Genomic DNA, 57,671 nt, shown 5'->3' on the forward strand with positions numbered 1-57,671 from the left:
CACCACGGCGCTGCTGGAGGATGTGGTCGTCCCGGTCGAGCGCCTTGCCGGCACGTGCGCGAGCCTGCAGACGCTGTTCGATCGCCACGGCTACGGCGACAGCGTGATCTTCGGGCACGCCAAGGACGGCAACATCCACTTCATGCTGACCGACCGGTTCGAGTCGGCCGACCAGCTGGCGCGGTACGCGGCCTTCACCGAAGACATGGTGGAGCTCGTGCTCGACGCCGGTGGCAATCTCAAGGCCGAGCACGGCACCGGGCGCGTCATGGCGCCGTACGTCCGTCGTCAGTACGGCGACGAGCTCGCCGACGTCATGCGCGAACTCAAGAGGCTGTGCGACCCGAGCGGCATCCTCAACCCCGGGGTCATCGTCGACGACGACCCCGAGGCGCACCTCAAGCACATCAAGCTCGCCGACCCGATCGAGGCCGAGGCCGACCGCTGCGTCGAGTGCGGCTACTGCGAGCCCGTGTGCCCGAGCCGCGACCTCACTCTGACGCCGCGGCAGCGGATCGTCACACGGCGCGCGATCGCCCGGGCGAAGGCCTCCGGAGACGACGCCCTCGCCCGCGAGCTGGAACGCGACTACGACTACGCCGGCATCGACACGTGCGCCGTCGACGGCATGTGCCAGACCGCGTGCCCCGTGCTGATCAACACCGGCGCGCTGGTCAAGCGGTTGCGCCGCGAGGACGCCGGCCGCGTCGCGAGCAGCGCGTGGACGGGGGCGGCGCACGCGTGGGGCGGTGCGACGCGCGTCGCGAGCGCAGGGCTGACGCTGGCGGATCGGATGCCGGCGGCCCTGGTCACCGCGGCGACCGACGTCGGCCGCGCCGTGCTCGGCGCCGACACCGTTCCGCGCTACACCGACGACCTGCCGCGCGGCGGACGCGCGCGCTCGCGGCTCGGCGAGGCGGTCGGCTCCGGCGACGAGGCGCCGGTCGCGGTGTTCCTGCCCGCGTGCGTGGGCACGATGTTCGGCCCGGCGGACGCCGCCGACGGCGTGCCGGGGATCGGCGTGACGGAGGCCTTCCGGCGGCTCGCGGAGCGCGCCGGCGTGCGCCTCGTGGTGCCGGACGGGGTCGACACCCTGTGCTGCAGCACCCCGTGGACCTCGAAGGGCTACGCCGGCGGACGCGCTGCGATGTCGCGCCGCGTCGTCGCGGCGGTCGGCGAAGCCTCGCGCGGTGGCGAGCTCACCGTCGTGACCGACGCCTCATCGTGCACGGAGGGCTTCGTGCACCTGCTGGCCGACGCGGGCGTCGAGACGCGCGTCGAAGACGCCGTCGCCTTCGCCGAACGCGTGCTGCTGCCGCGCCTGGGCGCCATCGCCCCGCGCGTCGACACGCTGGCCCTGCACCCGACGTGCTCGTCCACTCAGCTCGGCCTCGATCCGGCCCTGCGACGCGTGGCCGCGGCGGTGGCACGCGAGGTCGTCGTCCCCGATTCCTGGGGATGCTGCGGCTTCGCCGGAGACCGCGGGATGCTGCATCCCGAGCTCACCGCAGCCGCCACGGCGCCCGAGGCGGCCGAGGTGAGGGCGCTCGGCGCCGACGCGCACGCCTCGTGCAACCGCACGTGCGAGCTCGGCATGACCCGCGCCACCGGCGCGGACTACCGCCACGTGCTGGAGCTGCTGGAGGAGGCGACCCGCCCGGCCCCGTGACCCCCGGCGGTTGAGCGAGCGAGACGAAACGCCTGGACGGCACGGCCAACCTCGTGCCAGTCCGCGTTTCGTCTGCGCGCGCCAGAGCGCGCTCCGCTCAACGACCGACACCCACCCCCGGCCGTTGAGCGAGCGAGGAACGAGCGAGACGAAACGCCCCGACCGCACGAACAACCCCGCACCGAGGCCGCGTTTCGACTGCGCGCGCCAGAGCGCGCTCCGCTCAACGACCAACACACCCCCCGGCCGTTGAGCGAGCGAGGAACGAGCGAGACGAAACGCCCCGACCGCACGAACAACCCCGCACCAGAACGCGTTTCGTCGGCGCGCGCCAGAGCGTGCTCCGCTCAACGACCAACACACCCCCGGCCGTTGAGCGCCCGACTCCCGAGACGAAACGCCCCGACCGCACGAGCAACCCCGGGCCAGACCGCGTTTCGTCTGCGCGCGCCAGAGCGCGCTCCGCTCAACGACCGAACCACCCCCGGTCGTTGAGCGAGCGAGGACGCTTCGTCTCGTCGCTGGCGCTCCTCGCTCAACGACCGACTCCCGAGACGAAACGCCCCGACCGCACGAGCAACCCCGGGCCAGAGCGCTCCGATCAGCGAGCAGTGGCCGGCGCGGTCGACTCTCGCACCACCAGCTCGGGCTGGAAGCGCACCGTGCGCTCGTGCTGCCCGTCGGGCTCCTCGAGCTCCTTGAGGAGCAGGTCGACCGCGGTGTAGCCGATGAGGTGCGCGGGTTGGCGGATGGAGCTCAGCGGCACGACGGTCGCCGACGCGAAGTCGATGTCGTCGTAGCCGATCAGGGCGATGTCGCGCGGCACCTGCACGTCCGACATGAGCGTGAAGGCCTGGAGCGCACCCACCGCGAGCAGGTCGTTCGCCGCGAAGACGGCATCCGGTCGCTCCCCCGGTTCGCGCACCCGCAGCTGCTCGCCAGCCTCGCGGCCCTGCAGCACCGACAGCGCGGCCATCTCGATCACCTCGAGCGTCGCGCCCTCGACCTCGGCGACGGCCCTCTGTGCGCCTTCGAGGCGATCGGCGACCTGGCGGATCGAACGGGGCCCGCCGATGAACGCGATGCGCCGACGCCCCGTCGACAGCAGGTGGGCGACCGCGAGGTACCCGCCTTCGACGTCGTCGACCGACACCGACGCGAGCCTGCTCGCGGAGTCCTCGTGGTCGACGAGGATCACCGGGACCCCGGCGGTCTGCAGCCGCACGAGCCCCGCGAGATCGCCGTCGACCGGTGTGACGAGCACGCCGTTCACGCGCTGCTCGCGGAACAGCTCGAGATAGGCCTCTTCGCGATCGGGGCGCTCGTCGCTGTTGCCCAGCAGCACGCTCATGCCCGATTCGGCGGCGCGGTCCTCCGCGCCGCGGGCGACCTCGGCGAAGAACGGGTTGCCCGAGTCGAGGACGATGAGCGCGATGCTGCGGCTGCGCCCGGCGCGCAGCTGACGCGCCGCGTCGTTGCGCACGAAGCCCAGCTCCTCGATCGCCTGCGTGACCCGCTCGACGGTCGCCGGCGACACCTTCTCCGGCCGGTTGAGCACATTCGAGACGGTCCCGACCGACACGGACGCCGCCGCCGCGACGTCTCGCACGCTCACCACCATGACACCCCCAGGGTTCGTATCCGCTGTCCGCGAGTGTAGGGCACCCGATCGCCCGGGCAAGCGGTCTCCCGCCTGCCCGGGCGACGGTCAGGCGTCCGCGGCGATCGTCGCACCGGACTCACGGCGCGCCGACAGATCGGCGAGCCGCTCCGCGATGGCCCGCTGCACGTCGGGCCCGGCGAACATGAACAGCGCCTCGCCGAGCTCGCGACCGTCCGACCAGCGGGTGATGGTGCGGAACGCGTGCGCCGCCTCGGGATCCGCCGCCTCCAGCGCCGCGCCGATCGTCTGGTAGGCCTCCGGATCGTCGATGACGGCGGCCAGGGTCGAGTCCAGTCCGATGCGGGACGAGGATGCCGGGGGTGCGGCATCCACCGTCGCCCACTCGTGCACACCCGAGCCGACCTCCAACGAGCGCCCGTCGGGGAGCGCGACGACAGCCGTGGTGTTCGGAGGCACGGTCGCAGTGACGCGCACGACGTCGCCGTCGCGGCTCCACCCCGAACGGGCCGTTCCGTAGGGCGTGAGGTGCTCGGCCGACGCGGAGTCGAACCCGTGCAGCGGGTGGGGCTCGATGCGCAGGCGCGCGTAGCCGGGCGCGTCGGGCGCGAGTCCCGCGACGACCCGGTGCAGCCAGTCGCCGATCGCCCCCAGCGCGTAGTGGTTGAACGAGGTCATCTCGCCGGGGTTGATGGTGCCGTCGGGCAGCATCGAGTCCCAGCGTTCCCAGATCGTCGTCGCGCCCATGGTCACGGGGTACAGCCACGACGGGTTCTCGGTCTGCACGAGCAGCCGCCGTGCCGTCTCGAGGTGGCCGGTACGGGTGAGCGCGTCCTGGATGATCGGCGTGCCGACGAACCCGGTGCCGATGCGATAGCCCGACAGGCGCGTCAGCTCGGCGAGCCGGGCACCCAGCGCCTCCTGCTGCTCGGCGGGGGCGATGTCGAACATGATCGCCAGCGCGTAGGCGGTCTGGGCGTCCGACATCATGCGGCCCGCCGGCGTCACGTACTCGGCGAGGAACGCCGCCCTCACCTCTTCGGCGACGGCCGCGTAGTCCCGTGCCGCCTCCTGGTCGCCGAGCAGCGCGGCCGCGCGGGCCACGGCGTCGACCGACCGGAACAGATACGCCGACGCGACGATGTCGGCATCGGTCTTGGCCTTGGCGGCCTGCTCCGGCGGAGCGTCGGGGTCGAGCCAGTCGCCGAACTGGAACATGCCCTCCCACAGGCGCCGGGGGCCGGCGAGGTCGATGAGCACGTCGGCCCACGCCTTCATGCTGTCGTACTGGCGCTCGATCGTCGCCACGTCGGCGTAGCGCTCGTGCAGCACCCACGGCACGATGGTGGCGGCATCCCCCCACGCGGCGGCCGGACGCGCCTCGCCCAGGACGTTGGGCACCACGAACGGCACGACGCCGTCGGCCTGCTCCAGCGCGAGGTCGCGCAGCCAGGAGTCGAGGAACCCGCGCACGTCGTACAGGAACGACGCCGTCGGCGCGAACACCTGGATGTCACCGGTCCAGCCCAGGCGCTCGTCGCGCTGCGGGCAGTCGGTCGGCAGGTACAGGAAGTTGCCGCGCAGGCCCCACACGATGTTCTCGTGCAGCTGGTTCACGAGCGGATCGGATGCCTCGAACCAGCCTGTGCGCTCCATGTCGCTGTGGATCACGACGGCCGTGACCGCCGACGGGTCGAACTCGCCGGGCCACCCCTCGATCTCGGCGTAGCGGAAGCCGTGGAAGGTGAACTCGGGCTCCCACACCTCGACGCCCTCCCCCGACAGCGTGTAATGGTCGGTCGCGGCGGCGGCGCGCAGCGGCCGCGTGCCCAGCTCGCCGTGCTCGAGCACCTCGGCGTGACGGAGCGTCACCACCGTGCCGGCTGGCCCCGCGACGCGGATCCGCAGGCGACCGACGAGGTTCTGCCCGAAGTCCACCACCGTCTTGCCCGCGGGGGTCGTGATGACCTCCCGCACCGCGAGCTCGTCCAGGCGCCGCACGAACGGCGACACGCGTGCCTCGGGCGTCGGGATCGCGTCGGCCTCGGCCGCCGGCATCCACTCCGCAGCATCGAAGCCGGCCTCGGCGAAGCCGCGGCCGGAGGCGTCCACGAGCGCGAGACGCGCGTCGTGGTCTTCGCCGGCGTAGAGCCCGCTGGCGGTGATCGGGCCCGTGGCTGCCCGCCACGAGGCGTCCGTGCGCACCCATTCGTGCGAGCCGTCGACGTACTCGATCAGCAGCTGCGCGGCGAACCGCGGCTGGTCGGCGTAGAGCGGGCGGGCGTTGTCGCGGAACCCGAAGCTCTCGGTCGCCCATGCCCCGGCGAGGCGCACGCCGATGGCGTTGCGTCCGGGCGCCAGGAGGGCCGTGACATCGGTGGTCTCGTGGATGAGGCGCTGGGGGTACGGCGTCCAGCCCGGCTTCATGACCTGGTCGTCGACGTCGACACCGCCGATCGCGGCCTGGTACACGCCGACAGCCGTCGCGTACAGCGTCGCACGTGCCACGGGCCCGGTGACGTCGAACTCGGTGCGCAGGTACGCGGGCTGCGCGGTCTCGGCCGGCGACGCGAGGCCGATGGGCGTGGCCTGCCACTCCCCTTCGCCCAGGAAGCCTGCGACGACCTGCCGCGGGGCGCTCCACTCGCCCGCGTGGCCGTCCTCGCCGGTCACGCGCACGCGCAGCGACACCGCTTCGCGCGGCGCGAGCGGCGCGAACGGCCAGGCCACGCGCGTGGCGGCGCGGCCGTCGATCCGGTGCGTCGAGGTCTCGCCTCCTCGCGTCAGCTCGAGCTCGGCCGACGCCTGCAGCCAGCCGGTGGTGTCGGTCTCGGTGCGCCAGCCGATCTCGGGCGTGGATGACGCGACGACGTCGCTGCGATACGGCGCGTCGATGACGAGATGCGGAACGGTGCTGCTCATGGCACTCCTTCGTGCGGTTTCTTGCCGGTCGGGGTCTGGTCTGGGTCGTGGGTCTGCGGTCGTGAGTGTGGGGTGGATGCCGCGATCAGGCCGGCACCGGCGCCTCCTGCGCGGCAGCGGGCGCCGGCACCGCGACGGCGGGTGCGGTGACGACGATGCGGTGGGTGCCGTGGTGGAGCTCGCCCGGCGCGGGTGCCCCGTCGACGGTGACGACCGAGTCCGGGGTGGCGGGGAGGTCCAGCACGGCCCGTGCCCCGAACGGCACCTCGAGCGTCGCCTCGAACCGGTCTCCGTCGAGACGCCAGTCGATCGCGAGCCGGCCGTACCGGGTCTGGATCGACGCGGCGGCACGCTCGAGACCGACGGCGGGACGCGGCGCGACGTGGACCGCGCGGTAACCGGGGTCGGCGGCATCCGGAGCCAAGCCCGCCACCGTGCGGTAGACCCAGTCGATCATCGCGCCGTACGCGTAGTGGTTGAACGAGAGCATGCCGGTGTCGTCTTCGGACGCGTCCTCGGTGGGCAGCGCGTCCATCGCGCCGGAATGGATGCTGCCGTCCGGCAGGATGGCGTCCCAGCGCTCCCACACCGTCGTCGCACCGCGGTCCACCTGGTACAGCCACGAGGGTGCGTCGCGCCGCAGCGCCATGAGGTACGCCTCGTCGAGGTGCCCGCTGCGCGAGAGCGCGAACAGCACGAGCGGCGTGCCGAGGAACCCCGTCGCGATGCGGCCGTTCTCGCGCCGCACGTTCGCGGCGAGGCCTGCGGCGATCTCATCGCGGCGCTCGGCCGGCGCGAGGCCGAACTCCAGCGCCATGGCTGCGCCCGACTGCGTGAGGACCGCCTCGTCGCCCCAGCGTGCGAACGTCGCCGCGCCGACGCGGTCAGCCAGCGCGTCGTATCCGTCTGCGGCCGCCTCGTCGCCGAGCACCCGTTCGGCGCGAGCTAGCAGCCGCGCCGAATGCGCGTAGAACGCGTTGGCCACGAACTCCGCCGACACCTTCGCCTCCCACGGCCGCTCGCCCGGGGCATCGGGGTCGAGCCAGTCGCTGAACTGGAAGTCGCCGCCCGGCAGCACGACGCCCTCGCCGGCGCGGCGCCGCAGGTGCTCGACCCACCGCCGCATGCTGCCGCGCTGCCGCGCCAGCACCTCGTCCGAGCCGTACGACTCGTACACCGCGAGGGGCACGATCGTGGCGGCATCCGCCCATCCGGCACGGCCCATGTTCTCGGTGGGCACGCCGCCCATCAGCATGTCCTGCGGGCGGATGATGTCGGGGACGACCGCCGGCACCCCGCCCTCGTCGGTCTGGTCGATCTCGAGGTCGCGCAGCCACGACATCCAGAACGACTCGGTGTCCATGAGCGTGTTGGCCGTCGCGGCGAACGCCTGCGCGTCACCGGTCCAGCCGAGCCGCTCGTCGCGCTGCGGGCAGTCGGTCGGGACTGACACGAAGTTGTCGCGCTGCGACCAGAACACGTTCGAGTGGAAGCGGTTCAGCGCCTCGTGCGACGAGTCGAACGTGCTGCGCGGCGCGAGGTCGCTCGAGATCGCGACGGCGGTCGCCGAGACCACGTCGGCGCCGTCGACGTCGGCGTACCGGAAGCCGTGGAACGTGAACGCGGGTTCGAGCGTGTGCTCACCGTCGCGGTCGAGCGTGTACACGTCCGTCGCCTTCGCCGACCGCAGCGCCTTGACGTGCAGATCGCCCGAGGGCTCGAGCACCTCGGCGTGCCGCACCGTCACGGTGTCGCCGGCGCGACCGCGGACGGTGAGCCGCACCCAGCCCGACAGGTTCTGCCCGCCGTCGAGCCGCGTGCGCCCGTCGTGCGGCGTGGCCGTCATCGGCAGCTCGGCGACGATCCGCACCGGTGGCGCCGACCGCGGCTCGAACCGGGCGGGGTCGACGTCGACGACGGATGCCGCACCCCAGCCGTCGCCCGAGAACCCCGGGCGATGCACGTCGGGATCGTGGAGGCGCAGGTCGGTCACCGTCCCGTCGTAGATGCTCGCGCTGCGGACGGCACCGAGGCCCGCCTGCCACGAGGCATCCGTCTTCGCGACGATCTCGCCGTCGGCCTCGAGCTGCGCGAGCGCGCCGGTGCGGTCGCCGTAGATCGCCTGACGACGCGCGAAGCCGAAGCTGCCGCGGTACCAGCCGTCGGCGACGGCGAGCACGACGACATTGACGCCCTCGTGCAGCAGCGCGGTGACGTCGAGCGTGTCGACGAGGATGCGCTGCTGGTACGACGTCCACCCCGGCGTGAGAAGGGCATCCGTCGCGCGCCGGCCGTTGACCCAGGCATCCACCAGTCCGACGGCGCTCAGCCGCAGGCGGGCCACGTCGGGGACGCGGTCGAGCGTGAACTCGGTCCGCAGCAGCGGCACCGGGCCGTCGGCCGGGGTGTCGAGGCCGATCACCTGCGCGACCAGGTCGGGGCCGTCGACACCCGCCTCGACGACGAGCGGCTCGCTCCACGGGCTCCACCCCGCCGTGGTCGCCACGCGCACGGTGAAGGCCCGGCGCTCGCGCGGAGCGAGGGTGTCGGCGACCTCGATGCCGGTCGTGCGGGAGTCGAGGACGGGCGCGGATTCCACCGGCTCGCCGCCTTCGGCGCCGGCCGCCAGCTGGTACCCGATCAGGCGCGCGTGGGCGTCGTCGCTCTCGGCGCGCCAGCTCAGGCGCAGTCCGGTGCGCGGAACGCCGATCAGTCCTGCGCCGTGCTGGGTGCGCAGACCCGTCACGCGGGTCGCGGCATCGGGGGACGTGGGGGCGGGGAGGGATGCCGTCATGGCCGGGTCCTTTCGGCGGAGCGGCCGCTTCGCCGCCCGCCCGTCCATCGTGAAACGATTCAGGGTTGCGTGTCAATATGTGTGTAGACCGTTACACGATCGTGATGGACCGATCTACATCGACTGTTGACCTACCCCCGCCTCGCGCCGTACCGTACGAGAAGTTGAATGGTTTCAATGCCCCCGAGCGTCGGCTCCGTTCAACACAGGCACCAAGGATTCCGGCAGCGTGGACGGACTCACCGTCCAGCTTTACAAGGAGGTAAAGATGAAGAGCTCCCCGACCAGGAGAATGCTCCTCGCAGGTGCGGGCATCGCGGCACTGGCTCTGCCGCTCGCCGCGTGCAGCGGCGGCGGCGGTGGATCAAGCGACGGCAAGATCGAGATCAGCTACCTGACGCAGAGCGACGACGCCAACACCAACCAGGCGAAGGCGCTCATCGCCGCCTTCGAGAAGGCCAACCCCGACATCACCGTCAAGCTCGAGACGCAGCCCGGCGGCACCGAGGGCGACAACCTCATGAAGACCAAGCTGTCGACGGACTCGATGAACGACGTGTTCCACTACAACTCCGGCTCGCTCCTGCAGGCGCTGAACCCCGACCAGACGCTCGTGAATCTGAGCGACGAGGACTGGGTCAGCGACCTCACCGACGACTTCAAGGCCGTCGTCTCGACCGACAACGGCCTCTACGGCGCCCCCTGGGGCACGTCGTTCGCCGGCGCGGTCCTCTACAACAAGAAGGTCTACGAGAAGCTCGGGCTGGAGATCCCCACGACGTGGGACGAGTTCATCGCCAACAGCGAGAAGATCAAGGCCGAGGGCGGCGGCGTCACCCCGATCCTGCAGTCGTTCGGCGACACCTGGACGAGCCAGCTCTTCGTACTCGGCGACTTCGCGAACGTCTCGGCCGTCAACCCCGACTGGGCCGAGGAGTACACCGCCAACGACCCGAAGGCCAAGTATGTCGAGGAGCCGGCGTTCGCCGGATTCGCGCACGGCGCCGAGGTGTTCGAGAAGGGCCTGCTCAACGAGGACTTCGCGTCCATGACGAACGCGCAGGCGATGGACGCCCTCGCAACGGGCGCCGGGGCGCAGTACCCGATCCTGTCGGCGAACATCTCGCAGGTGCAGCAGGACAACCCCGACAAGGTGGATGACATCGGCACGTTCGCGCTGCCGGCCGCCGACGCCGACGACACGTCGATCACGATGTGGCAGCCGAACGCGATCTACATCGCGAAGACGACCGAGGGCGACAAGCTCGAGGCGGCCAAGAAGTTCGTCGCGTTCGCCAACTCCGACGAGGGATGCCAGGTGCAGAACGAGGGCGGCTCCATCGCGGGCCCGTACGTCACGAGCGCGTGCACGCTGCCCGACGACGTGCCGGCGCTGGTTGCCGACATCCAGGCGTACTTCGACTCCGGCAAGACGGGCTCGGCGCTGGAGTTCCTCTCCCCCATCAAGGGACCGAACCTCGAGAACATCACCGTCGCTGTCGGATCTGGCATCACGTCCGCCGAAGAAGGCGCGGCCCAGTACGACGACGACGTGAAGAAGCAGGCTCAGCAGCTGGGCCTCGAGGGCTGGTGATCCGGCACTCGATCCGCTGAGATCAGGTAGGACCCGGGGCCGGCGGCCACGCCGCCGGCCCCGTTTCACGAAGGAGTGAACATGACGACCGCAGTCGCGCCGACCGCCGCGGCACCGCCCGCCGCGAGCCCTCCGCCCGCGTCGAAGAAGCGCAAGGGCATCCGCAGCCCGTACCCGAGCTGGTTCTACATCCCCGCAGCCGTGCTGTTCATCGTGTTCTTCGCGGTGCCCACGTTCGCGTCGTTCTACTTCTCGCTCACGCGATGGACGTTGTTCGACGTGCAGTTCATCGGCTTCGACAACTTCATCCAGTTCTTCCAGGAGCCCCAGCTGGTCCAGGGCTTCGTCAACACCTTCATCTACGGCTTCGTCACATCGGCGGCGAAGGTCGTGCTCGGCCTCGCCCTCGCGCTGCTGCTGACCGGTCCCACCCTCGGCCGCGGCTACCTCCGCGCCGTCGTGTTCTTCCCGGTGCTCGTCTCGACGATCGGCGTCGGGCTCACCTTCAAGGCGCTGCTCGACCCGTTCCACGGCGTCGTCAACAACGTGCTCGGCTTCTTCAACCTGCCCGAACCGGGCTGGTACACCGACCCGAACCTGGCACTGCTGACGGTCGCGGGAGTGGACATCTGGAAGGGCGTCGGCATCGCCACGCTCATCTTCATGGCGGGCATCGTCGCCATCCCGGCCGAGTACTTCGAGGCCGCCCGCATGGACGGCGCCGGCGCGTGGTCGGTGTTCCGCAACATCACGCTGCCGCTCGTTCGTCCGGCAACCGCGACGGTCATCATCCTGTCGCTCATCGGCGGCCTGCGAGAGTTCGCGATGATCTGGGCGATGACCAAGGGCGGCCCGGGCTTCAGCAGCGACGTGATCGCCTCCGTCATCTACAAGCAGTACCAGGCGGGCTTCTTCGGCCTGTCGACGGCGGGCAACGTGATCCTGTTCGTCGTGGTCACGGCGATCATGGTGCCCGTGTCGTGGTTCCTGAACAGAAGGGAGGCGGAACTGTGACCGTCACCGAGACCCTCACGACCGCCGACTCCCGCAAGCTCAGGGGCCGGCGTGCTCCCCGCGAGGACCGCCGCCCGATGACGCTGCGTCGCTGGTTGCGAAAGTACCTCGTCGGGATCATCGCGATCCTCGTGTCGATCGTGGTCTTCATCGTCCCGTTCGTCTTCGTGCTGCTGCAGTCGTCGAAGAACTCGCAGGAGGCGGGCCTGGTCGAGTTCAGCCTGCCCAGCGAATGGCAGTTCTGGCCGAACTTCGTCGAGGTCGTGCAGAAGAACGACTACCAGGTGCTGTGGGCGTTCCTGTGGACCACGATCATCACGGTGTTCAGCTGCGCGATCATGGTCGTCCTCGCGGCGATGGTCGGCTACGTCCTGCAGCGCAAGCGCACGCGGCTGAACCCGTGGATCAACTTCTTCGTGCTCGCCGCGCTCATCGTGCCGCCCGCTGTCGTCCCGACGATCTGGGTGCTGCAGGGCGTCGGGCTCTTCAAGACGATCCCGGGCATGATCCTCATCGAAGCCACCTTCGGGCTCGCGTTCTGCGTCCTGCTGTTCCGGGCTTTCGTGGGCACCATCCCGCGCGAGCTGGACGAGGCCGCCATCATCGACGGCGCCGGTCCCATGCGGCTGTTCTTCACCGTCGTGCTGCCGCTGCTGAAGCCCGTCATCGTCACGGTGGTCGTGACGCAGGCGGTGTTCGTGTACGGAGACTTCCAGAACCCGCTGTACTTCCTGCCCGGCAACGACTACCCCACCGTCCAGCTCGGCCTGTACAACTTCCAGAGCCAGTCCGTGAGCCAGTTCAACCTGCTGTTCATGTACATCCTGCTGACGACGATCCCGCCGCTGATCATGTACATCTTCTTCAACCGGCAGATCGTCGCGGGCATGACCAGCGGAGCGATCAAGGGCTGATGGAACAGCACGAGCGGGCGCTCGCCGCGTACGTGGACTCGGTGCGCGGCGAGCCCGGCGCCCTGGGGGTCGTGCTGGTCGGCTCGGTCGCGCAGGGGCGCGAGCGGCCGGATTCCGACGTCGACGTGTACTTCGTGGTCGACGATGACCGGTTCGCCGCAGAGACGGCGGACGGCCGGTTCGCGTGGGTGGAGCGACGGGATGCCGACTACCCCGGCTCGTACATCGACATCAAGCTCGCCGGCCCGTCGTACCTCGCCGCCGCCGTCGAGCGCGCCGACGATCCGACGCGCGCGTCGTTCCTCGGCGCGCGCGTCGCGTGGACGGTGCTTCCCGACCTCGACGAGACCGTGGCACGCATCGCCGCGCTCCCCGACGACGTGTGGGACGAGCGCGTCCGCTCGCACGTCGCGCAGGCGCGCCTGTACGGCGGGTACTTCCTGCGGCAGGCGGTCGAGCGGGGCGACGAGTTCCTGCGCCGGCACGCAGGGCTGCACCTCGCGCTGGCGGCGGCGCGTGCAGCTCTCGCCGCGAACCGCACGATGCTGCCGGGCCCGAAGTACGTGTCGAAGCTGGTGCGCGAGCTCGCCGCTCCCGAGGGGTTCGTCGCCGCATGGCAGGCGGTCGTCGACGAGCCCGATGCCGAGTCGGGGGCCGACCTGCTGCGCGTGCTGGACGGCTGGCTGGGCGCCGGCCTCTCCGCCGACGACACGCTGTCGACCTTCATCCGCGACAACGAACTCCACTGGCTGCGAGGAGGTGTGCCCGCCGAGTTCTGGTGAGCGCTTTCCCACTTGCGGAGAAGCGCGAGTCCATCTATCGTTGAAACGATTCATGACACGCACATGGATGATCCGGGATGCCGCGGCCCCCGGCATCCCCCGTCCCACAGGAGCACCCCATGCCGAGCACCGCGACGAAGCGGTACTGCTTCCAGCTGACGGTCCGCCCCGAGCTGCTCGACGAGTACATCGCCCGGCACACCCCCGTGTGGCCCGAGATGCTGGCCGAGATCGCCGCCGCCGGGCGCCGCAACTACTCGCTGTTCCTGGGCGACGGCGGCCGGCTCATCGGGTACTACGAGACCGACGACGACGAGGCCGCACGGGCCTACCTCGCGAACTCCGAGGTCGCCGCCCGCTGGGAGGCCGAGATGGGCCGCTTCTTCGTCGGCCTCGAGGGCCGACCCGACCAGGCGGCCACACCCCTCACCGAGATCTTCAACCTCCACGACCAACTGACCGCGGCTCAGGCTGCGGCCACCGCAACCGAGAACGAGAGCACCGCATCATGACGACGCTGTCACCCGACATCCTGTCCACGCTCGAAGGCCAGGGCATCGAGCTGCCCAGCTGGGCGTTCGGCAACTCCGGCACCCGCTTCCGCGTGTTCACCACGCCCGGCACGCCCCGCGACCCGTACGAGAAGATCGCCGACGCCGCTCAGGTCAACGCCTTCACGAAGCTCGCGCCCAGTGTCGCGCTGCACATCCCATGGGACAAGGTCGACGACTACTCCGACCTGCGCCGTCACGCCGAAGACCTGGGCGTGAGCCTCGGCACGATCAACTCGAACACCTTCCAGGACGAGGACTACAAGTTCGGGGCGCTCACGCACCACGACGACCGCATCCGCCAGAAGGCCATCGACCACCACTTCGAGTGCATCGACATCATGCACGCGACCGGTTCGCGCGATCTCAAGATCTGGCTCGCCGAGGGCTCGAACTACCCCGGCCAGGGCGACATGCGCGCGCGCCAGGATCGCCTGCAGGACTCGCTGCAGCAGATCTACGCCCGCCTGTCGGACGAGCAGCGCCTCGTGCTGGAGTACAAGTTCTTCGAGCCGGCGTTCTACCACACCGATGTTCCGGACTGGGGCACGTCCTATGCCCAGGTCGCGGCCCTCGGCGACAAGGCGATGGTGTGCCTCGACACCGGGCACCACGCGCCGGGCACGAACATCGAGTTCATCGTCATGCAGCTGCTGCGTCTCGGAAAGCTCGGCTCGTTCGACTTCAACTCGCGCTTCTACGCCGACGACGACCTCATCGTGGGCGCCGCCGACCCGTTCCAGCTGTTCCGCATCATCTTCGAGGTCGTGCGAGGCGGCGGGCTGAACAACCCCGACGTGGCGTTCATGCTCGACCAGTGCCACAACATCGAAGACAAGATCCCCGGCCAGATCCGTTCGGTGCTCAACGTCCAGGAGATGACCGCCCGCGCCCTGCTCGTCGACCGCGACGCGCTCGCCGCCGCGCAGCAGGCGAACGACGTCCTGGCCGCCAACGCGGTCTTCATGGACGCGTTCTACACCGACGTGCGTCCGGCGCTCGCTGCCTGGCGTGAGGAGCGCGGACTCGCGGCCGACCCGATGGCGGCGTACGCGGCATCCGGCTACCAGCAGCAGATCGCTGCCGACCGCGTCGGCGGGACGCAGGCAGGATGGGGCGCGTAAGCGCCTGACACAGACCCACCCGGGGTTCGGGATGCCGATCCCCGAGCCCCGGGTGCACCAACCTCTCGAAGGATCCCCCATGAGCGAGCCCTACTCCGCCGCCGACGGCCTCGTCCGCGTCTACCCCGCGCGCGAGCCGAACGGCACCGGTCTGCTGTGGGCCCACGGCGGCGCGTTCGCGTTCGGCGACCTCGACATGCCCGAGTCCGACTGGGTCGCCGCGCAGCTGGCGGCCCGGGGCACCACGGTCGTGTCGGTCGACTACCGTCTCGCGCCCGTTCCGGACGGGTGGGATGCCGGCGGCCGCGCGGCCGGCGGCCACCACTACCCGGCGGCATCCGACGACATGCTCTCGGCGTGGGCGTGGACCCTCGACAACGCCGACCGTCTGCGCGTGGACCGTGCACGCCTCGCCATCGGCGGCACGAGCGCGGGCGGCAACCTCGCCGCCGGCGCCGCGCTGCGGCTGATCGAGCTCCGGGCCGACGTGCTCCCGGCGCTGGCGCTGCTCGCCTACCCGACGCTGCTGGCGGTGCAGCCCGCCCCCGACGCGGCGCTCCGCGCAGCACTGGACGCGCAGCCGGACGCCGACCGTTTCCGGCCCGACATGGTGCTCGCCATGTACGAGAACTACCTCGGCGGGCCGGTCGAGGGCGCGCCCCTCGCCGCGATCCCCGGCCGTGCCCGCCCCGTCGACCTCGTGCAGTTCCCGCCGACCCTCATGGTCAACGGCGAGGTCGACGAGCTCCGTGTCTCGGGCGAGGTGTTCGCCGCGGCGCTGCGCGCCGCCGGACGCCCGATCGAGGTCGTCACCGAGCCGGGCACCGAGCACGGCCATCTGAACCGCCCGCAGGAGCCGGCGGCATCCCTCACCATCGAGCGGTTCGCGGCCCGCCTGGCCGCACTGCCCGCGGTCACCACCACTCCCCTGTCGCAACCTGTCGCCGCCCGCGGCAGATCGTGACAGGCGAACCCCGAGCACTTCCGCTCCCCTGTCACGAACGACGCCCCGCGGTCGCAGACCGTGACAGGGGAACACCCCGAACGAAGGACACACCATGACCAATCCGGCCGTCACCGATCTGATCTCGCGGTCGAACCGCCTGGGCGCCGACCCGAAGAACACGAACTATGCGGGCGGCAACACGTCCGCGAAGGGCACCGAGACCGACCCGGTCACGGGCGAGCCGGTCGAGCTGCTGTGGGTGAAGGGCTCGGGCGGCGACCTGGGCACGCTGACGGAGTCGGGGCTGGCGGTGCTGCGGCTGGACCGCATGCGGGCGCTCGTGGACGTGTACCCGGGTGTCGAGCGTGAGGACGAGATGGTGGCCGCGTTCGACTACTGCCTGCACGGCAAGGGCGGTGCGGCGCCGTCGATCGACACGGCGATGCACGGCCTGGTGGATGCCGCGCACGTGGATCACCTGCACCCCGACTCGGGCATCGCGATCGCGACCGCTGCCGACGGCGAGGAGCTGACCGGGAAGATCTTCGGCGACAAGGTGGTGTGGGTGCCGTGGCGTCGACCGGGGTTCCAGCTGGGCCTGGACATCGCCGCGATCAAGGCCGCCAACCCGCAGGCGATCGGGACGATCCTCGGCGGCCACGGCATCACCGCGTGGGGTGACACGTCGGAGGAGGCCGAGGCGAACTCGCTGTGGATCATCGAGACCGCGCAGGCGTACATCGACGCGAACGGCAAGGCCGCCCCGTTCGGCGGGGTGCGTGCCGGGTTCGAGGCGCTGCCGGAGGCCGAGCGGCGGGCGAAGGCCGCGGCGCTGGCCCCGACGATCCGCGGCCTCGCGTCGACGGACAAGCCGATGGTCGGGCACTTCACCGACGCGGATGTCGTGCTCGACTTCCTCGCGTCCGAGAAGGCGCCCGCGCTGGCGGCGCTGGGCACGAGCTGCCCCGACCACTTCTTGCGGACCAAGGTCAAGCCGCTGATCCTCGATCTTCCGGCGTCGGCGTCGGTGGAGGCATCCATCGATCGCCTGAAGCAGCTGCACGAGGCCTACCGGGCCGACTACCAGGCGTACTACGACGCGCACGCGACCGCCCAGTCGCCCGCGATCCGGGGCGCCGACCCGCTGATCGTGCTGATCCCGGGTGTGGGCATGTTCTCGTACGGTGCGAACAAGCAGACCGCGCGGGTGGCGGGCGAGTTCTACGTCAACGCCATCAACGTGATGCGCGGCGCGGAGGCGCTGTCGACGTACACGCCGATCTCGGACGCCGAGAAGTTCCGCATCGAGTACTGGGCCCTCGAAGAGGCCAAGCTGCAGCGGATGCCCAAGCCCAAGACGCACCAGGGCCGCATCGCGTTCGTGACCGGTGCCGCCTCCGGGATCGGCAAGGCCATCGCGACCCGCCTGGCCGCCGAGGGCGCCTGCGTGGTCGTCGCCGACCTCGACCTTGAGAAGGCGCAGGCCGCCGCCGCCGAGCTCGGCGGCACCGATGTCGCGATCGGCGTGGCCGCGAACGTGGCCGACGCGGACGCGATCCAGGCCGCTCTCGACACGGCGGTGCTCGCGTTCGGCGGCGTCGACCTCGTCGTCAACAACGCGGGCCTGTCGCTGTCGAAGCCGCTGCTGGAGACCACCGAGAAGGACTGGGACCTGCAGCACGACGTCATGGCCAAGGGTTCGTTCCTGGTGTCGAAGGCCGCCGCGAGGATCCTCATCGAGCAGAAGCTCGGCGGCGACGTCATCTACATCTCGTCGAAGAACTCCGTCTTCGCCGGCCCGAACAACATCGCCTACTCGGCCACCAAGGCCGACCAGGCCCACCAGGTGCGGCTGCTCGCGGTCGAGCTCGGCGAGCACGGCGTGCGCGTCAACGGCATCAACCCCGACGGCGTCGTGCGCGGCTCGGGCATCTTCGCCTCGGGCTGGGGCGCCAACCGCGCCGCGACCTACGGCGTGGCCGAAGAGGACCTCGGCCAGTTCTACGCCAACCGCACGATCCTCAAGCGCGAAGTCGTGCCCGAGAACGTCGCCGACGCGGTCTACGTGCTGACCGGCCCCGAGCTCTCGCGCACCACCGGCCTGCACATCCCCGTCGACTCCGGCGTCGCCGCCGCCTTCCTCCGATGAGTGCGTCGATCGCGGAGCCGACCCAGCGCCGTCGAGCACGCACGTCCTCGCCGGGCACGCACGTCCTCCCCGTCGAGAGCATGCGTCTTCGGCGAGCACGCACGTCGTCGACGCCAGGGAACGGGACCGTCCGGTGAGCGGCGTCGTCGCGGCGGTCGACCTCGGGGCCACGAGCGGACGCGTCATGCTCGGGTACGTCGGCGACGGCGAGCTGCGCCTCGAGCAGGTCGCGCGGTTTCCGAACGGACCGGTTCCCGGTCCCGACGGCAGCCTGCGGTGGGACTTCACGGCGCTGTACCGGCACATCGTCGAGGGGCTCTCCGAGGCGGTCCGCCGCGAGCCGGGCATCGCGAGCATCGGCATCGACTCGTGGGCGGTCGACTACGGTCTCGTCCACGGTGGCGAACTGCTCGGCGAGCCGTTCCACTACCGCGACGAGCGCACGGTGCGGGGAGTGGATGCCGTCAACGCCGCGGTCCCGTTCGCCGAGCTGTACCGGCGCAACGGCCTGCAGTTCCTGCCGTTCAACACGCTGTACCAGTACGCCGTCGAGGAGCGCCTGGCAGACGCCGAGGTGTCGCTGCTCATCCCCGACCTCGTCGCGTTCCTGCTGACGGGTGCGCGGTCGGCCGAGCGCACGAACGCGTCCACGACGGGTCTCGTCGACGTCCGCACGGGCGAGTGGGACCTCGAGCTCGCCGAGCGACTCGGGGTGCCGGCATCCCTTCTTCCGCCGCTCGTCGACCCCGGCGCGGTCCTCGGCACGCTCCGGGGCGAGGCGCGCGAGCGCATCGGCGCGGCCATCGATGTGGTCGCGGTCGGCTCGCACGACACCGCGTCTGCCGTCGTGGCCGTGCCGCTCAGCACCCCCGACGCCGCCTACATCTCGTGCGGCACGTGGGGCCTCGTCGGCGTGGAGCTCGACGAGCCCGTCGTCAGCGACGAGGCGCGCGAGGCGAACTTCACCAACGAGGGGGGCGTCGACGGGCGCGTGCGGTTCCTCCACAACGTGACGGGGCTGTGGCTGCTGAGCGAGGCCGTGCGCACGTGGGAGGCCGAGGACGGCGCGGCGATTGACCTGCCCGCCCTGCTGGGGGAGGCTGCGGCCGGCACCGGCGACGTGCCGCTGTTCGATGCGAACGACGCCCGGCTGTCGGCACCCGGCGACATGCCGGCGCGCATCGCCGCCGTCATCGCCGAGTCAGGGACCGCCGTCCCCGCGACGCGCGCCGCGTTCGCCCGCTCGATCGTCGAGAGCATCGCGCAGGCCTTCGCCGACGCGGTCGCGACGGCGGGGCGCCTCACCGGGCGCGAGGTCGACGTCATCCACCTCGTGGGGGGCGGCTCGCTCAACCGCCTGCTCTGCCAGGCGACGGCCGACCGGTCCGGGCTCCCCGTGATCGCCGGTCCGGTCGAGGCGACCGCGCTCGGCAACGTGCTGGTGCAGGCGCGCGCACACGGCTGGTTCGGCCCCGACGCGACGCTTGAGGACCTGCGGCGCGCGGTGGCGGCATCCACGTCTCCCGAACGCTACGAGCCGCGCGCGTGACCGGGTACGGCGCCGCTTTCGACTGGGCCCGGCGTCATGTCGGCGCGGGCAGGCTGCCCACCGCCGTGCTGGGCATCGCCACGGCCGACGGCGTCGTGGCGCTCGACGCCTTCGGCGCGACCGACGGGCGTCCCGCCCGGGTCGACGACCCGTACTGGCTGTTCTCGATCACGAAGGTGCTGACCGGACTCACGGCGACCCGTGCCGTGGAGCGCGGGCTGCTCACGACCGAGACGCCGCTGACCGACGCGCTGCCGCAGTTCGGCGCCGGCCGCGACGCCGACGACGTCGTCCGCCTGCGGCACCTCGTGAGCCACACCGCCGGCATCCCCGAGCCGACGCTCGACCCCGAGGAGGGTCTGCGCGCCGCGCTGCTCGCGCCGGGAAGGGACTTCGCCGCCGGCACAGCGTCCCGCTATTCGACGGTGGCGTTCGACGGCATCGCCGAGCTCGTGCGGCACGCCGCCGGGTGGGAATGGGATGCCGACATCGCGGCGTGGGCGGCCGCCATCGGTGCCCCCGGGTTCACGCTCGACCCCGCCGTCGACCCTCACACGGTGGTCGACGCCGAACGGCTCGGCCTCGACATGCGGGGCTTCGCGAGCCAACGCAATCCCGGCGCCGGCATGATCGGCACCGCCGCCGACCTGCTCGCGCTGGGTAGCGCGCTGCTGCGCATCGGGAGGGGCGAGCAGGGATCGGTCGTGCAGCCGGCGACGCTCGCCATGATGCGACGCCCGCTCACCGGCGACATCCCGCGCCTCGATCCATACCCAGCGGCGGCCGGACAGGACTGGGGCTTCACGTTCAACCTGCGCACGCGCGCGCCCGCGCTCATCGACCGCGACGTGTACGGGCACGCCGGCTGGGCCGGCACCGAGTTCTGGGTGCATCCCACCGCCGGCGTCGCCTGGGTGCTGCTCACGAATCAGGCCGAGCGGCCGGGTGTCGACGCCGACGAGCTGGACAACGCGGTGGTCGCGGGCCTCTGACTCCGCGCCGCCCGCTGCGGCCGCTCGCCGGGATCCGGGCTCAGGCGAGCGCTGCCGACGCCGCGCCGAGGTCGAGTTCGCCCACCCGCACCGCCCGGCCGGTGACGAGTGAGCGGTTGCCCGCGAGGCCGACGGCGACCGAGCGCACGCCGTCGTGCCACGTCGCGGCGCGGCCGAGCGGATCGTCGCCGACGCCGCGGAACAGCTCGGCCAGCAGCTGCGCGTCACCCCCGCCGTGCGCGCCGCTTCCGTCGGGGATCACCAGCCGGCGCGCGGGCTCGAAGTGCTGCTGCACGACGAGCTGCTCCGACACCGGGCGCACCTCGTCTCCAGCCGCGGTGTTCGGGTGGGCGCTGGGGTCGACGATCGCGGTCGGTCGACCGCTCGGCGCCAGCCGCACCTCGCCACGCTCGACGACGGTCAGCTCAGCGCGACCCCGCGTGCCGTTGACGCCGACGACGTACCCCTCCCACGGCGAGTGGGCGTTGAGCGAATACGACATCGACGCACCGCGCGCGTAATCCACGACCAGCGACAGGTTGTCTTCGATGGTGATGCCGTCGTCGAACACATCCCGGTCGCGCAGGTAGCCGTCGTGCGCTTCCTGCTCCAGGTACAGCCCGCGCAGCTCGGCGTCGTCGCGCAGGTCGAGGCTGAACGCGTCGCGCAGCGGCGAGTCCTCGGATCCCCGGGTCGGCCGGGGTCCGAGGCCGCGCCGGCGCGCATTGTCGGCGCCGTAGAAGCGCAGGCCACCGCTCGCGAACACACGCGCCGGAGCGTCGTCGATCCACCAGTTCACCAGGTCGAAGTGGTGCGACGCCTTGTGGATCAGCAGACCTCCCGAGCGGTCCTTCTCGCGGTGCCAGCGGCGGAAGTAGTCGGCACCGTGCGACGTGTCCAGCAGCCACTCGAAGTGCACCGAGGTGACCTCGCCGATCCGCCCCGACTGCACCACCTCCTTGAGCGCGGAGTTACGTGGCGAGTAGCGGTAGTTGAACGTGACCGTGACCGACCGGCCCGTCCGGGCTGCGGCATCCCCGATCCGGCGCACGCCCTCTTCGCTCGTCGTGAGCGGCTTCTCGACGACGGCGTCGGCGTCGGCCTCGAGCGCCGTCACGACATGGCCGGCGTGCGTGGAGTCCGGCGATGTGACGATGACCCGGTCGACGCCGAGGCGCCGCACCGTCTCGGCGAGGGCGTCGCCCGCGAACCGTTCCGGCACCGTGGCCCCGCGGGCCCGTACCCGGGCCTCGTGCCAGTCGAGCCGCCCCGGGTTGGGGTCCGTCCACGCGACGAGCTCCGCCACGTCGGCGTGCGCCCCGGTGATTGCGTCGATGTACATCTGCGCACGGCTGCCGGTGCCGACCAGTGCGTACCTCGTCTGTGCCACTGCGGCGCCCCTCACTTGATGCCCGATGTCGCGAAGCCCTTGACCAGGTACCGCTGGCCGAGCAGGAACGCGAGGAACAGCGGGATCAGCGACACGACCGACATCGCGAACATGGCGCCGTAGTTCGATGACGACTGCGCGTCGATGAAACCCTTGAGCGCCACCGACACCGGGAAGTTCTCGCGCGTGCGCAGGTAGATGAGCGGTCCGAAGAAGTCGCCCCACGTCCAGATGAACGTGAAGATCGCGGTGGTCGCCAGGGCCGGCACCATCAGCGGCAGCGTCACCTGGCCGAAGATGCGCACGTGTCCCGCGCCGTCGATGCGGGCGGCTTCGAAGATCTCCTTCGGCAGCCCGCGGATGAACTGCACCATCAGGAAGATGAAGAACGCGTCGACCGCGAGGAACTTCGGCACGATCAGCGGCAGGAACGTCTCGAGCCAGCCCAGCTGACGGAAGATGATGAACTGTGGCACCAGCACGACGTGGAAGGGCAGCATGATCGTGCCGAGCATGATCGCGAAGTACGCGTTGCGGCCCCAGAACTTCAGGCGCGCGAACGCGTAGGCGGCGAGCGAGCACGACACCAGGTTGCCGACCGTCGCGCCGATGACGAGGATCGTGGAGTTGATGAGGAAGTGGCTGAACGGCAGCTGCTGCGACGTCCACCCGTGGATGTAGTTGTCGAGCGTGACGTCGGTCGTGAAGATCCCGAGGTCGGTGAAGATCTCGCTGTTCGGCTTGAGCGACGACACGACGAGCCAGATGAGCGGGTAGATCATCAGGATCGACAGCGCGATCAGCACCACGTGCTTGACGACCGAGCGGACGGCGCCGCGGCGGCGCAACCGACGTCGGCGCCGGTCGGCGGGATCCTGAGACTCGGCGACGCGAGGCGCCGCGGCTTCGTGCACTGCGGTCATGGGGTTAGGTGCTCCTGGGCTCACGGGCGGACGTTCGGTGGGCGGCGCGTCAGTCGTCATAGAAGACCCAGTACTTCGAGAACCAGAAGTTGATCGCGGTGAAGGCGGCGATCACCAGCAGCAGCAGCCACGCCATCGCGGACGCGTACCCCATGTCGAGCTCGGTGAACGCCTGCTTGTAGAGGTACAGCGTGAAGAACATGGTCGAGTCCGATGGCCCGCCGGTGCCGCCCGAGACGATGTACGCCTGCGTGAACGACTGGAACGCGAAGATGATCTGCAGCACCAGGTTGAAGAAGATGATGGGCGTCAGCAGCGGCAGCGTGATCGAGAAGAAACGGCGCACGCGCCCAGCCCCGTCCATCTGAGCCGCCTCGTGGTACATCTCGGGGATCTGGCGCAGGCCCGCCAGGAAGATGACCATCGGCGAGCCGAACGTCCACACGTGCAGGATGATGATGGTCGCCAGCGCGTAGTCGGGGTGCGAGATCCAGCCCGGCCCCTCGATGCCGAACCACGACAGGAACCCGTTGACGAGACCCTCCTTGCCGAACACCTGGCGCCACAGGATCGCGATCGCCACCGACCCGCCGAGGAGGCTCGGCAGGTAGAAGATCGACCGGTAGAACGCGAGGCCCCGCATGCCCCGGTCCAGGAGCACGGCGACCGCGAGCGCGAGGGCGAGCTGCAGCGGCACCGACACGACGACGTAGATGAGCGTCACCCGAAGCGAGTTCCACAGTCTCGCGTCGCCGGCCATGCGCGCGAAGTTGTCGAGCCCGGTCCAGGTCGGCGGCTGCAGCAGGTTGTAGTCGGTGAACGCGAGGAACAGGGACGCGATCATCGGGCCGATCGTGAACACGACGAGCCCGACCAGCCAGGGTGCGAGGAACAGATGCCCCGCGCGGCTGTCGGGGTACTTGGTCTTCGCCTTCACGCCGCTGGATCTGCTGCGTCGTGCCTGCAGCGCCATCTGCCGCAGCTCTCCGATGCTGCTCACGGGACCTCCTCGTCGCCGGAAACCGAGAAAGCGGTTTCACCGTGGGCATCAGTATTACCTGACGCGCGCCGACTCGTCAAACGTCAAGACACGCGCTATTCCGCGCAGAGCACGCCACGCCTCTCGTCGATCTGGCCGATAACGCGCCCCTCACAACAATTGACACGATGGCGACAGCTTGCTACTTTCCGGTGAAAGCGGTTTCTTGCTCGCCACCGGTGACGTCTTGCCGCCGGCGCTGCCACCCGATGCCGGACCCACCGGCACGACGAAGAAATGAGACGCAATGACGCGCAACGCACGAACCATCGCGACACGGGTCGCTATGGGCACGACGCTCGCCGCCACCCTGGCCCTCGTCGGATGCTCCGGCACCGGCGGCGGGGAGGCGGCGCCCACCGGCGGGTTCGATCCCGACGAGAAGGTCGAGCTCCACATCGCGTGGTGGGGCAACGACGAGCGATCGGCCATCATGGCCGAGGCGATCGACATGTTCGAGGAGGAGTACCCGAACATCACCGTCGTCGAGGAGCCCGTCGGCGCGCCCGACGACCTGTTCAACCGCCTCGCGACCGACTTCGCCTCGGGCACCGCGCCGGACGTGTTCGCCCTGGGCGGCGCGAAGCCCCAGGAGTACGGCGCCGCCGGCGCGCTGCTGGATCTCTCGACCGTGAGCGAACAGCTGCCCACCGACGCCTACCCCGACTTCACGCTCACCAACGCCACCGTCGACGACACGCTCTACGGCCTGCCGACGGGTGGGAACGCCATCGGCGTGCTGGTGAACAAGGCGGTGTTCGAGAAGGCGGGGGTGGAGCTTCCCGACGGATCGTGGACGTGGGACGACTTCATCGACGCCGCCAACGAGATCACCGCCAAGGCCGGCGACGGCGTGGTCGGCCTCGACCTGCGCATCCAGGACATCCTCGGCACCTACGTCGCGCAGTACGTCGACACCGGCATCTACGACTGGGACGGAGATCTCGCCGTCGACGCCGACACCATCCAGGACTGGTACGAGATGGAGGAGCAGCTCGTCGCCGACGGCGGCCTGCCCGACCCGTCGGTCATCGTCGAGCATTGGAACGTGACGCCTGACCAGACGCTGTTCGGCACCGGCAAGGCGGGCATGTCGTTCGCCTACAGCAACCAGATCGGCGCGTACGCAGCGGGAGCCGGCGGCGACGTCGAGATCGTCACGCCGCCCACCTCGACCGACAGCTCGGGCGTTGCGGTCCTGCCGTCGCAGTTCTGGTCGATCGCGGCCACGACGAAGCACCCGGAGGCCTCCGCGCTGCTCGTCGACTGGCTGCTGAACCAGCCCGAGCCGGCGAAGGTGATCCTCGCCAACCGCGGCCTGCCGTTCAACCCCGACACACTCGAGGTCGTGAAGCCGCTCCTCGCCCCCGCCGACACGCAGTCCGCCGAGTACCTGGAGTCCGTGCTCGAGGTGGGCGTCGTCGCCCCGCCGCAGCCGGCGGGCGGTGCGATCCTCAACGAGCTGTCGCAGCGCATCGAGTCCGACATCCTCTTCGGCAACACATCCGCCGCCGACGGCGCGCAGCAGTGGGTCGACGAGTTGACGGCCTCGCTCGCGAACGACTGACCCCCGCGGGCGGCTCCCCAGCGGAGCCGCCCGCCATCCCTCCCGTCGCACCCGCGACGGCCCTACCCGAAGGCCGATGATGCCCGCGATCGACGACGCTCTCGAGCGGCTGCGCGACGGCGACACGACAGCGCGTGCCGGCATCCCCGAATCCCATCCGCTGCACGACGGGCTGCGGCGCGCTGCCGTGGCCTTCGCTGCAGTAGGCGGCAGGTTGGAGGAGCGCTGGCACCGGGCCCTGACCGAACTGGCCGGCTGCATCCGTCCGCTGTCGGGCGCGGACGCCCTCTTCGAGGGCGGCGCCTACCCGGGTGCGTGGCTGGAGAGCACCGCGACCGTGAGCGCCGGCATCCTCGACCGATTCGCGCCCGAGGTCACCCGCGCGACGCACCTGCTGTTCGCGGAACTGGCCCGCGACGACGGCCTGCTGCCCTACAAGGTGACCGCGGACGGGCCCGCGTTCACGCAGATCCAGATGGTCACACCTCTCGCGCGCGAGGTGTGGCACCACTACCTGCGGTCCGAGCCGACCGCCGCCGCGCGGCAATACCTGCGCCGCATGTACGACGCGATGGTCCGCAACGACGCCTGGCTCGCCGCCCACCGCGACACCCGCGGCACGGGAGCCGTCGAGGCGTTCTGCACGTTCGACACCGGCCATGACATGTCGCCGCGGTTCTGGCACGTTCCCGACCGCTGCTTCCGCGGCGACCCGACCCGCTTCGACCCCGATGTGCCGACGCTGCCCTACATCGCGCCCGACCTCACCGCGAACGTCGCGTGTCAGCGCGAGCACCTGGCGCTCATCGCGGCCGAGCTCGGCGAAGAGGGGGCGCCGTGGCGGGCGCGGGCCACGGCATCCACCCGCGCACTCCTCGACCAGTGCTGGGACGAGACCGACGGCATGTTCTACGACCGCGCACGCGACGGGCACCTCCGCGTCGCATCGGACGTGCTGCTGCGCGTGCTGGCGTGCGGCGTCGGCGACGACGAGTCCTTCGGCCGTGCCCTCGAGCAGCACCTCATGAGCACGCGACGCCTCCTGTCGCACGCAGGCTTCACCTCGATCGCGATGGACGATCCCCGCTTCGACGACGACCACACGCGCAACTCGTGGGCGGGTCCCGTCAACTACCTGACGCTGGTGCGCGCGCCACAGGCGTTCGAGCAACACGGCAGGCATGCCGAGCTGAGCCTCGTGCGACGGTCGCTCCTGGGCGCCGTGGCAGGGCACGACCGATTCCCGCAGTGCCTGGACCCGTGGACGGGCGACGCGGGCTACACCGACGGCTACTCGCCGGCGATGCTGTGGCTGCTGGACGCCCTCGAGACCGACTGCGGCGTGCTGCCTCGCCCCGACGGCGAGGTATGGCTGACCGGGATGCCGCCCACGCGACTCGATCACGGCCAGTCCGCCGCTGCGACAGCGGCAGCCCGGACGGTCGCCGGCGTCCGCTACGAACTCGCGGCCGATGACGAGCGCGTCGAGGTTCACCGCGACGGCATGCTGTGGCTGCGCTTCCCTCGCGGCTGGCGGGTCGTCCTCGACCGCGGCGGCCGGGTGGCCGGTGTCGTCGGCATGTCGCCGTCCGCCGTCTCGGGCGAACTGCGAGTGGATGCCGCACCCCCCGTCGCCCTGACGCTCGGGCCCAACGACCACGCGACCGTCGCCGACGGCCACGCGACCGCCCTGCACCGCCGCGGATTCACGCCGCCGCGCTTCTAGGATGAAGGCGCTGCGGCAGAGGGGGCCGGAGCGCCCGCGAGAGGAGACCTCCTTGGTCAGACGCACCCGAGCGACGACGATCGCCGAGGTGGCCCGGCACGCCGGCGTCTCGCCGGCGACGGTGTCGCGGGTCATGAACGACCGATTCCTCGGTGAGCCCGAGATCGCCGACCGCGTGCGCGCCGCCGCGCGGGAGCTCGACTACTCCCCCAACCACCTCGCCCGCAGCTTCGCCCTTGGCCAGACCAACGCGATCGCCTTCCTCGTGCCCGACCTCGCCAACCCGTCGTTCCAGGCCGTGCTGTCGGGCCTGAGCAAGGCCGCCGGCGAAGAGGGGTACCGGGTGCTGGTCGCCGATTCGGCGGAATCGCCCGATGACGAGCCGCTGCTGGCCGCCGAGATCCGCCGTCGCTGCGACGCCCTCGTGCTGTGCGCGCCGCGTATGGCCGAGGACGCCCTCGTGCGCACCACCGAGACGCTGGGGCCTGTCGTGCTGATGAACCGCTCGAGCCCATCCGTGACGGCGCCGACCCTGTCGGTCGACTCCCGCAGCGGGTTCGAGGCGCTGGCGCGTCACCTGTACTCGCTCGGCCACCGTCGGCTCGTCTATGTCGAGGGCCCTCCCGGGGTGGCGAACGAGAAGCGGCTGCAAGGCCTCGCCGACTTCCGCGCGTCCGTCAGAGGGGTCACCGTCGAGCAGGTCGCGGGCGGCCCCGGCAGCGAGAGCGGTCTCGCGGCGGTCGAGGCGGTCGTCCGCTCCCGCGCGACCGCCGCCCTCGCCTTCAACGACCTCGTCGCGGTCGGCCTCGTCCACGGGCTCGTCGAGCGCGGCGTGCGCGTGCCCGACGATATGTCGGTGACCGGTTTCGACGACATCCCGTTCGCACGGTTCATGTCGCCGTCGCTGACGACCGCGTCGGTGCCGCACGAGGTCCTGGGCGCGCTCGCCTGGAGCCGCATGCGCGCCCTCATCGAGGGCATGACCCCCGAGCACGACGTGGTCTTCCAGCCCCGCCTGGAGGTGCGCCGCTCGACGGCGGCGCCGCGGGCCTGAGCGTCAGGGTGCAGGCCCCGTCGAGGCCCGCGGCTTGAGCTCGACCTCGAACACCTCGTGCGCGGCGGCCGTGCGGCCGGCGATGCGCTCCAGCAGCATCTCGACCGCGCGGGCGCCCATGCGCTCCCCGGGCTGATCGACGCTCGTGAGCGAGATGGCGGGGTGTGAGGCCATCGCCACGTCGTCGTAGCCGATCACCGACATGTCCGCCCCCGTGTCGGCGACCGCCCGCAGCACGCCGAAGGCGAGCTCGTCGTGCGCCGCGAACACAGCCGTGGCGGTCGTGCCCTGCTCGATCGCCTCTCGTGTCGCGCGGTACGACGGCTCTTCGCCGTCGTCCGTGTGCCACACCTCGGCATCGAGGCCCCGGTCGGCCATCGCCGCGAGATACTCGCGCAGACGGCCGCTGTGCGGGTACGGAGCGTTCGGATCCTCCTTCGGCAGCGTCAGGTGCGCGATGCGCGTGTGCCCGAGATCGAACAGGTGCTGCAGCGCCAGCCGTGCACCGCCGAGGTCGTCTCCCGCGACCACGTCGTAGCGATCGGACTTGTCGAGCCTCCCGAACATGACGAGCGGGACGGATGCCGCGATCCGTTCGAGCGCGTCCTCGTCGACGCGCGGCGACACTGCGATGAGCCCGTCGACCTGCCGGTCGACGAGCGCTTCGAGGGCGCGGTAGCCGAGCCGGGACCCGGTCTCGGCCGGCGCCAGGATCAGCTGGTACGGAGTGCCCTCGAGCGCGGCCGTCGCCCCGCGCACGATGCGCGTGAAGAACTGGTTGGCGAGATCGGGCAGCTCGATGCCGATCGTGTACGTGCGTCCGCGCATGGCGCGCGCGGCGATGCTCGGTCGGTAGTTCAGCTCGGCCATCGCAGCCGTCACCCGCTCGCGCATGGCATCGCTCACGCCGTAGGCGTCGCGCAGCACCTTGGACACGGCCGCCCGCGACACCCCGGCACGTGCGGCGACGTCCTCGATGGTCGCTCTGCGCAGTGGAGTGCCCGTGCCCACGCGCACCGATGCTCCGGACGCCGCATCGGCGGCGCCCGGTGGGGGCGTGGGGGCCGTCATGATTCTCCTCCCGGCACGGCGTGTGCAGTGCAAACGTACCCCGGGTCGACGGGGGTGCTCGACGCAGAGTCCGACGCCGCCGTCAAGACCCTGGGCCGCGGCATCCATCCGTTCCATGGTGGCTTCATGGAACAACGACGCGACGACGAACGCCCGGCCGACGACGAGAGCCCCATCGGCGGAGACGAGACGACCGAGGACCAGCTCGAGGCCGACAACCCCGTGGAGGAGGAGACCCTCGAGACGCTCGACCCCGACAACCCGCCCGCGTGACGACGACCGCCGCTACGCCTCCCGGGTGATCGTCACCTTGACGTGCAGGCTGCTCTTGAAGGGGCCCGCGTAGACGCCGCGCAGCGGCGGCACGTCGTTGTAGTCGCGCCCGCGGCCCACGAGCACGTGGCGGTCGCCGATCTCGATGTTGTTCGTCGGGTCGAAGCCCTGCCACTCCCCCGCGAACCACTCGATCCACGCGTGGGACTCTCCCGTGACGGCGACGCCCACCTCGGCGGACGGCCGCGGGTGAAGGTAGCCCGACACGTAGCGGGCCGGGATCCCCACGACGCGCAGCGCGCCGAGGGTGATGTGCGCGATGTCCTGGCAGACGCCCTTGCGGGCCTCCCACGCCTCGGCGGCGGTGGAGTGCACGCCGGTCACGCCGTGCATGTACTCGACGGCATCCCCCACCGCCACCGAGATCGCATGGGCGGCGCGACCGGGATGGTCGTGCTGCGCGGCGATCGAGCGGGCGAGCTCGGCGACCTCGTCGTGCGGGCGCGTGCGGTTCGTGAGCGACAGCTGCTCGACGGTCTCGATGGAGCGGTCGGCCTCGCGGGCCAGGCCGTCCCACGTGACGTCGATGTGCTCGAGAGGGCGCGGACGCACCTCGACGAGCGAGCGCGCCGTGATCGACAGCGCCGAGTGCGGCGACAGCACGTCGAACGCGGCAACGCGGGTGCCGAAGTAGTCGACGTACTGGTTGACGGACGTCGACGGCTCGATGTCGAGCGACGAGTTCAGCACGAACTGGCTGTCGGTCGACCCGGGCAGCATGCGCGCCTCGTTGTAGGACGCGGTGACGTCGCCGCCGTAGCTGAACCCGGTCTGGTGCTCGATGCGCAGCCGCTTCATGAGATCTCTCCGATCCAGCTGGGCTCGGCCTGCGTCGGGAAGAACCGGCCGCGGATCGCCTCCGACGCCTCGCGCGTGACCTGCTGCACGCGGTCCATGTGGGTGGGCAGCTCGCCGAGGATCTCGGAGATCGGCCGGTACTCGAGGTCGTTGCGGATCTGTCCGAGGGCCCGCAGCACGGTGTTGGAATGCCCGACGCGGTCGGCGCGCGGGTCGATGGCGCTCATGCACTCCTCGGCGCGCTGGATCGAGTAGATGATGGAGCGAGGGAAGAGGCGGTCCAGCAGCAGGAACTCGGCCGCGTTGCGCGCGCTCGGCATGCCCCGGTACGTGCGCAGGTACGCCTCGTACGCCCCACACGAGCGCAGGATCGTGGTCCACGACGGCCCCGAGGCCTCGGTGAGCGACCGCGTGGCCAGCAGCCGCGCCGTCATGTCAGTGCGCTCGATGCTGCGGCCGAGGGTGAAGAACTGCCAGGCCTCGTCGCGGCTCGTGGACGAATCGTGGATGCCGACGGCCAGCGCCGCCCGTTCACGCACCCACTGGAAGAACTCGTGGACGCGGTCGTTCTGCAGGCGGCGCGGCATGCGCGCGTTCGTCGTGTTGAGGATCTCCCACAGCTCGGTCGACACGATCTCGCGGGCCCGGCGGGCGTTCTCGCGCGCGGCGGTGAGCGCGTAGGCGATGCTCGACGGGTTCATGCGATCGACGGCCAGGCGCGACAGCACGTCCTCGCGGCGGACGTGCTCGACGCCCTCGGGCGGCAGCGAGCCCATGACGCTCAGCAGCGACCGGCACGCCGTGTCCTCATCGATCCAGGGGTCTTCGAGCAGCAGCTGCAGGTGCACGTCGAGGATGCGCGCCGTGCCGTCGCTGCGCTCGATGTAGCGCCCGATCCAGAAGAGCGACTCCGCGATGCGGCTCAGCACGGCTCGCCCCCGTCCTGCGTCTGCTGCTGCTGTTCGTGCTGCTTGTGCGTGCCCCGGCCGGGGTCCTGCGGCGAGTGCGTGGGCTCGGTCTGCGCGTCGTAGATGATCGGGATGGCCGCCGTGACGTTGGCGGCCTGGTCGGCGACGAGCTCGGGCACGCCGCGGCCCTGGCCGTACTCGACTGTGCCGGGTGCGGCGCCGCCGACGATCCAGGTGTCCTTCGACCCGCCGCCCTGGCTGGAGTTGACCACGAGCTGCCCCTCGGGCAGGGCCACGCGCGTGAGGCCGCCGGGCAGCACCCACACGTCCTCGCCGTCGTTGACCGCGAAGGGGCGGAGGTCGGCGTGACGCGGGCGCATGCCGTCCTCGACGAGGGTCGGGATGGTCGAGAGCATCACGACGGGCTGCGCGATCCAGCCACGGGGGTCGGCGAGCAGGCGCTGCCGCAGCTTGTCGAGCTCGGCGGGCGACGCGTCCGGCCCGACGACGAGCCCCTTGCCGCCGGAGCCGTCGACGGGCTTCACGACGAGCTCGTCCAGCCGGTCGAGCACCTCCTCGAGCGCGCCCGGGTCTTCGAGGCGCCACGTGTCGACGTTCTTGAGGATCGGCTCCTCGGCCAGGTAGTACCGGATGAGGTCGGGCACGTACGTGTAGAGCAGCTTGTCGTCGGCGACGCCGTTGCCGACGGCGTTCGCGATCGTGACGTTGCCCAGCCGCGCCGCGAGCATGAGGCCCGGGGCTCCGAGCATCGAGTCCGCGCGGAACTGCAGCGGATCGAGGAAGTCGTCGTCGACGCGGCGGTAGATGACGTCCACGCGCTGGGGCCCGCGCGTCGTGCGCATGAAGACCTTGCCGCCGACGCACAGCAGATCGCGCCCCTCGACGAGCTCGACGCCCATCAGGCGGGCCAGCAGCGTGTGCTCGAAGTACGCCGAGTTGTAGACGCCCGGCGTCAGCACGACGACATTGGGGTCCTCGATGCCGGCGGGTGCCGAGGCGCGCAGCGCCGCGAGCAGCTTGTTGGGGTAATCGCCGACCGGACGCACGCGCATCGACACGAACAGCTCGGGGAGGGTCTGCGCCATCACGCGGCGGTTCGAGATGACGTAGCTCACGCCCGACGGCACGCGCACGTTGTCTTCGAGCACGCGCATCTCGCCGTGCTCGTCGCGGATGAGGTCGATGCCCGACACCTGGATCCGCACGCCGTTGGCGGGCTGGATGCCGGCGGCCTGGCGATAGAAGTACTGCGAGCTCGAGATCAGCCGGGCGGGCAGCACCTGGTCGCGCACGCAGTGCTGGTGCCCGTACGCGTCGGCGAGGAACGCCTCGAGCGCGCGCACGCGCTGCTTGACGCCCGCCTCGATGCGCGACCACTCGTCGAACGCGATGATGCGCGGCACGGCGTCGAGCGGGAACGGCCGCTCCTCGCCCGCGAAGTCGAACGTGACGCCCTGCGCGAGGTACGAGCTGGCGAGCGAATCGGTGCGTCCGCGCAGCTCTTCCTGCGTCATCTGCGCCAGCGCCTGATACAGCTCCCGATACGCCTCGCGCGACTCGGCGGGCGCGCCGGGGTGCGCGGGGCTCCCGAACATCTCGTCGAACGCCGGCACCCCCGAGGGTGTCTTGCGCGGCGCGAGCGTCGAGCCGTAGCCGTCGAACAGATCACCCATGCGAAGAGCCTAATGCGGCCCGGATTGCCGTCGTGTTTCGCGGGTCGCGGGCGAAGACGGACGGTGCGGATGCCGCGGCCCGAACGTACGCTGAGACCATGGTTCCGGCGTCCCCGCGTGGCCGCGTCCCGGCGCCCCTGGGGTGGGCGGCGGGCGTCGCTGCGGTGGTGCTCGGAGCGGGCCTCGGCGAGCTCGCGGCCGCGGTCGTGGCCCCCGCATCGAGCCCGGTCGCCGTCGTCGGCGGCGCCCTCATCGACGTGGCGCCGCCGTGGGCGAAGGACACCGCGATCGCCCTCTTCGGCACGGGCGACAAGGCGGCGCTGCTGACCGGCATCGGCGTGGCGCTCGTGGTGCTCGCGGCGCTCGCGGGATGGCTCCAGCTGCGGTTCGCGCCGTGGGGCGTCGTCGTCGTGGCGGCGTTCGGCGCGGGCGGCGCGATCGTCGCTGCGACGCGTCCTGGCGCGGGCGCGATGGCGTGGCTGCCCGCGGTCGTGGCGGGCGCCGTCGGGGCGCTCGCACTGTGGCTGCTGGTCGGGATGCTGCGGCCCGATGCCGACCGTCGATCGGCGCGTTTCGTCTCGCTCGTTCCTCGCTCGCTCAACGACCGGGAGCCGACCGCAGAGCTCGATCCCCGCTCGTTGAGCGAGCGAAGCGAGACGAAACGCCCCACGCTCGACCCCCGGGAGCCGACCGCAGAGCTCGATCCCCGGTCGTTGAGCGAGCGAAGCGAGACGAAACGCCCCACGCTCGACCCCCGGGAGCCGACCGCAGACACCGACCACCGGTCGTTGAGCGAGCGGAGCGAGACGAAACGCCCCAGCCCCGAACAGCCCAGCCGGCGCGCGTTCTTCGCGTGGGCCGGCGGCGCCGCCGCTGTCGGTGTCATCGCCGTCGCGATCGGCAGCCTCCGCACCACGTCCTCGGTGGGCGTGGCGGCGGCGCGGCGGGCGCTGCGCCTTCCGCGGCCGGCGACGACGGCATCCCCCGTTCCCGCGGGAGCCGAGCTCGACCTGCCGGGCCTCGCCGACGTCGTGACCCCGAACGACAGCTTCTACCGCATCGACACGGCCCTCATCGTGCCCGAGATCGATCCCGCGGACTGGCGGCTGCGGATCCACGGCATGGTCGCTCACGAGGTCGAGCTGACGTGGGACGAGCTGCTCGCCCTGCCGCTGCAGGAGTCGTGGACCACGCTCGCCTGCGTGTCGAACGAGGTGGGCGGCACGCTGATCGGCAACGCGCTGTGGCTGGGGTACCCGGTGCGCGAGCTGCTCGCCCGTGCGCAGCCGGACGCCGACGCCGACATGGTGCTGTCGCGGTCGATCGACGGGTTCACGGCATCCACTCCGCTCGAAGCGCTCACCGACGAGCGCGACGCGATCCTCGCCGTCGGGATGAACGGGGAGCCGCTGCCGCTGGAGCACGGCTTTCCGGTGCGCCTGGTGGTCCCCGGCCTGTACGGCTACGTGTCGGCGACGAAGTGGGTCACCGACCTCGAAGTGACGCGCTTCGACCGGGCGCGGGCCTACTGGACCGACCGCGGCTGGTCAGAGCGCGGCCCCATCAAGCTCCAGTCGCGCATCGATGTGCCCCGGCGCGGTCAGGGCCTCACGGCCGGCGACGTGATGATCGCCGGCGTCGCCTGGCAGCAGCAGGTCGGCATCCAGGGCGTCGAGGTGCGCATCGACGAGGGCGAGTGGCAGGCAGCGACGCTCGCGACCGCGATCTCGGACGACACGTGGGTGCAGTGGAGCCTCCCCTGGCGGGCGGAGAAGGGCGACCACGTCATCCAGTGCCGGGCGACGAGCAAGACCGGCGAGACCCAGACCGAGGCCGCCGCGCCGCCCGCGCCGGACGGCGCGACCGGATGGCACTGGCGCACGGTCTCGGTGTCGTGACCGGGTGGTGACGGCACGACCGCGCGAGCGCGGGTTATGCCCAGGTGCCCTCAGGATTCGGTCGACCGGACGCGCGTGACCGGATCGCCCGCTAGCATGCCGTGAGGGCCGACTGCTGGGGAGCGCCGGTTCTGGGGAGGTAATGGGTGCCTGATCCTTTGGAGCTGCTTGTCGCGCGCCTCATCGAGCTCGCGACCCTCGACGAAGCCACGGGAATGCGCCGGCTTCCTCCCGAGCGCGAGCTGTGCGACGCGCTCGGCATGAGCCGCGGCACGCTGCGCGAGCAGCTCGCCGTGCTCGAACGGCTCGGGTTCGTGACCCGAACCCAGGGCCGCGGCACGTACCTCGGCAACCCGCCCTTCGACTTCGTGCGCACGTTCTTCGCGATCGCCCGCGTGCTGGGGCACCTCACCGACGACGAGTTCTCGGAATCCCGCGTGCTGCTCGAAGAGGCGCTCGCCGAGGCCGCCGCGCGCCGCGCGACGCCCGCCGACGTGGCGCAGCTGCGCGCCGAGGTCGACCGCATGGTCGCCTCGCAGGCGGCAGGCGACTCCGCCGAGGCGCAGGAGGCCGACGTCGCGTTCCACCGGCGCCTGCAGAGCGTCGTCGACAACTCGGTGCTGCAGTTCCTCCACGAGGGTCTCAGCCACGTCCTGCGCGACGACATCGCGGCACGCCGGCTCGCCGTCGCCGAGGCGCGCGAGGCGACCCGGACCGACAGCATCCACTACGAGATCGTGGACGCGATCGCGGCCGGCGACCCGGCCGGAGCGCGCTCGGCGATGCGCCGCCACTTCGGCGGCATCGCACCCGGCGCCCGCTCCGCCTGAGCCGTCTGGCCGGCGTCGGCCGGGAGCGTGTCAGCCGGCGAGGACCGTCCGCAGCTGCTCGACCGCCCAGTCCAGCTCGGTCGCGCGGATGACCAGCGGCGGCGCGATGCGGATCGTCTGACCGTGCGTGTCTTTCGCGAGCACGCCGCGGGCGATGAGCCGCTCAGCCACCTCGCGCCCCGTGCCGACCGCGGGGTCGATGTCGATGCCCGCCCACAGGCCGGCGATGCGCACGGCGGTGACGCCGTGGCCGACGAGCTCCTGCAGCTTCGCCTCGAGGTGCTCGCCCAGCAGCTTCGCGCGGTTCTGGAACTCGCCCGTCTGCAGCAGCTCGACCACCCGCAGCCCGACGGCGGCCGCAAGCGGGTTGCCGCCGAACGTCGAGCCGTGCTCACCGGGGCGGATGACCCCGAGCACGTCGCGATCCGCGACGACGGCCGAGACGGGAAGGATGCCGCCGCCCAGCGCCTTGCCGAGCAGATACACGTCGGGCACGACGCCCTCGCGGTCGCACGCGAAGGTCTCGCCCACGCGGCCGAGGCCGGACTGGATCTCGTCGGCGATGAACAGCACGCCGCGCTCGGTGCACAGGTCGCGCACCGCCCGCAGATAGCCCTCGGGCGGGACGATCACGCCGGCCTCGCCCTGGATCGGCTCGATGAGCACCGCGACCGTGTCGGACGTGATGGCGGCCTCGATCGCCGCGGCGTCGCCGAACGGCACCCCGACGAAGCCAGGGGTGAAAGGACCGAACCCGTCGCGGGCGGAGGCGTCGTCGCTGAATCCGACGATCGTCGTGGTGCGGCCGTGGAAGTTGCCGTGCGCGACGACGATCTGCGCGGCATCCGCCGGCACGCCCTTGACGCGGTAGCCCCACGCGCGGGCGACCTTGATGCCCGTCTCGACGGCCTCGGCTCCGGTGTTCATCGGCAGCACGAGGTCCTTGCCGCACAGCGCGGCGAGCGCCGACGCGAACGGCCCGAGGCGGTCGTTGTGGTACGCACGGCTGGTGAGCGTCAGGCGGCCCAGCTGCTCCTGCGCGGCCGCGAGGATCGCGGGATGCCCGTGCCCGAAGTTCAGCGCCGAGTACGCCGACAGCAGGTCGAGGTACCGCTTGCCCTCGACGTCGGTGACCCACGCGCCCTCGCCCCGCGAGACCACGATGGGCAGGGGGTGGTAGTTGTGCGCGAGGTGGTCCTCCTCGCCGGCGATGATGCGGATCGTCGCGGTGTCGGTGATGGTCTCAGAGGTCATGGCTCCCCCACTCCTCAACGCCGCAGCTCGAGCGTGCAGCACTTGATGCCGCCGCCGCCGAGCAGCAGCTCCGACAGGTCGACGAGCACCGGGTTGTAGCCGCGCTCGCGCAGCTGCGCTTCGAAGCCCGTCGCGCGCGGCGAGATGATGACGTTGCGGCCGTCGCTGGCCGAGTTGAGCCCGAACACGGCGCCGTCGGCATCGGCGACCTTGATCGCGTCGGGGTAGCGCTCGGCGAGGATCGCCTGGCTGCGCTCGTCGAACGCGTGCTCGAGGTACGCGATGTTGGCCCTGTCCACACCGCCCGGCCCCTCGACGGGGTCGAGCACCGAGATCGCGGTGTCGAGGTGGTAGAACCGCGGGTCGACGAGCGTGAGGCTCACGACCTCCTTGCCGAACACGTCGGCGAGCTCGCGGTGGCTGTCGCCGGTCGAACGGAAGCCCATGCCGGCGAGGATCGTGTCGCCCACCAGCAGGAAGTCGCCCTCGCCCTCGTTGACCTCGACGGGCTCGGCCACCTGGAAGCCGTTGTCGCGGAACCACTCCATGAACGCGGGGCCTTCGGGCACGCGCTCCTGGTAGCGGAACTTCGCGCCGTACGCGACGCCGCCGATGACGAATCCGCCGTTGGCCGTGTAGACCATGTCGGGCAGCCCCGGGATCGGGTCGATCAGCTGCACGTCGTGCCCGAGCGCGACATACGTGTCGTACAGCACCTGCCACTGCCGCACCGCGAGGGCGGTGTCGGTCGGGTTCGCCGGTTCCATCCAGGGGTTGATGGTGTAGCTCACCGTGAAGTGCTCGGGACGGCACATCAGGTAGCTGCGGTGCTGCTGGATGCGCCCGCCGGTCGCCGAGCCGGTCGAAGCGGCGGCGGTCTCGGCGGGTGCGGGCGCGATGTCGTTGGACATGTGTCTCCTTGCGAAGTGCGGCGGACGCTGTCCAGAGGCCCGGCGGCTCCGCCTCACTCGGTCCAGAGCTTGGCGAAGAGCAGTCCCGGGCACGCCGCATCCATTGTCGCACGCCCGCTGGGCGAGGCCTGGGAACCGGAGGGATTCCGGGATGCCGCGGCCTCAGTCCGCGAGCACCACGATCTTGCCCGTGACGTGGCCGTCGGCGACCTCTGCAAGTGCGTCAGCTGCACCGGCGAAGGGAGAGGTGCGCGCGATGACCGGGCGCAGGCTCCCCGCCGCGGCGAGCGCGACGAGCTCGGCGAGCACGTCGGTCTTCGCCGTCGCGGCCAGCGGCGCCACGGGCCGCTTCGAGCCGATCGACAGCACCGCCGCGCGCAGCAGGCGCCCCATCGGGCCGAGCACCCGGCCGCCCTCGCCCGAGACGAGGACGACCCGGCCGCCGTCGCGCACCAGGCGTCGCAGCGCGCGCAGCGGCGCGGTGCCGGCGATGTCGAGCACCGCGTCGAAGGTGCCGTCGCCGAGCTCGGCCGAGCCGGGCTGGATCCGGCGGTAGTCGAAGGTGCGGGCGGCGCCGAGCGACTCGACGAGCTCCCGGTTGCGCTCACCGCACAGCGCCCACACCTCGGCGCCCCGCAGCGCGGCGAGCTGGACCGCGAAGGTGCCGACGCCGCCCGACGCCCCGATCACGAGCACGCGCGGGCGGCCGGCGCCGCCTGATGTGCCGACGCGCGCCTTCGCGAGCGCCTGCCACGCCGTCCCTCCGGCGACGGGCAGCGTCGCGGCCGACGCCGGGTCGAGCTCGGCCGGCCTCGGCACCAGGCGGTCGGCCGGGGCGAGGGCGTACCGCGCCAGCCCGCCGCCGGGCAGCTCGCCCACGACCTCGTCGCCCACCGCGACCCCGGCGACCCCGTCGCCGACGGCGACCACGGTGGCGGCGGCATCCATTCCCCGCACCGGCTGGCGAGGACGACGCAGGCCGAAGGCGACGCGGACGAGGAGCGGCTCGCCGCGCATGACACGGGTGTCGCCGCTGTTGAGGCCGGTGGCGCGCAGGCGCACCAGCGCCTGGCCCGGTCCCGGCGTCGGCACAGCGACCTCCGAGAGTGTCACCGCGTCGGCCTCGCCGTAGCGGTGCTGCCGCCATGCCGGCATGGTGTGGGTGGACGTCTGGACGGACATGTCATTCCCCCGGGTAGTCGAAGAGGTCGTCGAGCCCGACGCCGAACGCGCGGGCGAGCTGGAAGGCGAGTTCGAGGCTGGGCGAGTAGCGCCCCTGCTCGATCGCGATGAGGGTCTGCCGCGTCACGCCGACCGCGCGCGCGAGGTCTGCCTGGGTCATGCCGGCCGCCTCGCGCGTCGCGCGGATGGAGTTGGTGACCTTGGTGGGCTTGACCATCAGACGAGCCCGCGACGATACGCGATGACGCTCGCGAGTCCGCCGACGATCCCCGACGCCGCGAAGCCGAGGAACATCGTGTTGGCGATCCAGAACCAGTCCGCCTCGAACGCGCACAGGACGATCACCCCGAGCCCGGCGATGACGAGGAACGCCTGGCCCACCCGCGTCGACATGTGGGAGATGTCGCGGTCCCGCTGATCGCTCTTGCCGACGCCGTCGGGATCGCGCATGCCCGCCACGATCCCCCACACGATGCTGACGACGATCGCCGCGACGATGCTGACTCCGATGGTCCACAGCATGAGGGGCACCCAGTCGACCGCATCGAGCGGGCCACCGCCCGCCTGCTGCAGCACGAGCACCACGTACACGATCACGCCGACGACGCTCACGATGAGACTCGCCCAGATGTTGCGCTCCTCGTAGGCCATGAGCCGACCTCCTTCGTGTAAAGAATCTTTGACACACGTACGGTACGGCGACGGACTCGTCATGTCAAGGATTCTTTACATTTCGGATGCCGCGGGTCGGTCCCGCGACAGGGCGACGCCCCCGCCCCTCCTCGTGGAGGGACGGGGGCGTCGCCGTCATGCAGGCCGGAGAGCGACCTCAGGTGCCGCGGCAGCCCGCGACGCGAGAGCGCCTCACCCGTCCACCGGCTGGAACAGCCGGGGAGCGAGGTCGATGAGGTTCTTCTGCCACGTGTCCCAGCCGTGCGGACCCACGGTCGCACCCGCGAACTCGTACTCGATGCCGGCCTGATCCAGCGCCGAGAGCGAGCTGATCACCCCGCCGTAGGCGAAGTCGGTGATGTCGCCGGTGTAGATGCGGAACATCTCGGTCCCGGCGTTGATCGCGGCGGCATCCACGCCCGCCGTGCTGCCGAACCCTGCCGACATGGTCGAGATCCAGGCGAACTCACCCGGGTGCGCCTTCAGGACCGAAACCGTGCGCGCGCCGCCGGCAGACAGGCCCGCGAGCGCGCGCTGCGCGGGATCGGAGCTGACGTTGTACGCGGCCTCGGTGGCAGGGACCACATTCTCCAGCAGCTCTCTCGGGTAGTCGCCCACGTTCCCGTTCGGCATCACCACCACCATCGGCTCAAGCGCCCCGTCGAGCGACAGGTTGTCGAGGATCTGACCCGCGCGTCCCATCTCGACCCAGTCGGTCCAGCTCTGCCCGCCGCCGTGGTTGAGGACCAACAGCGGGTACGGCTCGGCGCGCGCGGGGTCATAGCCCGGAGGCGTCCAGACGTACGCGCTGCGCTGCTGCCCGGCGACGGTGCTCTGGTAGGTGAGCACGTCGAGGTCGCCGCCCGTCCCGGCCGGGACATCCGTGAGCAGCCGCGACTCCTCCCCCTCGACCAGGAACGTGCTCCACGCCGGCTCCGACGTGATGCGCGTGGGGTTGGAGGCGTCCTTGACCGACTGCCGGTCGACGATGAGGCGGTAGTGGTAGAACCACGGGTCGAGCGGGCCGACGGTGGCCCGCCAGCGGTCGCCGACCTTGTTCATCTCGACGCGCAGCCAGCTGCCGCCCGGCGCCCAGTTCGCCCACACCGAGACGTACTGCGCGTCGGCGAAGGCTGTCGTGGTCTCGAACGTGACGAAGCCGTCGTCGGTGATGAACGGCGTCGGCGTCGTGCCCGGCGCGGGCGGCTCGAACCGCTCGGTGAGCGCCGTGTGCCCGTCGCTCATCGCGGGGTCGGAGGCGCTGCCGGTGAACAGGCGCGGCGCGAAGTCGATGAGGTTCTCCTGCCACGCGTTCCAGTTGTGCCCCGCGTCGGGGTTCACGCCGTCGAACTGGTACTCCAGGCCGATCTCGTCGAACTTCGCGAGCGAGTCGTAGACGTCGTTGTAGGCGATGTCGGTCTTGTTGCCGACGTAGACGCGGAACAGCCCGGTCCGGTCGTTCATCCGGTCGACGGCGAGATCGTCGAGGTCGCCGAAGCGCCCCGCGCCGAACGTGCCGATGGCCCCGAACTCTCCGGGGTGCTCGCTGAACACCTCGAACGCCTGGCCTCCGCCCATCGACAGACCTGCGAGCGCGCGCTTCTCTTTCGAGGGAGACACGTTGTAGGTGCGCTCCACGGCCGGCACGATGTTGCCCAGCAGTTCTGCCGAGAAGTCCGAGACGTTCCCGTTGCCCATCACGACGAGCATGTCCTGGATGCCGCCGGACAGCCACAGGTTGTCGAGGATCTGCTCGGCGCGGCCCACCTCGACCCAGTCGCGGTAGCTCTGCCCGCCTCCGTGCTGGAGGTACAGCACCGGCAGCTTCTTGCCCTTCGGCTTGTACGTCGGCGGCACCCAGACGAGCGCTTCTCGCTCCTCGCCTGCGACGGTGCTCGTGTACGAGAGCGTCTGGATGACGCCCGCCTGCTGCGGGGCGTCGGCGAGCAGCGCGGCGGAATCACCGGGGATGAAGAAGGTGCTCCACTCCGGCTCGGAGGCGACGCTGGTCGGGTTGCTGGCATCCTTCAGCACTTTGCTGTCGTCGCCGGTCACCTGGTAGTAGTACAGGCCGGGCTCGAACGGCCCGTAGGTCGCGGTCCAGTTCGCGCCGCTGCGCTGAAGCCCGATCTGGGCCCAGTTGTGCGACGGACCGAAGTTGCCCTCGACCACCAGCTGCGACACCGGGCCGACGGCCGCTTCGACCGCGGCGTTGGGCACCGCGATCCGCAGATAGCCGCCGTCCTGCGGAGCGACCCACGGGTCCGCGGCGACGGCGGGAGTCGCCGCGACCAGCCCGGCCAGCGCCAGAACCGTCGCGGTCAGGACGGCGGCCGCCCGCCTCGCTCTTCCCGACCGGCTGGGGGCTCGGTCCTCGGATGTGATCTTCATCGATTCCTCATTCCGTGTGACTCGGCCGGCCCGGGGCGCGCACGCTCCTGCGGACCGACAGGGGACGCCGCGGGAGAGCTCCGTCGCCTGGGGAATTACAACGTAGTAAACCCGCTGCGCTCACACTCTGACAGAACCGGTCCGACGGGGTCAAGAGGAATTTACAACGTCGTAGATTCGGTCTTTACAACGTCGTAAACCGTCGCTAGCCTGTGCGTGCCGAGCCGCATCGCGACGGCAGACCCCATTCAAGGAGGAAGAGCAATGAGCGTTTTTCAATGGAGAAATCGCGCCGGGGAGGATTCGGACGAGACCGTCGGCCATCGTCGCCGCACTCGGCTCGGGAAGCCCCTCGCCGCTCTGGGGCTCGCGGCGGCCATGGTGTTGAGCACCGTGCCGATGGCCGCCCAGGCCGACGACGCGAACCTCACGCCCGGCCCGACCGTCTACGCGGATCCCTCGTCGCCGACGGGGTACACCGGTCACTTCGTGTACTACGACCCGGATGCGACGAGCGTGCGCTTCGTCGCCGACATCCTGCTGCGCAACTGGGCCGACCAGAGCGACCCCACCGTCTACCAGCCGTCGCAGTACACGCCCGGCCTCATGCGCGGCGGCGGCGGCTACGACGTCGAGATGACCGACGCAGGCAACGGGTACTGGGTCGTCGACGTGCCGCTCGCGGCCGGCGCGAACCAGTACTGGTTCTACGTGGACGGCAACACGAGCCTGTGGGTCGCGGATCCGGCCAACTCGCCGATCTTCGCGCCCGACGGGCTCACCGGAACGGCTCGGCGCGCCTTCAACAAGGTGTTCGTCCCATACGACGCGGCCAAGCAGGACTTCGCGCCGCTGGCCGCGCGCCAGATCGAGCTCCCGCGCGCCGATTCGCCGAAGGGCACGTGGAGCTACGTGCCCTTCCAGGTGAACGGCACGACGCGCACGCTGGGCGTGTATCTCCCGCCGGACTACGACCCGAACCGGGCGGAGCCGTACAAGACGATCTACATGCAGCACGGGAGCGGCCAGGATCAGTCCGACTGGATGAACATGGGCGACGTCCCCGTCATCATGGACAACCTGATCCAGGACGGCACCACCGAGCCCGCCGTCGTCATCACGACCAACACCAACTACCTCGGAAGCTCCGCGCAGGGGTACCCGAACCTGCGCAACGTCGTGATCCCGTTCGTGGAGGCGAATTACAACGTCTCTCTGGACGCGATCGACCGCGCGTTCGCCGGGCTCTCCATGGGCGCCGGCGTCACGCAGACCCTGATCAACTTCGACGCCGACGCGTTCGGGTACTACGGTCCGTGGAGCGGCGGCGCCAGCGTCCGCACCACGACGCCGGATCTCGACAAGCCGTACATCCTCTTCGGCGGCGGCAAGTGGGACTTCGGCCTGCCGAACGCGAACACGGTGGCGGCGCTGGACCAGGTCGGATTCGTCGAGAACGTCGTGGTGGCGGGAGCGCACGACTTCAACACCTGGAACCAGATGTTCGCGATCTTCGCGCGCGACTACCTCTGGCAGCCGGAGTCCTTCCTCCAGGACGAGGTCGACACCCTGAAGGCCGGGGTGGCCGCGGCGGGCCTGAACAAGGGCAACACGACCGCCTTGACGGTCAAGCTCGATCAGACGCTCGACCTGGTGACGAAGGACGACTCCGCGGGAGCGCTCGAGGTCCTGGCCGGCTTCGCCGCCCAGGTGTCCGAGTTCGAGGCCGCCGGCAAGCTGACGGCCGAGCAGGCGAGCAGTCTCACGGCGGTCGCCCAGAAGATCACGTCGAATCTGGGTCACTGGCTGCAGTGATGCGGTCCTGACATGGGGGCTGCCTGCGGGATCTCACCGCCGGCAGCCCTCTCTCATGCGTCGGCGCCCGCAGGCCGCGCGCTCCTCCCGCGCGCTCAGCGCGACGGCGCGGCCGTGGAATCCCGCACGACGAGGGAGGTCGCCAGCTCGACCCGGGTGATCTCGCGCTGCGGATCCTCCGCCAGCTGCAGAACGAGCCGCGTCGCCTGCTCCGCCATCTCGCGCAGTGGCTGATGGATCGTCGTGAGCCGCGGACGCGCGAGCTCGGCGACCGCGAGGTCGTCGAACCCGACGACCGAGAGGTCGCGGGGCACCACGACGCCGGCCGCCGAGGCCGCGTGCAGCACACCGAGGGCCTGCAGATCGTTCCCCGCGAAGATCGCCGTCGGCGGGCTCGGCAGACGCAGCAGCTCTGCCGCGTGCCGCTCGCCCCCGTTCCGGTGGAAGTCGCCGAAGCGGACCCATTCCGCATCGATGGCTGCGCCCGCGGCAGTCATGGCGGAGCGGTAGCCGTCGAGCCGGGCGAGCGATGCCATGACCTGTTCCGGCCCCGTGATCGCCGCGACCCGTCGATGGCCGAGCTCGAGCAGATGTCTCGTGGCCGCCACGCCTCCCGACCAGTTCGCAGAGCCGACGGACGGGATGCCGGGCGCAGGGTCGCCCGCCGGATCGATGATGACGAACGGGATGCCTCGCGCCTTCAAGGTCGCCCTGCCCTCGGCGGGCACATCGGCGAACAGGAGGATGATCCCCGTCGGGCTGCGCCGCACGACGGCATCCACCCATTCCGGACCGGCCGAGCGGCGGTCGCCGCTCACCGAGAGCGAGACGGCCAGCCCCGCCTCCGCCGCGCTCTCGCGCACGCCCTCGATGATGGCGAGCGCCCAGTCGCCGCCGAGCTCCTGCAGCACCACCTCGATGTACTCGCGGCGCTGCCGGCTCCTGCGGCGCCGGTATCCGCTCTGGCGCAGCTGCTCCTCCACGAGCGCTCTCGTGGACGACGAGACGTCGGACGCCCCGTTGAGCACCTTCGAGATCGTCGTCAGCGACACCCCCGTCCGAGCGGCGATCTCTTTGAGGGTCACCCGGTTCGTCTGCGACATCTCACACCGGCGGCCGCTCAGACCGTGCAGCGTCGCAGGATCGTTCCAGCGCCCGCGGTGATGACGTTCTCCATGGTCAGGCCAGGGTGAGAACCGTCCACGACACGGGCGGAAGCGTGATCGTCACGGTGCCTTCGCCGATCTGCACGGAGGTGTTCGGTCGGGGCACCACCCGGTCCGGGTGGTCCAGGGTGTTCGCCGCGTGGATGTCGTCGTCGAAGAGCGAGAACGCCTCGGCGTCGCCGAAGTCCGCGAGGGCGCGGGTGTCGATCTCGAGCGTCACCTCATCCGTCAGGCTCCGGTTCACGGCGAAGACGGTCGTCCCGCCCTCGTCGTGCGTCGCCACGGCGTCGACGATGCTCACCTCGCCGTAGCGCTCGGTGTCGTACGTGGGGCTGTCGAGCCTCAGCTCGAGCGCGGTGGCACGCGCCAGGCGCGACGTGAGCGAGAACGGGTAGAAGGTGGTCTGACGCCACGCGGGTCCGCCGGGCTCGGTCATGATCGGTGCGATGACGTTCACCAGCTGCGCGAGGCTCGCCGAGGTGACCCGGTCGGCGTGGCGGATCAGCGAGATCATGAGACTGCCGAAGACGACGGCATCCAGAACCGAGTACGAGTCCTCGAGCAGGCGCGGCGCGACCGGCCACGTCTGCACATCGGTGATCCGGTCGACGTCGTGGTAGCGGGACTGGTACCACACGTTCCATTCGTCGAACGAGATGTTGATCGTCTTCTCGCTGCGGACGACGGCCTTGACGGAGTCCGCGGTCGCCACGACGGCGTCGATGAAACGGTCCATGTTGACGCCCGACGCGAGGAAGCCCGCGTAGTCGGCGCCGTCGGGCTCGTAGTAAGCGTGGCACGAGATGAAGTCGACGTTGTCGTATGTCTTCTCCAGCACGATGCGCTCCCACTCGCCGAAGGTCGGCATCTGGGCGCTCGAGCTGCCGCACACGACGAGTTCGAGGTCGGGGTCGATCTGCCGCATCGCCGCCGCCGTCTTCGCCGCGAGCTGCCCGTACTCCTCGGCGGTGCTGTGGCCGAGCTGCCACGGACCGTCCATCTCGTTGCCCAGACACCACATGCGGATGCCGTGCGGCTCCGGTCGCCCGTTCGCGACGCGCTGATCCGCCCAGAAGGTACCGGACGTCAGGTTCGCGTACTCGAGGACGTCGAGCGCCTCGAGGATCCCCCGGGTGCCGAGGTTGATGGCGTACATGAGCTCGCCGCCGACCTTGTCGAGCCACGTCGCGAACTCGTCGAGCCCGATCTCGTTGGTCTCGGTCGAGTGCCAGGCCAGGTCCAGCCGTCGCGGGCGGTCCTCACGTGGCCCGACGCCGTCTTCCCACCGGTAGCCCGAGACGAAGTTCCCGCCCGGGTAGCGGACGGTCGAGACCCCCAGCTCGCGCACCAGCTCGATCACATCGGTCCGGAATCCGTCCTCGTCGGCCTGCGGATGTGACGGCTCGTAGATGCCGTCGTACACGCATCGGCCCAGATGCTCGACGAACGAGCCGAAGAGACGACGGTCGATCGGACCGACCACGAAGTGCGGGTCGACGGTGAGATGTGTGCGGATCATTCTTCTCTTTCAGGGGAGGGCGAACCGGTGCGCGGAGCACCGGCGCGTCGGGTCACTTGAGGCTTCCGATGGCGAGTCCTCCTCGCCAGTACTTCTGCAGCGTGAGGAAGGCGATGATCAACGGGATCACCGACACCAGCGAGCCGAGCACGATGATGCTCCACAGGCTCTGTCCGCCCGCCGCACCGTAGGTGGAGGCGGTGGACTGCCACAGCCCGATGCCGACGGTCACGGGGTACAGCTGGTTGTTCGACAGCATGACCAGCGGCAGGAAGTAGTTGTTCCAGGCCGCGACGACCGACAGCAGCAGCACCGTCACGATCGCCGGACGCAGGAGCGGCAGCGCGACGACGAAGAACGACCGGAACTCTCCCGCGCCGTCCACCCGGGCGGCGTCCAGCAGCTCGTCCGGCACCGCGTCGCGCGCGTAGACGCACATGAGGTAGACGCCGAAGGGGTTGAGCAGCGTGGGGATGATGACGGCCCAGATCGTGTTGGTGAGCCCCGCCTGCGCGAACAGCACGAAGGTGGGGATGACGAGTGCCGTCATCGGCACCATGACCGAGCCCAGCAGGATCGCGAACGACAGCCGTCGCCCCGCGAAGCGGTACTTCGCGAAGCCCCAGCCCGCCAGCACCGCCAGCACCGTCGCTCCGACTCCGCCGGCGATCGCGTAGAGGGCCGAGTTGGCCAGCCAGCGGGCGTAGATGCCGCCGCTGTACGTGAACAGATCGACGAGGTTCGAGATGTAGTTGATGTCGTCCGCGAACCACAGCGAGCTGCCTCCGCCGAACAGACCGGCGGAGCTCTTGGAGCTGTTGACGATGAGCCACCAGAAGGGGACGAGGAAGTAGATCACCAGCAGCGCGAGCACGATGTTCAGCGTGACGCGGCTGCGGGGGCGGCCGCTGGAGCGGCGGCGCTCGATCACCGGCCGCGTCTTGCCGGGCGCGGCGGTGAGGTCGACGGGGGTGGCGCTCATGAGAAGAAGCTCCCTCGCTTGCGGGTCGCGAACATGAAGATGTAGACGCAGACGAACACGACCGCTCCCAGCGCGAACGAGATCGCCGAGCCGTAGTTGTAGTTCGCGAGCGAGAACGCCTGCTGGTACGCGTACATGTTGGGTGTGAAGTCGTCCGGGATGGCTCCGGCGGCCAGCTGCTGGAGGATCTTCGGCTCGTTGAAGAACTGCAGCGTCCCGATGAGGGCGAACACCAGGATCAGCACGAGGGCCGGCGCGAGCAGCGGGATCTTGATCCGCAGGACGATCTGCCACTGCGATGCCCCGTCGATGCGGGCTGCCTCGTAGAGGGTCGGATCGATCCCCTGGAGCGCCGCGTACAGGATGATCATGTAGTAGCCCGCCCACTGCCACGTGACGATGTTCAGCAGTCCGTAGAAGATCAGGCTGCTGCTCAGGAAATCGGGCGCCTCACGGCCGAAACTTTCGAAGATCTCCGCGAGGGGACCGAAGTTGTCGCTGTAGAGGAACCCCCACATCAGCGCCCCGATCACGGTCGGGATCGCGTACGGCATGAAGATCATCAGGCGCGAGAAGCGCGCGAAGCGCGAGACCACGATGTCGAGGATCAGGGCGATCGCCAGCGACACCGCCATCTGCAGCGGGATCAGCACGACCGAGAAGCGGATGACGAACCAGACGCCGTCGAGGAAGGACGGGTCGGTGAACGCCTTCGCGTAGTTGCCGAAGAGGACGAAGCGCGTCCCTCCGATGAGCGACTTCTGGAAGAGGCTGAGGTAGAACGCGTAGCCGATCGGGAGGACGAGCAGCGCGAGGAAGATGATCCCGAACGGGGCGACGAAGGCCCAGCCCGTCAGGTTCTGACGAACGGTCGTCGACCTTCGGCTCCGGGATGAGACGGGGGCGGCAGTGGAGGCTGACATGTTTCTCCGGGTCTGTGAAGGCTCGGGCGGGGCCGGTCCGTGGAGCACGGACCGGCCCCGCCCGAAGCCGGGTCACTGGGTGACGGTGAACCCTTGCTCTTCGGCGTACGCGACCACGTCCGCCTGGAGGGCGTCGGCCGCTTCGGAGCCGGTCGCCGATCCGTCGTTGATCGCCGCGATCTGCTTCGTGAGCGCCGAGTAGTAGTACTGGCCGAGGGGCGTGTACGTCATGCCCTTGTACGCGTTGGCCGCCGGCACGTACACCTCCTTGTTGGCCTGCTGGCCGTTGAAGAAGGGCACCTCGTAGTCCTGGAACTCCGGCGAGTCCAGCACGTCCACGTTGAGCGGGAAGATGATCTGCTGCTGCCAGCCCTCATCCAGCGACGCCTGGTCGGCGTACACGCCGAACGCGACCTTCGCCGCCAGCTCGGGGTCCTTCGCCTGGCTGCTCACCGAGAACGCCGAGCCTCCCCAGTTGATCGCGATGGGGTTGTTCGGATCCCACTGCGGCATCGGTGCGGTCGCCCACACCCCGGCGTCCGCGCCCTCGCCGACACCCGCGCCCTGCAGGTAGCCCGGGGCCCACGCCGCCGACAGATACGTGGCGTAGTCGCCGTTGATGACGGCGGCGATGTACTCCGGCGTGAACTGGTCCTCGGTGCCCACGAGCCCCTTCTCGACGAGACCGTCCCAGTAGTCGAGCACTTCCTTGACCTCGTCGCTGTTGAGGTTGATCCCGATCTCGCCCTCGTCGGCGGGGTCGTACGTGAACGGCTCCGCGCCGTTCTGGTACATCAGGGCCGTGACCTCGGCGGGCTGGTTCGCCGCGAAGCTGGCGAACACGGGCCCGCCCGCGTCCTTCACCTGCTGTGCGGTGGCCTCGAACTCGGTCCACGTGGTCGGCGGAGTGATCCCGTACTTGTCGAAGACATCGGTCCGATAGATCATGCCCATCGGCCCGCCGTCGATCGGAGCACCGTAGATGCCGTCTCCCACCGAGACGTCCTTCCACGCGCCGTCGCTGAAGTTGTCCTTGACATCCTCGTAGCCGAGGTCGCGGAGGTCGACCAGGGCATCCTGTGCCTGGAACGAGGCGATGCGGTCGGCCTCGACCATCATGACGTCCGGCGCGCCGCTGCCCGCCGAGATCGCGGTCTGGAACTTGTCGTAGGCGTCGCCGCCGGCGCCGGCGTTGGTCCAGCAGACCTGGACGTCGTCGTTGGCCTCGTTGAAGTTGTCGACGACCGTTTCGGCGTTCGGATACCACGCCCACAGGGTCACGACAGGGGCGTCGGGGTTCTTGATCTTGTTGGTGCAGTTCGAGGCGTCTGAGCCGCCTCCGTCGCCATTGCCGCCGCCTCCTGCGGTGCAGGCTGCGAGGGCGCCGGCCACTGCGAGCATCGTGATCGCAGCAAGGACTGGCTTGGTCTTCACTGGATTTCCTTTCGGTTTGCGGGACTTCTTCGTCGGTGCGCGACCGTTGGCGCATCGCTCGGGAGCGAGGCGTTCTCCGCGTGGTCTACAACGTTGTAGAGCAACGTTGTAGACACTTTGGCACCGGCGGTTCTGCGTGTCAAGGGAGCGACGGGATTTTCTGCGTCAGGATCGAAACTTGCGGCTCAGCCGTCGACCGCGCTCAGTAGTCGACCGGGGCCGGTCCCAGCTGCTTCAGCAGGCCGGAGAGCGCCGCATAGGCCTCGTCGCGGTAGGTCGCGAGCTCGGATGCCCGTTCCCGGGGCGTCGCCAGGAACCCGCGGCCCGTCTTCACGCCCAGCTCGCCGCGCTCGACGCGTTCCGAGAGCACCGACGGCGCGGCGAAGCGATCCGGGTAGGCGGCGCCCAGCGATCCGTAGCAGAAGTCGTACACGTCGAGCCCGGCGATGTCCGCGATCGCGAACGGACCGAAGAACGGCAGGCGGAACCCGAAGGTCGTGCGTGCGATCAGATCCACCGCCTCCGGCGTCGCCACGCCCTCGTCGACCAGGCGCGCCGCCTCGCTGAACAGCGCGTACTGCAGACGGTTCAGCACGAAGCCCGTGACGTCGGTGATGGGCACGCCGACCTTGCCGCATTCACGGAGGAGCTCGACCACACGGTCGACGGCGCTCGGGTCGGTCGTGGCGTGAGGGATCACCTCGACGCCCGGGACGAACGGCGCGGGATTGCTGAAGTGGACCCCGAGGAATCGCGACGGGTCCGCGACCGCCTGGGCGAGCGTGCCGATCGAGATCGTCGAGGTGTTGCTGCCGATGAGCGTGTCGGCACGACAGGCCGCGCTGACGCGTCGAAGCGTCTCGTGCTTGAGGTCGAGGATCTCGGGCACCGCCTCCTCGACGAGATCCACGTCTGCGACGGCATCTTCGAGGGATGCCGCCGCGGTGAGCCGCTCCGCGACCGCCTCCCCCGCGTCCCGGGGGAACAGACCGCGCTCGCCGTAGTCCGCGGCCTCGCGGATCAGGCGTTCGCGGTTCGAGGCGGCGAGCTCGGGACTCGCGTCCGCCAGCACGACCTGCCGGCCGGCGAGGGCCAGGACCTGGGCGATGCCACCGCCCATGTAGCCCGAGCCGATGACGGCGACCTTCGAGTTGTTCACGCTTCCTCCTCGTATTCGTCGATCAGGCGGACCTTCGCCGCAGAGGGCGAGCCCGGGTCGAACCGGTGCTCGAGCCATTCGTCCACGAGCTTCTTGGCGAGCTCCAGTCCGATGACGCGCGCGCCCAGGGTGAGCACCTGCGCGTTGTTGCTCTTGACCGACCGCTCCACCGAATAGCTGTCGTGGGCGGTCACCGCCCGGATGCCATGGACCTTGTTGGCGGCGATCGCGACCCCCAGTCCGGTGCCGCAGATGAGCAGCGCGCGATCAGCGTCGCCTCTGGCCACGATGGATGCCGCCGCCACCGCCACCCGCGGGTACGGCGTCGCCGCGGCGTCCGCGACGCCGACGTCGTGGACGCTCTCGACCCGAGGGTCGTCCTCGAGCAGGTCGCGAAGCGCCTCCTTGTAGGCGAAGCCGGCGTCGTCGGCGCCGATCACGATCTTCCATCCCATGGGTCACCGTCCTTCTCGAGAGGTGTCCGCGCAGCGCGCGATCTCGGCGACCATGAGCGAGAACGACACCGCGCCGGGATCGGGATGCCCGGCACTGCGTTCCGCCAGCGGCCGTGCGCGTCCGCGACGAGGCGTCATGGGCGCCGTCGCGTCCGCGCCGGCGCGGGCGGCCTCGGCAGCGGCTCGGAGCGCCGACGGCAGCCCGCGTCCGGCGCGCACCTGCGCCGAGAGCGTCACGTCGAACGGCACGATGGCGTCCAGCATCGTCTTGTCTCCGGGCTGGGCGCCGCCGAGCTCCGCCACACGCGTGCGCGCGGCTGTGACCGACCTGGCCACGTCCGCAGCGGAGATCGCGTCCGGGGACCCGAGCGATGCGCCGATCTGCGCGACGGCCGCACCCCACAGGGCACCGGACGTCCCTCCCGCCCGCTCCGACCACGCATCTCCGGCGCGCTGCAGCAGCTCCCGCACGCCGGTCGCCGGATCGGTGGACTCGGCCGCCTCGACCGCGGCGGTGACGCCCCGCAGCATGCCGATGCCGTGGTCGCCGTCGCCGGCGATCGCATCCAGTTCGCCGAGGCGCTCCGCGTGCGTCGCGATCACGTCGCGGGTGCTCACCAGCAGGCGCCGGGCGACCGCCGCAGCGCGCAGCGAGGCCGGCGTCGCGGGCGGCGCCGTCGACGCTGCCTCGGCTGGTGCCTCCGCCGTCGGCAGGGCAGCACGATCGTCTGCCGCGGATCGCCCCTCCCCCGGCAGGACCGCCGACGCGCCCTTCCGCAGGGCGGGCGAGAAGGCCGGAGCCCGCCACAGCTCTTCGAGCTCCTCGTCGAGCCAGAGCACGGTGAGCGACACGCCCGCCATGTCGAGGCTCGTCACGAACTCGCCGCACAGCGGCTCGACGATCTCGATGCCCTGCGCCTCGAGATGCTCGAGGACGAACCCGAACAGCACGAACAGCTCCTCGTACTTCACGGCGCCGAGCCCGTTCACGATCACCGCGGCACGGTGGGCGCCGGCGGGCCGTTCCCGCAGCAACGGCTCTGCGAGCGTGACCGCCAGCTCCGGCGCGGACTGCAGCGGCACATCCCGGACGCCCGGTTCGCCGTGGATGCCGAGACCGATGGACATGTGCCCCTGGGGCACCTCGAACAGGGCGTGGTCCGCTCCCGGGAGCGTGCAGCCGGCGAACGCGACGCCGTGGCTTCGCGTGCGGCTGTTGGCGAGGGCGGCGAGACGCTCGACCTCGTCGATCGGGTCTCCGCGCTCGGCGGCGGCGCCGGCGATGTGGAACACGCAGACGATCCCGGCGATCCCGCGCCGTTCGCCGGCGTCGTCGACGGCCGCGCTGGCGACGTCGTCTGTGATGAGGACGGTGCGCGCGTCGATCCCCTCGTCGCGGAGTCTGCGCTCCGCCTCGCCGAAGTGGATGACGTCGCCCGCGTACCGGCCGTACGTGAAGAGCACGCCGCCGCCGGCATCGGCCGCGTGGGCCACGCGCAGGGCCTGCGCGGTCGACGGCGACGTGAAGACGTTCCCGCACACCGCGCCGGCCGCCATCCCCGTGCCGACGTACCCGGCGAAGGCGGGGTAGTGCCCGGACCCGCCGCCGATCAGCACGGCGACCTTTCCGGACTCGAGCGGGTGGGCGCGCACGACCCCGCCGTCCACGAGCGAGACCTCGCCTTCGTGGGCCCGGGCGAAGCCTCGCAGCGCGTCGGCGACGAACGCGTCCGGGTCGCCGTGGATGCGCGTCATCGCGTCACCTCCGTCACGTGGGTCTGGCGCACCCTGCTCTCGCCCAGCGCGTACTCGCGGCGAGGCAGCACGCGGTCGCGCAGATAGTCGCGGTTGGTCGCGCTCACACTGAGCCCGTCTCCGCCGTAGTGCTCCACGCAGATGACGCCCTGGAACCCGCTGCGCAGCGCGATCTTCACCGCCTCGCGGTAGTCGATGACGCCGAGCTCCAGCGACGTGGGGACGGTCGAGAAGAAGCCGCGCGCGACGTCTTCGTCACGCGTGTAGTTCTTGACGTGCCAGAAGTTGGCGTAGGGCATGATCGCCTCGGCGATCGCGCGCCAGTCCTCGACCGGCTCGTGCAGCCGGATGAGGTTGCCGATGTCGGGGTTCAGGCCGACGACATCCAGCCCGATGTCCTCGACCAGGCGCACGGACGACTCCGCACTGCCCAGGAAGGTGTGCTCGTAGAGCTCCAGCGAGAGCACCAGCCCCACCTCGCCCGCGTGGCGCCCCAGCTCTCGCAGGCGTGCGACGGCGAGCGCCCACGCATCGTCGTCTCCGAACGGGTCCCGATGCCCGTCCACGGTCCAGAACCACAGTTGCTCGCGCTGGGCGGCCGTGAGCGCACGGTGGAGTCCGACCGAGACGACCGGGATCCCGAGCTCGGCCGCGACGTCGATCGTCCGGTGCGCGTACGCGAGGTGCTCGGCGCCGTGCCGCTCGTCGATGACGCTGCGCCGGATCGCCGAGAGGGATGCCGCCCGCATGCCCGCCTCGTCGAGACACGCCCGCAACGCCGCGACGTGCTCGCGGTCGAGGTCGCCGTAGCGGGTCCAGGTGTCGGTGAGGTCGACGTCCGTGAAGCCGGCGTCGTTCACCTCCTCGAGATCCGCCCGCCAGCGCGCGATCGCCGCCTCGGTCCCGCCGACCGGATGCGCGTCGCCCGCCGAGAGCATCGCGGCCGCGATCGGCCAATCCATCGAACTCAGCATTCTTCCGTCCTCGATGACGTCATGACCGCAAGCTACACTATTTTACAACGTTGCAGTTTCGGGGACGTCTGGGACCACGGCGCACACGCCGCCGCCTGTGGAGGCGCGCGGCGGGCAGTAGAGTACAGAGATTCGGCCGGCAGGGGGGAGCATCGATGGGACCGACGATGCACGACGTCGCGCGGGTCGCCGGCGTCTCCATCAAGACCGTGTCGAACGTCATCAACGACTATCCGCACGTGCGTCCGGCGACGCGGGATCGGGTCACTCAGGCGATCGAGCAGCTCGACTACCGGCCCAACCTCTCGGCCCGCGGACTGCGCTCCGGCCGCACCGGCGTGATCGGGCTCGCCGTCCCCTCGCTGCGTGAGAACTACTTCGCAGAGCTGGCGGACTCCGTCATCCGCGCCGCCGAGAAGCGCGGCCTCGGCGTCATGGTCGAGCAGACGAGCGGGCAGCGGGAGGGCGAGCTCCGGGCCGTCTCGACGAACCGCCCGCGCTTCCTCGACGGCCTGCTCTTCAGCCCGGTGAGCCTCGGGCAGGCCGACGCCGAGACCCTCGCCATCGATGCTCCGCTCGTCCTTCTGGGCGAGCGCATCTTCGGCGGACCGACCGATCACGTGACCATGCACAACACGTCCTCGGCCGAGGCCGCGGTCGAGCACCTCCTCGAGATCGGGCGCCGCAGGATCGCGCTCATCGGCGCCGACCTGCACGGGGGCGACGAGGCCAGTTCGGCCAATCTGCGTCTCAAGGGCTATCGACGGGCACTGGAGCGCGCGGGCATCGCACTCGATCCGGCCCTCGTGCGTCCGACCGAGATGTCTCGGTGGAACCGCGCCGGCGGCGCCGACGCGGCGCACCGGCTCGTGCGCGACGGGGTCCCGTTCGACGCGGTCTTCGCGCTCAGCGACACCCTCGGCCTCGGCGTGCTCCGCGCCCTCGGCGAAGAGGGGCTGCGCGTGCCCGACGACGTCGCCGTCATCGCCTTCGACAACATCGACGAGAGCAAGTTCTCGGTGCCGTCGATGACGACCGTCGACCCGGGACGCGACGAGATCGCGGCCATCGCGGTCGACCGCCTCATCGTGCGCATCAACGAGAAGGGTGAGCGCCGTCCGCCCGAGACGTTCAAGCCCGACTTCCGCATCGTGCGTCGCGAGTCGACGGGTTTCCCCAGCTCCGACGACTGACCGGCAGAGCCGGTGATGAGGGGATGCCGGGCGCCCGGCATCCCGTTCACTCGGTCACGCGGCGAACCGTGGCCGGCCGGGTCAGATCACGGACTCGCTCCACGGGTCGGGGTTGCCGAAGCGGTGCGCGGTGATCGTCACCGACTGTTCGTGGAGGAACGGGAGCAGCTCCAGGCGGCCGGCCGTCGTGACCTCGTTGTCGTAGACCGCGAGGTCGGGGTCGCCGCCGACGGCCTGCGCGACGAGCGTGTGCAGCGCGGCGACCGACTCGGCGGAGCCGATGAGCCGCACGCGCGAGGGCCGTGGCGCGGGCGCCTCGTCGGCCACGGCGTCGAGCAGGTCGTCAGAAGCGGTGATGCGCTGCAGCCACTGCTCGTCGGACTCGACGTACACCGCGACCCCCTCGTCGGCGAGCACACGGCGCACCGGGGCCGGCAGCCCCACGGGGGCGCTCAGGGTCAGCGTCGATCCGGCGCGGATCCCCGCCACGACCACGCGCAGCACGGCCTGCCACGAGGCGTCCGCCGTCGCGCGCAGCGCCACCGAGCCGATGGGCCGGTAGCGGAACAGGTTGCGCTCGACGCCGAGGCCTGACACGTCGCGCACCTGACCGAATTCACGGTCCCACGCGATCGCGTCCGACAGCGCGCCTCGGCGCAGCCACTCGAACGCCGCGTAGTCCAGCGAGGGCTGTGCGGCCTCGATGAGCGCCGCGATGCGCGTGTCGAGCCCGCGCAGGTGGAGTGTGGTGGATGCCGGTGAGCCCGACGTCGCGCGCCACCGGCCGAGGCCGACGAGGTAGTTGGGACCGCCGGCCTTGGCGCCGGCGCCGACCGACGAGCGCTTCCACCCGCCGAACGGCTGACGCTGCACGATGGCGCCCGTGATGCCGCGGTTGACGTAGAGGTTTCCCGCCTCGACGCGGTCGAGCCACTGGGCGAGGTCGTCCGGGTTCTGCGTGTACAGGCCGGCGGTGAGACCGTAAGCCACGGCGTTCTGCAGCTCGATCGCGTGCGAGAGCGACGATGCGTGCATGACACCGAGCACCGGTCCGAAGAACTCCTCGTGGTGGAACCGCGACCCGGGCTGCACGCCCACGCGGATGCCGGGCGTCCACAGCCGTCCCCGATACTCGGGCGCCGCGTCCACCCGCCGCGGCTCGACGAGCCACTGCTCCCCCTCGTCGAGGGTCGTGAGCGCCCACTCGAGCTTGCCGCGCGGCACCTCGACGACCGGGCCGACCTCGCTCAGCGGGTCGGACGGCGGGCCGACGCGCAGCGAGCCCACGGCGTCCACCAACTGGCGGGCGAAGCGGCGAGAGTGCCCGACCGGGCCGACGAGGATCGCGAGCGACGCGGCCGAGCACTTCTGGCCGGCATGGCCGAAGGCGCTCTTCACGAGATCGGATGCCGCCAGGTCGAGGTCTGCCGTCGGCATCACGATCATGGCGTTCTTGCCGCTGGTCTCGGCGAGGAGCGGCAGGTCGGGCCGCCACGAGCGGAACAGGGCCGCGGTCTCCCACGACCCCGTGAGGATCACGCGGTCCACGGCGGGGTGTGAGATGAGCGCCTGGCCGAGCCCGCCCTCGTCGATGTCGACGAGCCCGAGCACGTCGCGCGGGACTCCGGCCTCCCACAGCGCCTCGGCCACGACCGCCGCGCAGCGCCGCGCCTGCGGTGCAGGCTTGAACACGACGCCGGAGCCCGCGGCGAGCGCCGCCAGCACGCCGCCGGCGGGAATCGCGATCGGGAAGTTCCACGGCGGGGTCACGACCGTGAGCCTCGCCGGCTCGAACACCGCGCCGCTCACGCGGTCGAGCTCACGCGCTGTCGCGGCGTAGTAGTTGGCGAAGTCGACCGCCTCGCTCACCTCGACATCGGCTTCGGCGAAGACCTTGCCGGTCTCGGACGCGGCGACCTCGATGAGCTCTCCGCGACGGGCCTCCAGCGCACGGGCGGCAGCCGTCAGCACGCGGGAGCGGTCGGCCGCGGGCAGCGCGCCCCACGCGGTCGCGGCATCCGTCACCCGCGCGAT

At 70.8% G+C, this 57,671-nt stretch carries 45 protein-coding genes (2 of these 45 cut by a window edge); 19 read left to right on the forward strand and 26 right to left on the reverse strand.

The annotated features are described in order from the left end of the window. Positions 1-1,669, forward strand: the 3' portion of a protein-coding gene (locus tag JNB62_RS11730) for an FAD-binding and (Fe-S)-binding domain-containing protein (protein WP_220301070.1). Its footprint begins 1,226 nt before the window's first position; the window shows 1,669 of its 2,895 coding nt (coding positions 1,227-2,895); the start codon falls outside the window, past its left edge; the stop codon is at positions 1,667-1,669. A gap of 601 nt (positions 1,670-2,270) precedes the next feature. Here the strand turns inward: JNB62_RS11730 and JNB62_RS11735 are convergent. The 3 genes from JNB62_RS11735 to JNB62_RS11745 all read right to left on the reverse strand — a co-directional run bounded on the left by JNB62_RS11735 (position 2,271) and on the right by JNB62_RS11745 (position 9,006). Continuing rightward, entirely contained in the window at positions 2,271-3,290 is a 1,020-nt protein-coding gene (locus JNB62_RS11735) for a LacI family DNA-binding transcriptional regulator (protein ID WP_220301071.1), read from the reverse strand. A gap of 87 nt (positions 3,291-3,377) precedes the next feature. After that, positions 3,378-6,212 (reverse strand): alpha-L-rhamnosidase, encoded by a 2,835-nt coding sequence (locus JNB62_RS11740; protein WP_220301072.1) that lies wholly within the window; start codon positions 6,210-6,212, stop codon positions 3,378-3,380. Positions 6,213-6,297: 85 nt separating this feature from the next. After that, entirely contained in the window at positions 6,298-9,006 is a 2,709-nt protein-coding gene (locus JNB62_RS11745; RefSeq protein ID WP_220301073.1) for a family 78 glycoside hydrolase catalytic domain, read from the reverse strand. 268 nt (positions 9,007-9,274) lie between these two features. Here JNB62_RS11745 and JNB62_RS11750 point away from each other — a divergent pair, with 268 nt between their 5' ends. The 10 genes from JNB62_RS11750 (at position 9,275) to JNB62_RS11795 (ending at position 20,621) form a co-directional block, all read left to right on the forward strand. Continuing rightward, a complete protein-coding gene (locus tag JNB62_RS11750; RefSeq protein WP_220301074.1) occupies positions 9,275-10,600 on the forward strand; it encodes an ABC transporter substrate-binding protein in 1,326 nt (441 codons plus the stop codon). An 81-nt stretch (positions 10,601-10,681) separates the two neighbouring features. Continuing rightward, positions 10,682-11,614 (forward strand): carbohydrate ABC transporter permease, encoded by a 933-nt coding sequence (locus JNB62_RS11755; protein ID WP_220301075.1) that lies wholly within the window; start codon positions 10,682-10,684, stop codon positions 11,612-11,614. Then, on the forward strand, positions 11,611-12,528 hold the full coding sequence (locus tag JNB62_RS11760; protein ID WP_308291791.1) for a carbohydrate ABC transporter permease: 918 nt from the start codon (positions 11,611-11,613) through the stop codon (positions 12,526-12,528). Before JNB62_RS11755 ends, JNB62_RS11760 begins: the two co-directional genes overlap by 4 nt. Then, complete coding sequence (locus JNB62_RS11765) at positions 12,528-13,310, forward strand: nucleotidyltransferase domain-containing protein (RefSeq protein ID WP_220301076.1); 783 nt, start codon at positions 12,528-12,530, stop codon at positions 13,308-13,310. Before JNB62_RS11760 ends, JNB62_RS11765 begins: the two co-directional genes overlap by 1 nt. 119 nt (positions 13,311-13,429) lie before the next feature. Further along, positions 13,430-13,822: an L-rhamnose mutarotase gene (locus tag JNB62_RS11770; RefSeq protein WP_220301077.1), complete on the forward strand. Its 393-nt coding sequence runs from the start codon at positions 13,430-13,432 to the stop codon at positions 13,820-13,822. After that, the gene (gene rhaI, locus JNB62_RS11775; protein WP_220301078.1) at positions 13,819-14,985 is read left to right on the forward strand and encodes an L-rhamnose isomerase; all 1,167 of its coding nucleotides are present in this window, start codon (positions 13,819-13,821) and stop codon (positions 14,983-14,985) included. Before JNB62_RS11770 ends, rhaI begins: the two co-directional genes overlap by 4 nt. A 79-nt stretch (positions 14,986-15,064) precedes the next feature. Then, positions 15,065-15,949, forward strand: coding sequence for an alpha/beta hydrolase fold domain-containing protein (locus tag JNB62_RS11780; protein ID WP_220301079.1), 885 nt, complete (start codon positions 15,065-15,067; stop codon positions 15,947-15,949). 94 nt (positions 15,950-16,043) lie between these two features. After that, entirely contained in the window at positions 16,044-18,080 is a 2,037-nt protein-coding gene (locus JNB62_RS11785) for a bifunctional aldolase/short-chain dehydrogenase (protein ID WP_220301080.1), read from the forward strand. A gap of 133 nt (positions 18,081-18,213) precedes the next feature. Continuing rightward, positions 18,214-19,629, forward strand: coding sequence for a rhamnulokinase (locus JNB62_RS11790; RefSeq protein WP_220301081.1), 1,416 nt, complete (start codon positions 18,214-18,216; stop codon positions 19,627-19,629). Further along, positions 19,626-20,621 (forward strand): serine hydrolase domain-containing protein, encoded by a 996-nt coding sequence (locus JNB62_RS11795; protein WP_220301082.1) that lies wholly within the window; start codon positions 19,626-19,628, stop codon positions 20,619-20,621. The genes JNB62_RS11790 and JNB62_RS11795 overlap by 4 nt, the downstream gene beginning before the upstream one ends. A 40-nt stretch (positions 20,622-20,661) precedes the next feature. On the opposite strand, the gene JNB62_RS11800 is transcribed toward JNB62_RS11795, so the two are convergent. From JNB62_RS11800 to JNB62_RS11810, 3 genes are read right to left on the reverse strand one after another with little or no spacing between them, the layout of a single operon-like run. Then, positions 20,662-22,011: a Gfo/Idh/MocA family protein gene (locus JNB62_RS11800; RefSeq protein ID WP_220301083.1), complete on the reverse strand. Its 1,350-nt coding sequence runs from the start codon at positions 22,009-22,011 to the stop codon at positions 20,662-20,664. Positions 22,012-22,022: 11 nt separating this feature from the next. Continuing rightward, positions 22,023-22,934 carry a carbohydrate ABC transporter permease gene (locus JNB62_RS11805; protein ID WP_220301084.1) on the reverse strand — a complete coding sequence of 304 codons (912 nt, stop codon included), beginning with the start codon at positions 22,932-22,934 and terminating at the stop codon, positions 22,023-22,025. Positions 22,935-22,983: 49 nt separating this feature from the next. Continuing rightward, positions 22,984-23,934 carry a carbohydrate ABC transporter permease gene (locus tag JNB62_RS11810; RefSeq protein ID WP_374450846.1) on the reverse strand — a complete coding sequence of 317 codons (951 nt, stop codon included), beginning with the start codon at positions 23,932-23,934 and terminating at the stop codon, positions 22,984-22,986. Between the two features lie 325 nt (positions 23,935-24,259). Between JNB62_RS11810 and JNB62_RS11815 the strand changes: the two genes are divergently transcribed. The 3 genes from JNB62_RS11815 to JNB62_RS11825 all read left to right on the forward strand — a co-directional run bounded on the left by JNB62_RS11815 (position 24,260) and on the right by JNB62_RS11825 (position 28,320). After that, the gene (locus JNB62_RS11815) at positions 24,260-25,540 is read left to right on the forward strand and encodes an ABC transporter substrate-binding protein (protein ID WP_220301085.1); all 1,281 of its coding nucleotides are present in this window, start codon (positions 24,260-24,262) and stop codon (positions 25,538-25,540) included. A 76-nt stretch (positions 25,541-25,616) separates the two neighbouring features. Continuing rightward, entirely contained in the window at positions 25,617-27,266 is a 1,650-nt protein-coding gene (locus JNB62_RS11820) for an MGH1-like glycoside hydrolase domain-containing protein (protein WP_220301086.1), read from the forward strand. A gap of 52 nt (positions 27,267-27,318) precedes the next feature. Next, positions 27,319-28,320, forward strand: coding sequence for a LacI family DNA-binding transcriptional regulator (locus tag JNB62_RS11825; RefSeq protein ID WP_223231107.1), 1,002 nt, complete (start codon positions 27,319-27,321; stop codon positions 28,318-28,320). A gap of 3 nt (positions 28,321-28,323) precedes the next feature. On the opposite strand, the gene JNB62_RS11830 is transcribed toward JNB62_RS11825, so the two are convergent. Further along, the gene (locus tag JNB62_RS11830; protein ID WP_220301088.1) at positions 28,324-29,391 is read right to left on the reverse strand and encodes a LacI family DNA-binding transcriptional regulator; all 1,068 of its coding nucleotides are present in this window, start codon (positions 29,389-29,391) and stop codon (positions 28,324-28,326) included. Between the two features lie 27 nt (positions 29,392-29,418). On the opposite strand from JNB62_RS11830, the gene JNB62_RS11835 reads away from it, so the two are divergent. After that, the gene (locus tag JNB62_RS11835) at positions 29,419-29,664 is read left to right on the forward strand and encodes a hypothetical protein (RefSeq protein WP_220301184.1); all 246 of its coding nucleotides are present in this window, start codon (positions 29,419-29,421) and stop codon (positions 29,662-29,664) included. A 12-nt stretch (positions 29,665-29,676) separates the two neighbouring features. Here the strand turns inward: JNB62_RS11835 and JNB62_RS11840 are convergent, their stop codons facing one another. Genes JNB62_RS11840 through JNB62_RS11850 form a run of 3 tightly spaced genes read right to left on the reverse strand, consistent with a single transcriptional unit; the run spans position 29,677 to position 33,124 of the window. Beyond that, the gene (locus JNB62_RS11840; RefSeq protein ID WP_220301089.1) at positions 29,677-30,522 is read right to left on the reverse strand and encodes a transglutaminase family protein; all 846 of its coding nucleotides are present in this window, start codon (positions 30,520-30,522) and stop codon (positions 29,677-29,679) included. Next, positions 30,519-31,451 (reverse strand): alpha-E domain-containing protein, encoded by a 933-nt coding sequence (locus tag JNB62_RS11845; protein WP_220301090.1) that lies wholly within the window; start codon positions 31,449-31,451, stop codon positions 30,519-30,521. The genes JNB62_RS11840 and JNB62_RS11845 overlap by 4 nt, the downstream gene beginning before the upstream one ends. Next, the gene (locus JNB62_RS11850; RefSeq protein ID WP_220301091.1) at positions 31,445-33,124 is read right to left on the reverse strand and encodes a circularly permuted type 2 ATP-grasp protein; all 1,680 of its coding nucleotides are present in this window, start codon (positions 33,122-33,124) and stop codon (positions 31,445-31,447) included. Before JNB62_RS11850 ends, JNB62_RS11845 begins: the two co-directional genes overlap by 7 nt. 98 nt (positions 33,125-33,222) lie before the next feature. Here JNB62_RS11850 and JNB62_RS11855 point away from each other — a divergent pair, with 98 nt between their 5' ends. Next, positions 33,223-35,022 (forward strand): molybdopterin-dependent oxidoreductase, encoded by a 1,800-nt coding sequence (locus JNB62_RS11855; protein ID WP_220301092.1) that lies wholly within the window; start codon positions 33,223-33,225, stop codon positions 35,020-35,022. A 146-nt stretch (positions 35,023-35,168) separates the two neighbouring features. Next, positions 35,169-35,852 carry a FadR/GntR family transcriptional regulator gene (locus JNB62_RS11860; protein WP_308291792.1) on the forward strand — a complete coding sequence of 228 codons (684 nt, stop codon included), beginning with the start codon at positions 35,169-35,171 and terminating at the stop codon, positions 35,850-35,852. 30 nt (positions 35,853-35,882) lie between these two features. Here JNB62_RS11860 and rocD read toward each other — a convergent pair whose 3' ends face one another. The 6 genes from rocD to JNB62_RS11890 all read right to left on the reverse strand — a co-directional run bounded on the left by rocD (position 35,883) and on the right by JNB62_RS11890 (position 42,262). Beyond that, entirely contained in the window at positions 35,883-37,106 is a 1,224-nt protein-coding gene (rocD, locus tag JNB62_RS11865; RefSeq protein WP_220301093.1) for an ornithine--oxo-acid transaminase, read from the reverse strand. A 14-nt stretch (positions 37,107-37,120) separates the two neighbouring features. Continuing rightward, a complete protein-coding gene (gene ddaH / locus JNB62_RS11870) occupies positions 37,121-38,017 on the reverse strand; it encodes a dimethylargininase (RefSeq protein WP_220301094.1) in 897 nt (298 codons plus the stop codon). Between the two features lie 162 nt (positions 38,018-38,179). Continuing rightward, positions 38,180-39,199 carry an NAD(P)-dependent alcohol dehydrogenase gene (locus JNB62_RS11875; protein WP_220301095.1) on the reverse strand — a complete coding sequence of 340 codons (1,020 nt, stop codon included), beginning with the start codon at positions 39,197-39,199 and terminating at the stop codon, positions 38,180-38,182. Between the two features lies 1 nt (position 39,200). After that, a complete protein-coding gene (locus JNB62_RS11880; RefSeq protein WP_220301096.1) occupies positions 39,201-39,416 on the reverse strand; it encodes a helix-turn-helix transcriptional regulator in 216 nt (71 codons plus the stop codon). After that, positions 39,416-39,850, reverse strand: coding sequence for a hypothetical protein (locus JNB62_RS11885; protein ID WP_220301097.1), 435 nt, complete (start codon positions 39,848-39,850; stop codon positions 39,416-39,418). The genes JNB62_RS11880 and JNB62_RS11885 overlap by 1 nt, the downstream gene beginning before the upstream one ends. 213 nt (positions 39,851-40,063) lie before the next feature. Beyond that, positions 40,064-42,262 (reverse strand): alpha/beta hydrolase, encoded by a 2,199-nt coding sequence (locus JNB62_RS11890; protein WP_223231108.1) that lies wholly within the window; start codon positions 42,260-42,262, stop codon positions 40,064-40,066. Between the two features lie 378 nt (positions 42,263-42,640). On the opposite strand from JNB62_RS11890, the gene JNB62_RS11895 reads away from it, so the two are divergent. Beyond that, positions 42,641-44,077, forward strand: a complete 1,437-nt coding sequence (locus tag JNB62_RS11895; protein WP_220301098.1) for an alpha/beta hydrolase-fold protein — start codon at positions 42,641-42,643, stop codon at positions 44,075-44,077. Between the two features lie 95 nt (positions 44,078-44,172). On the opposite strand, the gene JNB62_RS11900 is transcribed toward JNB62_RS11895, so the two are convergent. From JNB62_RS11900 to JNB62_RS11940, 9 genes are all read right to left on the reverse strand, one after another. Then, entirely contained in the window at positions 44,173-45,162 is a 990-nt protein-coding gene (locus tag JNB62_RS11900) for a LacI family DNA-binding transcriptional regulator (protein WP_308291793.1), read from the reverse strand. Positions 45,163-45,256: 94 nt separating this feature from the next. Further along, positions 45,257-46,762 carry an arabinosylfuranosidase ArfA gene (gene arfA / locus JNB62_RS11905; RefSeq protein ID WP_220301100.1) on the reverse strand — a complete coding sequence of 502 codons (1,506 nt, stop codon included), beginning with the start codon at positions 46,760-46,762 and terminating at the stop codon, positions 45,257-45,259. 52 nt (positions 46,763-46,814) lie between these two features. Further along, entirely contained in the window at positions 46,815-47,744 is a 930-nt protein-coding gene (locus JNB62_RS11910; RefSeq protein ID WP_220301101.1) for a carbohydrate ABC transporter permease, read from the reverse strand. Continuing rightward, entirely contained in the window at positions 47,741-48,667 is a 927-nt protein-coding gene (locus JNB62_RS11915; protein ID WP_220301102.1) for a carbohydrate ABC transporter permease, read from the reverse strand. The genes JNB62_RS11910 and JNB62_RS11915 overlap by 4 nt, the downstream gene beginning before the upstream one ends. Before the next feature lie 72 nt (positions 48,668-48,739). Then, positions 48,740-50,101: an ABC transporter substrate-binding protein gene (locus JNB62_RS11920; RefSeq protein WP_220301103.1), complete on the reverse strand. Its 1,362-nt coding sequence runs from the start codon at positions 50,099-50,101 to the stop codon at positions 48,740-48,742. A gap of 202 nt (positions 50,102-50,303) precedes the next feature. Continuing rightward, positions 50,304-51,260 (reverse strand): 3-hydroxyacyl-CoA dehydrogenase family protein, encoded by a 957-nt coding sequence (locus JNB62_RS11925; RefSeq protein WP_308291794.1) that lies wholly within the window; start codon positions 51,258-51,260, stop codon positions 50,304-50,306. Then, positions 51,257-51,715 carry a ribose-5-phosphate isomerase gene (locus tag JNB62_RS11930; protein WP_220301105.1) on the reverse strand — a complete coding sequence of 153 codons (459 nt, stop codon included), beginning with the start codon at positions 51,713-51,715 and terminating at the stop codon, positions 51,257-51,259. Before JNB62_RS11930 ends, JNB62_RS11925 begins: the two co-directional genes overlap by 4 nt. 3 nt (positions 51,716-51,718) lie before the next feature. Then, a complete protein-coding gene (locus tag JNB62_RS11935; protein ID WP_220301106.1) occupies positions 51,719-53,470 on the reverse strand; it encodes a dihydroxyacetone kinase family protein in 1,752 nt (583 codons plus the stop codon). Then, positions 53,467-54,432 carry a sugar phosphate isomerase/epimerase family protein gene (locus JNB62_RS11940; protein WP_223231109.1) on the reverse strand — a complete coding sequence of 322 codons (966 nt, stop codon included), beginning with the start codon at positions 54,430-54,432 and terminating at the stop codon, positions 53,467-53,469. The genes JNB62_RS11935 and JNB62_RS11940 overlap by 4 nt, the downstream gene beginning before the upstream one ends. Positions 54,433-54,599: 167 nt before the next feature. On the opposite strand from JNB62_RS11940, the gene JNB62_RS11945 reads away from it, so the two are divergent. Then, positions 54,600-55,637 (forward strand): LacI family DNA-binding transcriptional regulator, encoded by a 1,038-nt coding sequence (locus JNB62_RS11945; protein ID WP_220301108.1) that lies wholly within the window; start codon positions 54,600-54,602, stop codon positions 55,635-55,637. Between the two features lie 81 nt (positions 55,638-55,718). Here JNB62_RS11945 and JNB62_RS11950 read toward each other — a convergent pair whose 3' ends face one another. Next, on the reverse strand, positions 55,719-57,671 hold the 3' portion of the coding sequence (locus tag JNB62_RS11950; RefSeq protein ID WP_223231110.1) for a proline dehydrogenase family protein. It continues 1,878 nt past the right edge of the window; 1,953 of the gene's 3,831 nt are visible here — the last part of the coding sequence; its start codon lies off the right edge, out of view; its stop codon occupies positions 55,719-55,721.

It is taken from the genome of Microbacterium jejuense (assembly GCF_019511665.1).
Lineage (GTDB): Bacteria > Actinomycetota > Actinomycetes > Actinomycetales > Microbacteriaceae > Microbacterium > Microbacterium jejuense_A.

Excerpts from the sequence above, each read along its gene's own strand:
- JNB62_RS11735 (WP_220301071.1), bottom strand. The coding sequence starts at position 3,290 with ATGGTGGTGAGCGTGCGAGACGTCGCGGCGGCGGCGTCCGTGTCGGTC.
- JNB62_RS11740 (WP_220301072.1), bottom strand. The coding sequence starts at position 6,212 with ATGAGCAGCACCGTTCCGCATCTCGTCATCGACGCGCCGTATCGCAGC.
- JNB62_RS11745 (WP_220301073.1), bottom strand. The coding sequence starts at position 9,006 with ATGACGGCATCCCTCCCCGCCCCCACGTCCCCCGATGCCGCGACCCGC.
- JNB62_RS11750 (WP_220301074.1), top strand. The coding sequence starts at position 9,275 with ATGAAGAGCTCCCCGACCAGGAGAATGCTCCTCGCAGGTGCGGGCATC.
- JNB62_RS11755 (WP_220301075.1), top strand. The coding sequence starts at position 10,682 with ATGACGACCGCAGTCGCGCCGACCGCCGCGGCACCGCCCGCCGCGAGC.
- JNB62_RS11765 (WP_220301076.1), top strand. The coding sequence starts at position 12,528 with ATGGAACAGCACGAGCGGGCGCTCGCCGCGTACGTGGACTCGGTGCGC.
- JNB62_RS11770 (WP_220301077.1), top strand. The coding sequence starts at position 13,430 with ATGCCGAGCACCGCGACGAAGCGGTACTGCTTCCAGCTGACGGTCCGC.
- rhaI (WP_220301078.1), top strand. The coding sequence starts at position 13,819 with ATGACGACGCTGTCACCCGACATCCTGTCCACGCTCGAAGGCCAGGGC.
- JNB62_RS11780 (WP_220301079.1), top strand. The coding sequence starts at position 15,065 with ATGAGCGAGCCCTACTCCGCCGCCGACGGCCTCGTCCGCGTCTACCCC.
- JNB62_RS11785 (WP_220301080.1), top strand. The coding sequence starts at position 16,044 with ATGACCAATCCGGCCGTCACCGATCTGATCTCGCGGTCGAACCGCCTG.
- JNB62_RS11805 (WP_220301084.1), bottom strand. The coding sequence starts at position 22,934 with ATGACCGCAGTGCACGAAGCCGCGGCGCCTCGCGTCGCCGAGTCTCAG.
- JNB62_RS11815 (WP_220301085.1), top strand. The coding sequence starts at position 24,260 with ATGGGCACGACGCTCGCCGCCACCCTGGCCCTCGTCGGATGCTCCGGC.
- JNB62_RS11820 (WP_220301086.1), top strand. The coding sequence starts at position 25,617 with ATGATGCCCGCGATCGACGACGCTCTCGAGCGGCTGCGCGACGGCGAC.
- JNB62_RS11830 (WP_220301088.1), bottom strand. The coding sequence starts at position 29,391 with ATGACGGCCCCCACGCCCCCACCGGGCGCCGCCGATGCGGCGTCCGGA.
- JNB62_RS11840 (WP_220301089.1), bottom strand. The coding sequence starts at position 30,522 with ATGAAGCGGCTGCGCATCGAGCACCAGACCGGGTTCAGCTACGGCGGC.
- JNB62_RS11850 (WP_220301091.1), bottom strand. The coding sequence starts at position 33,124 with ATGGGTGATCTGTTCGACGGCTACGGCTCGACGCTCGCGCCGCGCAAG.
- JNB62_RS11855 (WP_220301092.1), top strand. The coding sequence starts at position 33,223 with ATGGTTCCGGCGTCCCCGCGTGGCCGCGTCCCGGCGCCCCTGGGGTGG.
- rocD (WP_220301093.1), bottom strand. The coding sequence starts at position 37,106 with ATGACCTCTGAGACCATCACCGACACCGCGACGATCCGCATCATCGCC.
- ddaH (WP_220301094.1), bottom strand. The coding sequence starts at position 38,017 with ATGTCCAACGACATCGCGCCCGCACCCGCCGAGACCGCCGCCGCTTCG.
- JNB62_RS11875 (WP_220301095.1), bottom strand. The coding sequence starts at position 39,199 with ATGTCCGTCCAGACGTCCACCCACACCATGCCGGCATGGCGGCAGCAC.
- JNB62_RS11880 (WP_220301096.1), bottom strand. The coding sequence starts at position 39,416 with ATGGTCAAGCCCACCAAGGTCACCAACTCCATCCGCGCGACGCGCGAG.
- JNB62_RS11885 (WP_220301097.1), bottom strand. The coding sequence starts at position 39,850 with ATGGCCTACGAGGAGCGCAACATCTGGGCGAGTCTCATCGTGAGCGTC.
- JNB62_RS11890 (WP_223231108.1), bottom strand. The coding sequence starts at position 42,262 with ATGAAGATCACATCCGAGGACCGAGCCCCCAGCCGGTCGGGAAGAGCG.
- JNB62_RS11895 (WP_220301098.1), top strand. The coding sequence starts at position 42,641 with ATGGTGTTGAGCACCGTGCCGATGGCCGCCCAGGCCGACGACGCGAAC.
- arfA (WP_220301100.1), bottom strand. The coding sequence starts at position 46,762 with ATGATCCGCACACATCTCACCGTCGACCCGCACTTCGTGGTCGGTCCG.
- JNB62_RS11910 (WP_220301101.1), bottom strand. The coding sequence starts at position 47,744 with ATGAGCGCCACCCCCGTCGACCTCACCGCCGCGCCCGGCAAGACGCGG.
- JNB62_RS11915 (WP_220301102.1), bottom strand. The coding sequence starts at position 48,667 with ATGTCAGCCTCCACTGCCGCCCCCGTCTCATCCCGGAGCCGAAGGTCG.
- JNB62_RS11930 (WP_220301105.1), bottom strand. The coding sequence starts at position 51,715 with ATGGGATGGAAGATCGTGATCGGCGCCGACGACGCCGGCTTCGCCTAC.
- JNB62_RS11935 (WP_220301106.1), bottom strand. The coding sequence starts at position 53,470 with ATGACGCGCATCCACGGCGACCCGGACGCGTTCGTCGCCGACGCGCTG.
- JNB62_RS11940 (WP_223231109.1), bottom strand. The coding sequence starts at position 54,432 with ATGGATTGGCCGATCGCGGCCGCGATGCTCTCGGCGGGCGACGCGCAT.
- JNB62_RS11945 (WP_220301108.1), top strand. The coding sequence starts at position 54,600 with ATGGGACCGACGATGCACGACGTCGCGCGGGTCGCCGGCGTCTCCATC.